Here is a 57,436-nt window from a genome sequence, read left to right on the forward strand (position 1 = left end):
CACGACCACGACCCGCACCGGGCTCGTCATCGGGGTCCTCCATTCTTCTGATAGATGGTCTGTCCGGCGAGGCTCATGCCCAACTTTGCAGGGGCAATGAGCCGTTCGGAATGACCGATGTAGAGAAAGCCTCCGGGCGCAAGACGCTCGACCAGCCGTGCCTCCAGATCCGCCTTCGCCTCATCGTCGAAATAGATCATGACGTTGCGGCAGAAAATGGCATCGTAGAGTTGGCGCATCGGCCAGCTTTCGAACAGGTTGAGCGTGCGCGCGGTCACCAGTGCCTTTGCTTCCGCAGCCATCTCGAAGCCGTCGACGTGCGGGCGCAGCCATGTCGAGCGGTAGGGCTCTGGGATGGAATCCCGCGCCGCCGCCGCATAGACGCCCCGCTCCGCCGCCTGGACCACCGGGGTGGAGATGTCCGTGGCAAGCAAGCGCACGTCCGCACCTCGAAGCCACGCCGCGTCCGTGCGATCCCGGCCGAGCAGGCACATGGCGATCGTATAGACCTCTTCGCCGGACGAGCAGCCCGCCGACCAGATCCGCACGCTCTGCCCCTTCGATCGTCCCTTCAGCTGCGGCATGAGCACGCTGCGGAAGTGGTCGAAGTGGTGCGACTCCCGGAAGAAGTGGGTGTGGTTCGTCGTGAGGGCGATCACCATCGTCCGGCGTTCGACGGGATCCCGCTCCACCAGGGCGACATAGTCACGGAAGCTCGTGATGCCGTTCTCGCGCAGCCGCCGGCTGAGACGCGAGTGAACAAGCGTCCGCTTCGCCTCCGTCAGGTGGATGCGCGCCTCTCTTTGCATGACCGCGGCGATCTGCGCGAACTCGGTGGCACCGAGTTCCGCTTCGCCGGGCCCTGCAGAGGGGCGAGGGAGAGCGGCGGCGGTTGTCACGCAGTCAGTTCCATCTGACGGGTGACGCTCAATGCTTCCAGATCGAGCAGCAGCACCATGGTGCCCGCCTGCTCTTCCTGGTTCTCCTGAGCGCGGGCAGCAACCTGCACGAGACCGGCAATGACGTTCTTCTCGTCGACTTCGATCTCTGGCGCAGGCTTGATGTCGCTGTCGTTGATCGGAACGATGTCCGCCACTTCGTCGACGAGGAAGCCGGCCTGCTTGCCACCGATGCTCACGACCAGAATGCATGAGCGTGCGTGAGGAACACTCGGCTCCCAACCCAGGCGTTCGGCCAGTCCGACGATGGGGATCACGGTACCGCGAAGGTTCGCGACGCCCTTGATGTACGAAGGCACGCGGGGAAGTGGCGTGGGCTCTTCCCATTCGCGGATCTCGATCAGCGCACGCATGTCGATGCCGAATGTCTTTTCGCTCAGCGAGAAGGTGACAATCTTCCGCTCGCCGCTGTCAGTGGTGGTGGTCATGCTGCGAGTCCTTTGAGGGAGTGCTTGGAGGTTGAAGGAGGTGGCGAAGCGACGAGCGCCTCCACATCAAGGATCAAGGCAATCGAGCCGTCGCCCAGAATGGTAGCGCCACCCAGACCGCGGATCGGATGAAGGTTCTGATCGAGGCTTTTGATCACCACTTCGCGACGGTCATCGATTGTATCGACCATCAGCCCGATCAGTCCGGCGCTGTCGCTTTCGACGACAATCACCAGCGACTCCTCCGGCTCGTAGGGTTCGACGCCCTGCAGACCAAAGAATTCGGTAAGACGCCTAACAGGCAGATAGTTACCACGAAGTTCAATGACTTCATTCGTCGGTGACACGGCTTTGACCTGTCCCGGCTCCGGCCGCACTGATTCCACCACGCTGGCCAGCGGAAGCACGAAGCGCTGGTTGGCCAGGCGCACGACCATGCCATCGAGGATTGCCAGCGTCAGCGGCAGGATCATCGTGAATGTGGTGCCCTCGCCTGGCACCGACTGGATCTCTACCCGTCCGCCCAGAGCTTCCACGTTGGAGCGAACCACGTCCATCCCCACGCCGCGGCCGGAGATGTTCGAGATCGTTTCCGCGGTCGAGAACCCGGGGGCACAGATGAGCTGATCGATCTCCTCGTCCGCCAGCACTGCGTCCGCCGCGATGATGCCTTTTTCCACCGCCTTGGCCCGCACCCGCTCGCGATCGATGCCCCGGCCGTCATCGCGGACCCGTACAAGGATACGGGCGCCCTTCTGCTCGGCTGACAGGCGCAGGCTGCCGCAGGGCGGCTTGCCGCGCGCCACGCGCTCGTCCGGCTTCTCGATACCGTGGTCCACGGCATTGCGGATCATGTGGGTGAGCGGATCGCCGATCTTCTCGATGACGCTCTTGTCGACTTCGGTGCTTTCCCCCTCGACTTCGAGGTTCACTTGCTTACCGGTTTCGCTCGACAGCTCACGCAGCATGCGTGGCACGCGGCTGAAAGCCTGCTTGATCGGCTGCGCACGCAGCGACATCACGCTGTCCTGGATCTGCCGGGTCAAACGCGAAAGCTGGGGCAGTTCGACGCGCTCCTGGTCTGCCGGCGAGAGCCGGTCAGCCAGGATCGACCCGCGAATGACCAGTTCTCCGACCAGGTTCAGCAGCTGGTCGAGCTTGGTGAGCTCGACGCGGATGGTCTGCGATGCCTGTTCGGGGCCCTTCTCTCCTTTCGGCGCGGACGGAGCCACTGCAGCGGCAGGCTTGCTCTCCACCAGCGTCAGCGGGGGCTGAGAAGCGGGCGCAACGGGTGGTTCGATGGCCTTCACCACCGGGATTTCCGGTTGAGGCTCCGGAGCCTGCGCATCTAAATCGAGATCCGGGTCAGGCACGCCAGAAACGACCTGCTCGGCTCGCTCGATCTCGACCACCGAATCCGGCGCGACGAAGTCGAAGCACTCGTTGATTTCGCTCTTGTCGATCGAGCCCGGTACCGAGATGTACCAGACGAAGTAGCTCTCTTCGGGATCGACCTCGCGCAGCGATGGCAGGGCCGAGCTGTCGACACGGACAACACGTCCGCCAAGGCGCTCCAGCTCACGGATGATAAGGATCGGCTCACCGCCATTGGCCAGCGCGTCGCGCGAAGGTCCAAAGCGAACCGTCCAGTCGCCGTTGCTCTCTACCGGTGCATCAAGATCGTCGAGCGAAACGGCTATCGGTTCGAACCCGAACGGGTCGAGGTCCTCTATCACCGCTGTGACCGGCGTGAAGCCGAACTCGTCCTCTTCCGTCTGGACCGCAGGGGCGGCCGGTGATTCAGTCGCGGCGACGGCTTGTGTCGCGGCCTGTGCGGGCGCTGGAGCAGCTCCGCCATCGACGCTAGCACCCATGGTCGCAAGAATCTCGTCCAACTTCGCCAGCATCGCGTCATCGGACGGGGGAGCGGACTGCTCCTGCGCCGCCGTGACATGGTCCGAGAGGATGTCGAAGGCGTTCAGCAGCTCCTTGACCACTCCGGTGCTTGCGGCGATCCGGCCGGCGCGCACTTCGTCGAGCACGTTCTCGAAGCGGTGCGAGAAGGCGAGCAGAGCCGCATGCCCGAACGCGCCCGAGCCGCCCTTGATGGAATGGACGGCGCGAAAGACGCTGGCGATCGTCTCAGCGGAGGTGTCGCCATCCGCCATTGCCGATAAGCCGGCTTCCGCTGCCGCGAGACCCTCCACGCACTCTTCGAAGAAGATCGCCTGGATTTCGTCGAGTTCGTCGCTCACGGGCACACCCGGCGGATCGCCGTCCCCAGCTTGGTCGCATCGAAAGGCTTCGTGATCCAGCCGGTCGCACCCGCGTTGCGGGCACGGGCCTTCTTGTCATCCGAAAACTCGGTGGACAGCACCAGGATCGGTGTGCCCCGGAATTCAGGAACAGCGCGCACTGCTTCGATCAGTTCGAAGCCATCCATCTTGGGCATGTTGATGTCCGTGATGAGGAGGTCGGGCTTGACCTCGTGCATGCGTTCAAGGCCGTGCACGCCGTCATTGGCACTCTCAATCGTAAAGCCTTGGGCGGTCAGTGACGCCTTCAGCAGCATGCGCATGCTGGCCGAGTCATCGACCGTGAGGATCAGCTTGCTCATGGGTGGTCCTTTCCGGTTTCAAGGCCCAGCGTCTCGGCCAGACCACACCCGGCGACGCGCTCCACGAACGCGGGGCTGGGATTGGTAATCTCGAATTCAAGCGACTTCTGCTCGGCCTCGGCACGGGCCGCGACAAGCAGCTGCAATACGCACTGCCCGACACTTTCCACTTGAGAGGCGTCGATACGAATTTCGTCGTCCAGGTCGGCGGCGAGAACCAGCCGGACCTTCAGGTCCTCGGCGGCGACGGTGTTGCCGCGCGCAGGCAGGATCAGCGTACGGTCTTCGGACGGATCAGTTGGCAGCGAGGAGTTCATCTTTGGCCTCGTCGAGAGCAGTCTCGAGTTGTTGGAATGAGGGGGCGTGCATGGTGGGGGTCATGCGGCGGGCGATCTCGATCGCCACCTGAACGGGCGTGCCCTGGGCGTAAGCCACGATAGCGGTCTTCGCGATGCCGAAGGGCTTGCTGTCCTCTTCGACGATGCCGAGCAACTTCGAAGCGAGCGGACCAACGACGCAGTAGGAAAGAAGAACGCCCAGGAAGGTACCGACAAGTGCGCCGCCGATCATCGCACCAAGAACCTCGGTAGGCTGATCGATGGAACCCATGGTCTTGATGACGCCGAGCACAGCTGCGACGATGCCGATGGCCGGAAGTCCGTCCGCCATGACCTGAAGCGCATGCTGCGGAGCCAGTTCCTCGTGGTGATGCTTCTCGATGTCCGCGTCCATGGCGGCATCGAGCTGATGCGGATCCTCGAAGTTGACCGTCATCATCCGCAGGTAGTCGGCCATAAATTCGACCAGGTGATGATCCGCAAGCAGCCGCGGGTAGCGCGAGAAGATCGAGCTTTCCTCGGGCCGGTCCAGGTGCGGTTCGATCGCGGTGGCACCACCCTTCTTGAAGGTGGAGAGCAAGGCAAACAGCAGCGTCAGCAGATCGCGGTAGTCGCTGTCCTTCCAGCGCGCGCCCTTGAACGCGCGTTTTATGCCCGCGACGGCCTTCTTCACCGTGGCAAGAGAATTGCCGACAATGAACGCGCCGATGGCCGCGCCACCGATCGCCACCATCTCATGCGGCAGTGCATGGAGGATGATGTCCACCTTGCCACCCGCAACGATGAAGCTGCCGAAGACGCAACCGAGAATAATAAGAAAACCGATGCCGTTGATCATAACCTGTCCAGCCCCCCGATCGGGATAGTTCAGGTTATAGGATGGAATCCGGACGACCGGCGTTTCGCGGGATGCTTTTCATGCGCCCTTGAGTGCATTCCAGGTGTATTGCTGACGCGCACAACGATACCTGCAATCCGCACTTGCGTGTTTCCGTCTAGAATAGGGGAAACGACAGGAGCTACAGCATGTCTCTTTCCGCCTACCAGCGTGTGAAAACGATTGCGGAATCCCCGCGCAACACTGAATTCCGCCTGGTGAGCCAGATCACAGGCGAGATGATCGCGGCGCGTGATGCCGGCCTTACCGGCACTGCCCTGATGGCCGCGCTTCATCGCAATCGTGAAATGTGGGGCGCTTTCTCAAGCGCTTGCGGCGCTCCGGGCAACGCACTGCCGGACACACTTCGCGCCGGTATTATCTCACTTGCTCTGTGGGTCGACCGTTTCACCACCGAAGTTGTAACCGGACGTGAATCGATCGAGGAACTGATCGGCGTGAACCGCCTCCTTCTTGAAGGACTGGCGCCAGAGCAGATGGCAGCCTGACCCCTTAAGCCGGCCCTAACCCGCCAGGCAGCCTCGCTCCCACGGCGGAGAAGCGCTGCCCCTGGCCGATGCTGCCCGCTTTCGGCGTCGCGCATCGCTGTCGTGAGCGTCCGTTCCGCGCCTTTAAGGCCAGGAGCGGGCGCGGCTGAGTATGTGCCCCCTCTCCGGCCGCTCTCCTGTACCGGAGGTTGGGGCCGATGAGGCTCACGGCCCACAACTGCCCCTGCCTCATAGCTGCTCGCGCACTTGCTTATGCAGCAGCGACCCTCCCTTGCCCTCACATTGACAAAGAGGACTGGGCGGGTATCTCCTCCAGCAGTGATCCAACCATTCCACATCTGGAATAGGAAATTGGGCCGGTGGGGAGTTTGCCGAAATGTTTTGTCGATCGACATGGCCGAACCTCCCTGCGGACTATGTGCCCGCCAGGTACAGGCGGTCACCCGTTTAGCAGCGCTTGAGAAGCGACGCATTCATGCTCGATAGACAGGAACCTCCATGCAGCCCGACAATCGCTTCCTAGACGACCTTAGCCAGACCTCAGTGCGGGTCGAACCGGCGTTGACCTTGGAGAGCCCGGACGCGGCAAGCTGGGACGCGGACTGCGACGTCCTGGTCGTGGGCGTAGGTCTTGCTGGCGTCTGCGCTGCCTTACGTGCTGCTGAGGACAGCAACCTGCAGGTGATGGCAATAGATCGGGGGCTGGGAGGCGGCGCAAGCCAGCTCTCCGGCGGCGTCATCTATATGGGGGGCGGGACACGCGCCCAGCAAGAGGCGGGGGTCGAGGACACACCCGAAAACATGGCCGAATATCTGACCTATGAAACCGGCGACATCGTCCGTGGAGACACGGTGCGCCGCTACGCAGAGGCCAGCAGCGGCTTCCAGGATTGGCTTGAAAAGTACGGCGCCCGGTTCGGCGGACCGATGACAGAGGAGAAAACGTCGTATCCTAACGACGCCTCCCTCTACTACTCCGGCAATGAGCTGACGGTGCCCGGCCGCGAGCGAGCCAAACCCGCAGCGCGCGGACATCGCGCCAAGCCGGCGGCAGGTGGCGAGCCGAAGAAGCTTTCCGGCGAATACCTGCTTCCACCGCTGATCGCTTCGATGGAGGCGCGGCCGAACGTCCGCTTCATGCGCCATACGCGTGCGACCCGCCTCATCACGGATGCGGATGGCGCAGTAATAGGGATCGAGGTCCAGACCATTTCCCAAGGTGCCGCTGCGTGGCGGCACGGAATGGCGATGAAGCTGTGCAACAACATCGTCGCTGCCTCCCTGGGGCTGACGAGCAAGCTTTATGGCGCGATTGTCGGCATCGAGGCAGGTGCGAAGCCTCTGCGCATAAGGGTCCGCAAAGGTGTGGTACTGTCCGCAGGTGGATTCACTCACAACCGGCCGATGATGGCCAAGACCGCCTTGCCTTCATACCAGAATTCGCATCCGCTGGGCACGATCGCGGACGACGGCTCCGGCATCAAACTGGGGATGAGCGTCGGCGCGCGCACTGACCTGCTCGACCGCATCTCCGCTTGGAAATTCGTCTACCCGGCGGAAAGCTGGGTGCGCAGTTGCTCGGTAGGGCCGGACGGGGAACGCCTGGTGGGCGAGGAATACTACGGCGCCCGGACCGGTGACGCGGTCTTCCAGAAGGGCGGCGGCAAAGGCTGGCTCATCATGGATGAGCCGATCCAGCAGATGGTCCGCGAGGAAATCGCATCGATGAAAAAGATGCTCTTCCAGAAGATCCAGTTCCGAGCGACGCAAAAGGACTACACCGTTTCCGCGCCGACAATCGAGGAGCTGGCCCAGAGGCTGGGTCTGCCTCCCGAGAAGGTGAAAGCGACCGTAGAGGCCTACAACGGGCATATCGACCGGGGCGAACCCGATCCGTTGGGCAAGTCAGAGAAGTACCGCCGCCCGATCCGGACCGGCCCGTTCTATGCCACTGACATCGGAGCAGCACTCAAGCTGTCGCCGATCCCAGCACTCACCATGGGCGGACTTGTCGTTGACGAGGATACCGGGCAGGTTCTCTCTGCCGAAGGGGGCGTGGTGCCCGGCCTCTATGCCGCCGGAAGAACCGCCGTGGGGATTTGTTCGAATTATTATGTAAGCGGGCTTTCCCTCGGCGACTGCGTCTGGTCTGGCATGCGGGCGGCCGAAGCGATTAAGGGCAACGGCGGCGCGGCGGCGCTCGTTGCGGGTCAGTGATCCTCTTCGCTGACCAGTAAACAAGGCACACCCACTAGAAGAGAGGGATAGCATGATACCGAACAGCCCTGACGGGCCCACCCAACTCGAGATATTCCGCAAGATGGCCTTGCTGAAGGCCAATGACGAGCGCAGCCGCAAGGTTATCACGACCGGTCGCCTGGTCATGCCGTACTACAGCTATCGGGGTCAGGAAGTCATCCCGTCGGCTCTGGCGGTGAACCTGAAGGACACCGATTACCTCTGCACGATCTATCGCGGCATCCATGACATGCTCGCCAAGGGCCTGCCGCTGAAGGACCTTTGGGCCGAGATTGCCGGTCGCGTTGACGGCACCTGCAAGGGCAAGGGCGGACCGATGCACCTGACCGACGTCAAGCATGGCGTCATGGTCACGACCGGCATCGTCGGTGCTTCGATGCCGATTGCGAACGGCCTTGCCTGGGCTTCGCAGTTGCGTGGCGAGGACCGCGTGGCGGTTGCCACCTTCGGTGACGGCGCTTCGAACATCGGCGCCTTCCACGAGGCGCTGAACCTGGCCGCCGTCTGGAAGCTGCCGACCATCTTCGTGTGTCAGAACAACCGTTATGGCGAGCACACCGCCTATGCCAAGGCGACCGGCGCCAAGAACATCGCGGACCGTGGCCTGGCCTACGGCATCCCCGGCGTGCGCGTGGACGGCAACGATCCCGTCGCCATGTACAACGCCGCACGCGAAGCGGTGGAGCGCGCTCGTGCCGGCGAGGGACCGACTCTGATCGAGGCGATGACCTTCCGCTTCCACGGCCACGTGTTCGGCGACAAGGGCGGCTACATCCCCAAGGAAGAGCTGGAAGAGGCTATCGCGGCCGATCCTTACCCGCGCTTCCGCGCCAAGCTGATCGCCGATGGCATCGCCACCGAAGCCCAGCTGGCCGAGATCGAAAGCGGGTTCGAGAAGGACCTCGACGAAGCCGTTGACTTTGCCCTTGCCTCGCCCTTCCCGGGCATCGAGGAACTGACCTCCGACGTGTATGGAGCCGCCGCATGAGCCAGGAACAGATTACCGTTCTGCAAGCCTACTCGCAGGCGCTGATGGACGCGATGACCGAGGATGACGAAGTCATCGTACTGGGCGAGGATATTGCCGATCCGGAAGAAGGCGGCGTCGTCGGGGTCACCAAGGGCCTGTCTTCCAAGTTCGGTGAACTGCGCGTCCGCACCACTCCGATCGCGGAAGAAGCCATCATCGGTGCAGCCGTGGGCGCCAGCCTCGTCGGCTTCAAGCCGGTGGCCGAAATCATGCTCATGAACTTCACCACGGTGGCGATGGACATGATCGTCAACCACGCGGCCAAGCTGCGCTACATGTCGGGCGGCCAGACTCACTGTCCGCTCGTCATCCGCACGATGACCGGCGGCGGCATGTCGACCGGCGGCCAGCACTCGGACTACTACGAGGCTTGGTTCGCGCATACGCCGGGCATGAAGGTCGTCTGCCCCAGCACCACCGAAGATGCCTATGGCCTGCTGCGCAGCGCCATCGAGGATCCGGATCCGGTGCTCATCGTCGAGAACCTGCCGATCTACTGGACCAAGGGCCCGAAGCCGGCGTCGGACCATCGCGTACCGCTCGGCAAGGCGAAGGTCGTGGTGCCCGGAACGGACGTCACCATCGTCAGCTACTCACGCACGGCGCTGGAATCGCTCGGCGCGCTGCAGGCGCTCGGCGAAGCCGGTATCAGCGCGGAAGTGATCGATCTGCGCACCATCCAGCCCTGGGATCAGGAGACGGTTCTCGCATCCGTGGAGAAGACGGGCCGCCTCCTCGTGGCGCACGAAGCAGTGGTGCCTTTCGGCGCTGGTGCAGAAATCGCAGCCGTCGTGCAGGACAAGCTGTTCGGCAAGCTCAAGGCCCCGGTGAAGCGCATTGGCGCGCCATTCAACCCGGTGCCGTTCTCGAAGCCGCTTGAGACCGAGCACGTCATCAACGGCGCGAAGATCGCGGAAGCCGCAATCGCACTCGTAAAGGGCTAAGCCCTGAAAACAGCAGCCGCTCCGGATCAATCCGGAGCGGCTGTCTGCTTACTCCCCTTGCACCTCAGCTGTAGCCCCGACAGCATCGGCACGCGAACGAACCTTCGCGCCACCGGGGCCTCCCAACCTATTCGCCTTCGCTCAGGCCAAGCATCTGCTCATACTTGTCGTGGAAAGCGCGGATGATCGACTCCTGATAGACGGAGTAGATCACGTAAGGCGGCTGTTTGGTCTTCAGCCCCTTATGCACGTCGGGCACGTTGCCGCAGTCCTGATCGAAGATCCGGGCGAGCGTCCCCAACTCCTCTGCACGAACCCACGGATCATCGGGATCGAGCATCCGCAGCTTCGCCGACGGAGGCTTTGGCTTATCCTTGGGCCACGGAGCCAGAAGCATCGCTTCCATCAGGCACTCGTTCGGATTGTCGCCGTTGGGCCGGAAGCGATAAACGATGCGCGCCCATCCACCCCACGGACTGAAGTTGGGGAACAGGTTGTTGAACGTCTGCTCACCCATTTCGGCGTCGGAGAACTGGTCCACTTCGTCGCCGACCATCACGCGCATCATCTGGCGGTTGATGTCTGCCGCCATGCGGAAAGAGTCCAGCGCCTGCTGTTCGCTCATCACGATGCCGCGCTGCGCGCTCGATCCGCTGGTGTTGACATGGCCGAGCCGCGACCAGTTGCCGAACACATCGTACCGGGTCTCCGCAAGGTCTCCGCCTGCAAGAAGAAGCTGCGGGTGCGTGGCGATTGAGTGATAGGCTTCCAGGAACGCTTCCATCAGCAGCTTCCAGTTAGCCCGGATCACCTTTCCAACGTGCGCATGCTTGTAGCGGTCCTCCATGCGCATCTTGGCGTAATGCTCCAGCATCTCGGGGCCTGCGTACTCCTCGAAGGAGATGGCATCCGGGTCCGGATTGATGAAGACGAACCCACCCCATGATGCGACCTTCGCCTCAGGCAGCCGCGACACCTCCTCGCGAACGCCGGGGAAGTCCCACTCACATGTGATTTCCTTGAGCGCGCCCTGAATGTCCCAGCTCCAGCCGTGATAAGGGCAGCGGAACATGGCAGCTTTCTTGCCATCATGATTGCACAGCCGCCGTCCGCGATGGAGGCAGGCATTCGGAAACGCCTTGAAGCTGTCTTCGGCGGTGCGAACGACGATGAACTCGCGGCTGCCGATGGTGTAGAGGATATGATCCCCAACTTCCGGGATGTCGTCCTCGCGGCAGGCCATCTGCCACACCTTGCCCCAGATGTGCTCCATCTCCAGTTCATGGTACTTGGGTTCGAAGAACCGGGCGACGGGCACTTTCTTCGGCCCCCCGGGGTAAGGCGCGCTCTTCTTGTACACCTCGGGAATCCGGTCCTTGTACCGGTCGTTGTCGAGGAAGAACTCCATCGGGTAGTGCGCTGCTGAGCGCACGCCTTCCGGCGTTTCCTTGCCCGGATCGGATACGTACGGCGCGATGATCTTGGGCCGCTGTGCATCCCCACCGCCACGCCCCGGCATGGAGGCCAGCGCGCTCAGCGGGTTAAGGTCACCTGCCGGGAGCATCGTCCAGAAGATGTCCTTGCCCGGCGGCAGGTTAGGACCACCGATATAGCGCAGGAAGTGATAATCGGCGTGTGTCAGATCTCCTTCGATCCATGCGCCGTCCCAGTTGAAGATGCCTGAAACACCTTTCGCGGGATCTTCGACACGGACGCGTCCTTCGCCCAGCTCTTCGTAGATGGCACCGCTGATCGGATGTGGTTCGCGCCGCAGCGTAATCGTGTCCTCGGACATCATCATCTCCTGATCCATCAGTTTCTCTTTACGCACTGCACCGCAGAGGTCGGTAGTCAGTTACGGCGTTCACGTGACCCGCTCGCCAGAGGCACTAAGCCGGAGCGGATACCCCTCCGATCCAGGGCGCGCTGCCATTCAATTGCATCGTGACGTTCGCAGCCGCAGTCCGCACACGATCTACGTAGCGTTCAATGTCGTTCTCAGTCAGACCGGGAGGGAAACCGCTGATGCCGATCTCGTAGGCAACTTCGCCAGCGGCGGAAAATACTGGCGCGATGATATAGGAAACGCCCTCTCCGGTCGCGTCCGCGACGTCGAGGAGCTGTATCTCACGCTCGGAGATGTCGCCCACCAGCTGCGTCAGGCCCGACCAGTACGCCTCCTCGTTGTGGTAAGCGGCCGGCCTGCTCGTGAAACGCCGGAGCGCGCGGATCACAGGACCGTCTCCGGCCATGCCGTATCCGCGCCTGCGAAATGCTTCGAGGCCGACGCTCAGGCGTTCATGCGCGATGTCACTCAATGCCGCAGGTGCGCGGGCCAGGTACTCCTCGCGCGTCTTCTGGTCAGCCCACGCAATGAAGCCCATGCCGAGCGGAGGGACAAAGGGCCAGCGCTCTCCCACCCGGTTCGCCGGCGCGAAGTTCGCGGGCGTCCCCTCACAGGCGACCACCAGCATCTCGTTGCTCACAATCGCGGAGGCCATGCACTGGACTCGCAGTTCCCGGGCGACGAGTGCGACCTCCTGGCGAACCGCATCGATGTCCCTGTGCTGCGAAAGTGCAGCTTGGCCAATCGCGACCATGACCAGACCCAGCGAGTAGGTCTTGTGCCGGGGATGGCGCGTCAGGTACCGTGCCTCCGCCAGTGTGGTCAGCACCCTGTGGGCAGAGCCATTGCTAAGGCCGAGCCGGGAAGCAATTTCCGCAAGAGTGAAAGACTCCGTGGGATGCGCAGCCAGGAAGTTCATCACTTCTACGACCCGATTGTTCGGTCCGCTGCCATCTCCGAATTCAGCCATACTGGGACACTCTGTTCGAAAGCCGAGTGAGCGACTCTAATCCCAATTCTTCCAATCGGCAACATAGCATTCCATATATGGAAGAGGGCGTGCTACCGGCCTCAGCGCTGGTCTTCGTCGGGACCGCAGCTGACGAACTCCTCTGTCAATTGCCGGATCCGGTCCAGGATGGTCGCTTCCATTTTTCGGTTGAAAGACCCCAGATACGTCAGGCGCCGAAGCGCATCTTCCTCCGCAACGGCCGGCGCGCGCACTTCTATCATCCGCCCAAGCGATCCCATCAGTTCTGCCTGAGAGGAGATGAAACCGGAGTAGCTCTCAGACGCACCATAGCGCACGCGCTTGCTTCCCGGCTCTCCATAGCGCCGCGCCAATCCATACCGCTCCAGCATGCGCGCAGCCACGCTGGCGCTGCTTTTGGCCATGCCGAGGTTCTCAGCAATATCGTCGAGTGAGACTGGCTGAGCCTTGAGCAGGAGATAGGGATACAGCTGGGCCAAGGATGGCTGCATACCCCACGGGATGAGTAGCGCTGCCATATCGTCGATGAAGCGGCGTTGCTCCCCACTGAGCGCACCATGATCTATATTCGGCATTTACCGAACATAGCGCAGAGGGCATACCGGCTTCAAGCGGACAGCGATTCGTAAAGAGCTGAGAGGAAGAGATATGCTTGAAGCAGCATCGATCATCGCACAGGCGGAGCGAGAAGTCGGGATCAAGGATCCAGATCCGGGGGTGGGCCGCAATCTGGAGCGGCTGGTTGGCTCACTACACGCAAGCTTCCCGATGTCGCCGGAAGGTGAGCAGCTCGTCCATGCCAGCTTGCTGCGGGACACCGTCGCGCGGTTTCAGTCCGCCAAGTGGGTGCAGGATCACCCGGAGATCGCGGAAGAGCCGATTTCCGCCCCCGTCTTCCTGATGGGGCTGCCCCGTTCGGGCACCACCTACTTCCAGTACCTGTTCGATCGCGATCACCGCTTCAGGCTCATCCGCACGTGGGAATCGATCATGCCCTCCCCTCCTCCGGGCTTTGATCCAAAATCATCGGAGGAGCGCCGTTCAGCTTGGCGCGAAATGCAGAAGCAACGGCAACACTTCGACGGGTTCGAGGCGCTGCACCTCTATGACGAGGATGGTTCGGACGAGTGCCACGCCTTCATGGAGCAGAGCTTCGGTGCGGCGGGCCTGCACAACCTCTATCGGGTGCCGGCCTACTTCGACTACCTGATGGATGAGCTTGATCTTGCGGAGACCTACCGTATCCACAAGCGCCAGCTTCAGTGCCTGCAGTGGAAGTCGCCGCGCAAGCCGTGGGCCTTGAAGTATCCCAACCACGTGATCGGCATGAACGAGATCCTCCAGGTCTACCCGGACGCGCGGTTCGTGATGACGCACCGCGATCCCGTACAAACACTCGCATCCATCTCAAAGATGACGTTCAACCTGCGCAACATGCGTGCGGCGGCGCCAGTGGACATGCACGAAGTTGGGCGCGACATGCTCCACTTCATCTCGCGGCACATCGACCGGATCATGGCGTTCGATGCGGGGCCGAACGCGAGCCGGGTAATCCACGTCGACTACTACGCCCTGGTCCAGGACCCGGTCCGTGAAATGCGCATGATCCACGAGGGCCTTGGCATTGGCACGCCGGACGACGTGCAGAGTGCGGTGGCAGATTGGCACGCCTCGAACCCGAAGAACGCGCGCGGCAAGAACGAGTACACGCTGGAACAATACGGCCTCGATGACGCCGAAGTCGCCACGCGGTTTGCCCCATACATGCAGCGTTTCGCAATCCCCCGAGAGGCTGAGGGCCTTCAGCGCAGCTCCATCGCGGCATGACTTGGGAAGCGCTGAACGCAGCGGTTACAGAAGCACGCGCGCTGATCGCGAACAGGGCACCAGACCCGGAGACCGCAGCCGAGGGTGAAAGCTACATCACGCGCGTCGTAGCGGCCGGCCTCAGCGGCGCGGTACTCGGACATCTGCTGAAGGAGGATGGACTTGGGCGGCCCCTGCCGGTCTACGGGGGCCCCAACCCGGACTACCTGATGCGTCATGCGGGCATTGACCCAAGCCGATCCTATCGCCTGGACGGCCGCATCAACGGCTCGGAGCGGCTCGGCATCGGCTTGTATAAACCGGGCGTCGCCGGCGGAACGCCGATCGAGGTGGGCTATATATCTCTGAGCCGCACCGACTGCGACAGCGACGGGCGCTTCTTCCTGGATCTGGTCTCCGGGGACGCGGCGGACGACAAACTGGCTATCAGTCCGGAAGCGCGGATCCTGCTGGTACGGATCCTGCACCGCGATCCCGATAGCGAGCCGGCACGCTTGCGGCTTTCAGGAGCTGCGCCCAGTCCCGGATTGGCGCTGATGATGGGCAGCAACGATGCCGCTCTTGGGTTCGTTGCGCATACGCTGGGCGTGAACGTGCGGGAGTACATGCGCTGGACCGATGCAGTGCAGGCACATCCCAACCGCCTGGCCGGCGCGCCACCCGAACTCGCCGAGGCAGTGCAGGGCGACCCTGACACCCAGTACTTCCTGGGAAGCTATGACCTTGCCGATGGCGAGCAACTGCGCGTGACGATGCCAGCCGGCATTAGCGGATACTGGTCCGTCCATGCCTACGATTACTGGTTCCAATATCTGCAGACGCCCGGCGTTCATGACCGGAACGCGAGGGCGGATGCAGACGGGCGCGTCCGCCTCACGATTGCTCCTGACGGCGTCCAGGGCGGCGCTAACGCAATCGACACCCTGGGCCGGCGCAAGGGATCCCTGATCTGCCGCGTGATTGGCGGCTGCCGCGTGGACCCTCCTGCAGCCGAGGTGCAGCCGGCGCGATAACCGGCTTCACCTGGCGGCTATGGCCTCCCCTGATTCATCCCAGTTGCCGCCCAGAGCGCGGAACAGATCGACCTGCGCGAAGGCAACGCTGCGCGTGGCCGCGGCGTGCTCCGTCTCCGATTGGGCCAGAGCACGTTGGGCGTCGAGCACCTCCAGCGCATCGATCTCGCCGCGACTTGCGCGCGCGGTCGCCACGTTGGCGGCGCGCTCCGCCGCCTCGCGTGCGGAGGCGAGCCGCTCCTTTCGCAGCAGAGCATTGCGATAGGCCGAAAGCGCGGTCTCCGTTTCCTCCAGAGCCGCAAGCACCGCCCCGTCGAATGCGGCGAGGTCTGCCTGGGTGTCAGCCTCGGCCACTGCTATGCGCGCCCGGATGCCTTCCTGATTGGGGAAAGCCCAGGAGATCAGCGGACCCAGCAGCCAGCGCAAAGGACCGCCGCCGAACACATCGGTGGAGCCAATGGCCGTGGTGCCGATCGCACCGCCCAGACTGATGCGCGGATAGAGGTCCGCCGTAGCAACGCCGATGCGCGCGGTATCGGCTGCAAGGCGGCGTTCGGCAGCTTTCACGTCCGGACGCCGCGCAAGCAGCAGTCGTCCGTCGCCCACCGGAATAGGCTGCAGGACGTCAGGCGTAGTCGTTCGCAGTTTCGCGGATTCGGGCAAGTCCCGTGGCGTTCGCCCGGTCAGTGTCGCCAGACGGAACAAGGCACCATCGCGCTGAGCCATAAGACTGGGGATGGCGGCGGCCTGCTGCTCGCGTAGCTGGGCGATGCGGATCACGTCCAGCCGCTGGTTGAGGCCACGCTCGAACCGAGCATTGGTGATCCGCTCGGCGCGGCTGAGCAAATCGACGATCCGCTGGGCGACCGAAAGCTGCTCCGCCGAACTGGATGCATCGACATAGGCGCGCACGGTGTCTGCCACCACGATCACCCGGACTGCGTCGGCGTCTTCCTGCGCTGCGGCCAGATCCGCCCGCGACGCTTCAACCCCGCGCCTTACCCGACCGAACAGATCGAGTTCATAGGATACGTTGAACTCGCCATCGACGATGCGGTTTTCACGATCCATGCCGGGCAGCACCTGCATGGCGGAGGAGCGGTTCTGTACCGCCGATCCCTCGATCCCGGTCTGCGGCAGCGTAAGATTGCGCGATCCACGCAGTTGCGCGCGCGCGCGCTCGATCCGGGCAACCGCAATCCGCACATCAGTGTTTGCGGCCAGCGCATCGCGGACAAGCCCATCAAGCACAGGATCGTCATACAGCCGCCACCAATCGTCGCGTGGGGCCTGAGCCGTCACCTCAGGGGAGGTGATGCCCGCGAAAGGCGCGGTCGCACCTAGCGGCGGCGTCGCCGCCACGTAGCTCGGCCCGACCGCACATCCAGCGAGGCTGGTCGCTGCGAGCAGCATTGCAAGAGTGCGCCCGATGTTGAGCTGCTTCATGCTCAGGTCTCCTTATTCCGCCGGGTGCAGAGCATGACCGTGGTCGCGCTCGGTCCGGGGGGAGCGCCGCAGCTTTTCTGCCAGCATGCGGCACACGACGTAGAAGGTGGGGGTAAACAGCAGCCCGAAGCCGGTCACTCCGGCCATGCCGAAGAACACTGCGGTGCCCAGAGCCTGGCGTAGCTCCGCGCCGGCACCTTCAGCGATCACCAGCGGCACTGCGCCGAGGATGAACGCGAAGCTCGTCATGAGGATCGGGCGCAGGCGGGTCTTGGCGGCATAGACCGCCGCATCGACGATGCTCATGCCCTGCTCCTCCTCGGCCTGCTTGGCGAACTCGACAACCAGGATCGCGTTCTTCGCCGCCAGTGCGATCAGCACGACAAGGCCGATCTGAGTCAGGATGTTGTTGTCCATCCCCCTCAACTGGATACCCACCATGGCTGCGAAGAGGCACATCGGGACGATCAGCACGATCGCCAACGGCAAGGTCAGACTCTCATACTGAGCCGCGAGCACGAGGAAGACGAAGAACACCGCCATCCCGAAAACGATCCCTGCGGTGTTGCCCGCGGTCGTCTGCTGATACGCGATGCCGGTCCATTCGAAGCCATAGCCCGCCGGCAGCGTCTCGGCCGCGATCTTCTCCATCGTGGTCAACGCTTGGCCGGTCGAATAGCCCGGCGCCACGCCGCCATCCACTTCGATGGCGCGCTGGAGGTTGTAGCGCACCACACGATAAGGGCCTGTCTGATCCTCGAACGTGGCGACTGAGCCGATCGGCACCATGGCGCCGGAGTTCGAGCGCGTCTTCAGGTTGGCGATGTCAGCCGTCGAGCCCCGATACGGCGAGTCGGCCTGCGCAGTGACGCGGTACGTGCGGCCGAGCAGGTTGAAGTCGTTCACGAAGGCCGAACCGAGGTAGACCTGAAGCGCCTCGAAGATCCGCTGCGGAGGCACGCCGAGCATGTCCGCCTTGGCGCGATCAACGTCCGCGAAGACCCGCGGTGTTGCCGTGTTGAACAAGGTGTAGACCTGCTGCAACTCGGGCGACTGGTTGGCCTGGCCCAGCATCGGCCCGACGGCCTTCGCCAGCTCACCATACCCCCGCCCTTCCTTGTCCTGCACGATCATGCGGTAACCACCCGCTGGCACGATGCCGTTGATGGTGGGTGGCGGAAGCAGGAATATCTGCGCCTTGTCGTAACCGTTCATCGCAGCTTGCGCCTGCGCCATGATCGTCTCGTAAGTCGCACCGATCTTCTGCCGCTCCTCGAAGCTATCAAAGGGGAAGTAGATCGCGGCTGCGTCCGGCGCGGCAGTACGAGAAGGACCGTGGAGGCCCGCGAACATCACCGCGCCGCGAATGCCCTCGATCGGTAGAATACGCTCGGCCATTTCGCGCGCCACCTCGTCCGTGCGCTCCAGCGAAGAGCCCGGCGGGAGGAAAGCGGCAGCCATGAAGTAGCCCTGGTCCTGCTGGGGAACGAAGCCAGCCGGGGTGGTCCAGAACAGGCCAACCGTGGCGAGGATGAGCGCACCATAGGTTGCCATCATCCGGGCCGGACGCCGGACCAGCTTGAACGTCAGGCGGGCGTATCGATCGCTCAGCCGTTCGAAGCCCCGATTGAACTTGTCGGCGCCGCTCTGCATCCACTGCCGCCATTTGGGAGCATCTGGCGCCACTCGCTCGCGTTCGCGCAGCAGGATGGCCGAGAGCGCGGGCGAGAGCGTGAGCGAAACCAGCAGCGAGATGACGGTCGCGGTTGAGATGGTGACCGCAAACTGCTTGTAGAACTCGCCCGAAATGCCGCTGATGAACAGCGTCGGCACGAACACCGCGCAGAGCACCAGCACGATCGCGACCAGCGCGCCGGACACCTCGTCCATCGAACGACGAGCCGCCTCGATCGGGCGCATGCCCTCCTCGATGTACCGTTCGACGTTTTCGACCACGACGATCGCGTCATCGACGACGATACCGATCGCCAGCACCAGTCCGAAGAGTGAGAGGTTGTTGAGGGAGTAACCGACCGCCGCCAGCATCACCGCGGTGCCGATCAGCGAAACCGGGATCGCAACGATCGGAATGATCGCTGCGCGCCAGTTCTGCAGGAACACCAGGATGACGAGCACGACGAGAATCACCGCCTCGAAGAGAGTGTGGTAAACGGCGTCGATCGACTGGCCGATGAACTCGGTCGGATTGTAAATGACCGAGTACTCCATCCCCTTGGGGAAGGTCTTGGCCAGCGTGTCCATCTCCGCGCGGACAGCTTCGGCGGCATCCAAGGCGTTCGAGCCGGGGCGCTGCATCACCGCGATCACGACTGTGGGCTTGTTCGAGAGGTAGGTGTTGGTCGCATAGTCCTGCGCGCCCAGTTCCACCCGCGCCACGTCACGAACACGAACCTGACGACCGTCCGCGTCGGTGCGGACGATCACATCGCCGAACTGCTCCGGGGTGGTCAGGCGTCCCTGAAGCTCAACGCCAATCTGATAGGCATTGCCGGTGTCATATGGCGGAGCGCCTAGAGCACCGGCCGAGACCTGCACGTTCTGCGCCCGCAGAGCCGCCACGATCTCACCCGGAGTCAGGTCCAGGGCAGAAGCGCGGCCCGGATCGATCCAGATCCGCATGCCATAGTCGCGCGCGCCATAGAGCCTCACGTCGCCCACGCCATCCAACCGGCCCAGCTTGTCGCGCACTTGGGTCAAGGCGTAGTTGGACAGGTAATCGCGATCGAGGCTCCCATCCGGTGACTGCAGATTCACCACCATCAGGAAGTCGGGCGAGGTCTTGCGCGTCACCACGCCAAGCTGCTGCACTTCCTGCGGCAGGCGCGGGGTGGCGACCGCAACGCGGTTCTGCACCAGCACCTGCGCCGCATCGAGATCGGTGCCGATCTTGAAGGTCACCGTTATCGTGGTGCGGCCATCTCCGGTGGACTGCGAGTCCATGTAGAGCATATCGTCGACGCCGTTGATCTCCTGCTCGATGGGAGCAGCCACGGTATCTGCCACAGTCTCTGCAGACGCGCCGGGGTACTGTGCCGTTACCGTGACGGTGGGCGGCACGATGTCAGGATATTGCGTGACCGGCAGGCCGAGGAAGGCGAGCGCGCCCACCACGGTGATGATCACCGCGATGACGCCCGCGAAGATCGGCCGGTCGATGAAGAACCGGGAAAATCGCATGGGTCTTGTCCCTGGTTGAGCGCGCCATCGCGCGCCCTGAGGGTTAAGGAAAATCAGCCTTGCACTTCCCCCGCATCAGCCCGTCTACGCCGGCATGATGAGGGGGAAGGACATCAGTTGAGCGTCGCTTGGGCCGCCATGGGAGCGCCTGCGCTCGGCGCCGGCCCTGCCTTGCCTGGAACGATGCGTCCGGGTTTGGTCTCCACTCGGGAACCGGCAGCCGCACTCTGGAAGTTGCTGATCACGACACGGTCATCGCGCTCCAGGCCGGAACGGATCACCCTGAGGCCATTTACGACCGGCCCGACTTCGACCGGCTTGGCCGTGACCACCCCGTCGCGACCGACGGTCAACACCACCTTGCGTGCCTGATCGGCCTGTACCGCCTCGTCCGGCACCAGCAGAGCGCGCACGGTGCCAGCGTTGGCCAGTCGCATGTTGCCGAACATGCCGGGCGTCAAAAAGCCATCCGGGTTTGGCAGCACCGCGCGCAGCCGGATCGTGCCAGAGCGTGGGTTCAAACCGTTGTCGGTGAAGTCGAGCTTGCCCTTCCAGCGGTACTGCGCCTCATCCTGCAAGCGTACCTGCACATTGGCTGAACTGCCGGTACCGGCACGATCACGCTGTGTCTTGAGGAAGAGAGCTTCAGAAGCGTCGAACGTGAAGTAGATCGGGTCGACAGCGTTGATCGTGGTGAGCAGCGTCGCGTTCGCCCCGCCCTCACCGGAAACCAGATTGCCTGCATCCACCCGCCGATCGGAAACCCGGCCGGTGATCGGCGCGCGAACAGTCGCAAATTCCACGTCAAGTGCGCGAGATTGCACCCGCGCCTGGGCCGCCGCAAGAGCCGCGCTTGCAGCCCTCATGCGAGCCCGGCGCGCGTCGACCTCGCTGGCCGCCATCGCCTCGTCGCCGGTCAGCCCGGCCACGCGAGAGTAGTCGGACTGCGCCAGCGCCAAGTTGCTACGCGCCGATGCGACCTCGGCCTGCGCCTCTGCCAAGGCTGCGCGGTAGGTGCGCGCGTCGATGGCGAACAGCGGTTGACCCTTGCGGACGATATCCCCGTCCCTGAACAGCACCTGCGTCACTGCGCCCGATACGCGCGGCCGCACCTCCACGGTGCGGCTGGGTGCGAAACGGCCGACATAGTCATCCCATTCCGTCACTTCGCGTTCCAGCGGCTGCGCGATCTGAACCACGGCCGGCGGAGGGGGCACCGCTTCGGCAGCACCACCGCCAAGACTGCGCCACGCAACGCCCGCCACCAGCACCAGCACGCCAGCGCCAATGAGCAGACTTCGCCTGCGCACAGGCTTGCGGCGCGGCGCTTGCCCCTCCTCCGTATCATAGGCCGAGACATCGATGTTCACTGGCGAGTTCACGCAGCGGACCTCCGGGTTGGCTGGCGCAGACGCACGATCAGGTCGACGGCGGCGCCGATCTGGGTGTCGGTGTAACCCGCCTCTTGCGCTTCCTTCAGTGCCGAAGCGGGAAGCTGATAACCGTGGTGCCAGGCCTGCACCGCTAGCCTGCGGAGCGCCTCAAGGCGTTCGTTCGCGAGGACAGGAGATGGCGGCTGCGGTCCAAGAATCAGCCGCACCAGCCATGACCGCTTGCGCTGCGCGCGGAGGCTGGAAAGCCCGTCCCCGCGTGCCAGGTCGATCACCCGGCGCTCGAGTTCGGTGAGGGTCTGAGCAGCGAGCGCCACACTCTGCGAAGGAGCAAGCGCGAACGCTGGACACGCCGGCGGGGCGTCATCCCTGAAATCAATGAAAGCCATAGTCTTGCTCCCAATAAAGGCCCCGGCGCGCGAGGGAGGGGGGCGTGGGCGCGCGCCGGGGCAGTCTCCGACGCAAGGGTCGCCGGAAAATGCGGACGTGACGGCACGACCGCGAACACCCAAAGGTGCGAGCGTTCACTCCGCCGATGTTGTCGGGAGCCGCCCGTGTGAACGAACAGCGCCAAGAATCAGCCGGTCAGCACCGGCATAGCAAGCTCGACATTTCGCGCCTCCTACTGGTGTTGCGGCCTTTCTGTACCGATTGGTATAGATGGCGACACCGGCATCCGTCAAGAGGTATTCTGTACCAGACGGTAAATTGATCTTTGTTAGGGCGATTTCAAGTAGGTTGCGGGCCGCCGCAGCTCAGCCGCTTGGCCACATCGCGAGAAAGGCGTCGACGACGGCCTTCTGGTCTGCCTGCGAGGCGCCGCCCTGCGCCCGGACGGAAAGCCCCTGCATCACCGTGGTAACGCACTGAGCCAGCGCCTTGGGATCCACATGGGGCGGCAAGTCTCCCTCAGCCCGCGCGCGCTCGAACCGCGCTACCATTGCTGCCTCGGAAGATGCGCGACGCGCTATGACATGCTCGCGGATGGATTCAGCCTCTGTGGTGCACGCCACCATGCTGATTACGCCGAGGCAGCCTTGCGGATCACTTTCGCCACAATGCGTTCGAAGCGCGCCGTGTAGCAGCCGCTCCGCCACCTCGCGGGCGCTCGGAGCCTCAAGAGCGCTGCTGACGTACGCCAGCTTGTCCCGCTCGTAGAGGTCCAGCGCCTTGCGGAACAGCGCCTCCTTGTTTCCGAAGCAAGCGTAGAGGCTGGGCTTGGTGATGCCCATTGCCTCGGTCAGCTCAACCAGAGAAGCGCCTTCGTAGCCGTTCTTCCAAAAGACCCGGAGCGCAGCTGCCAGTGCCTTTTCCGGGCAGAACTCCCGCGGACGGCCGCGTGCCTTGGTATTCAACGCGGATTCCATACCTGTCGGTACATAGGGACGCCCATCCACGCTGTCCAGCAGCGCGGATGGCCCCCACCTTCTTAATCCAACGACAGCGCTCTGCGCTGCCACCCTCCTTCCGGAGGCTTACATCCCTGTGGAGTCGGTCGCCTCGTCCACGGGAACCCGTACCGCGTCGTCCCCCACGTCGACTGATTTGAAATCAACGTCGGAGTCCGTCTCCTGGTAGGTGTCCACCGCAGGCAAGTTTTCCTCTCGCATGTCCTCCGGCAAGACGTCCGCCTCGTCAGGGCTGCACGCGACAAGCCCCAACGTCAGCAGGGCCGCCGAGAAAGTGGCTCTCGAACTCATCGAACGCTCCTTTTTTCTGTGCTTTCCTGTGATCGGCATCCGATCAGCAGTCGTCGTCCAGCACCCCGGCGCTGGTTGGAGCGTCGCAAACATCGTTCTCATCGTTGTAATAGCTAGCCGCCGCAGCCCCTGCTCCAGCGCCCAGAAGCGCTGCGCATCCAGAGAGACTGACGCAGAGCAAACCTCCCAAACATGCTGCTGTAACCTTCTTGACCATGTCCATTCTCCTGTTCCGATGTGGGCGCCGTGATGGGTATAAGGTCCATCGCCAGCTCAGTTTCGACGAACCGAGAACGACTTCTCAAGTAGAGCAGGACGTCGACACTTTTCGCGGCTCGTCTCCTGCGGAATGCGCGGATGGCTGGCAGCGTTCCCTGAAAAGCAGCAAATCCGCGTCTATCAGCAATATCATCCAAGCAAATTTTCACGTCCCGCCCAGTGCTTCCTCTCGAATGGCGGATTACCTTTGTGATATGATTTGATTACCCGCCAGCTCAACATAGATGATATCCTTCGTTAAGTTTTTCCGACCAAAGGCAGTTGTAGAGAGTTTCGGGCGGAACCCAGGCCAACTTAGAATCGTTGGCAGTACATCCATTCCCATAATCAGAGAAAGGATGTACTATGTACTTCAAGTTACCATTTTTGAAATCGTCGCTGGCAGTTGTCGGAACGCTCGCTCTTGCCCCCATGGCTGCGGCTCAGGCGCCGGGCTACAAGGCGGAGTCGCCGGTAGTCGTTGAGCGCGGCGCCAACGGGCGCGCACTGGCTGTACGGGTCGACGGAAAAGTCTATCGTGTCTGCATGACTGAGGGGCAGGACAACTGCATGCAACCGCGCGCCGCGGGCCTTGGTTGGGGAGATCGCCCGCTTCAGGACTGGCCTAAGAATAACGCCAGCGAAAAAATGCGCGGCGGTTGATTTGCCCTGCGGAGAAGCTGGTCAGCGGACAGGCGCTCGGCAGTCCTGACCCGTTCCTTCATGGCCGGGCGTACATCTTTGTGTCCTGCCAATTAGAAGGAGTCGCGGTAAGGTCCTGCCAAGTGGCCGCCGTCGACCAGTAGCTCCGAGCCCGTGCAATAGCTGCTCTCGTCTGACGCGAAAAAGAGCACGGCGTTGGCCACCTCCTCGACTTTCGCCATGCGCTTGATCGGTTGACGCTCGATAGCCTTGCGAAGCCGCTCCATGGCGGCTGGCGGCATGCCGCGATTGTGAGTGGCATCAACAATGCCGGGGTGCACACTGTTCACTCTAATGTTCCGGTCACCTAACTCCAGCGCCAGAGCCTTTGTCATGCCAGTAACCGCAAACTTGGTGGCCACGTAGGTGCTCAGGTGGGCGACACCGGCAAGTCCATCGATAGAAGACATGTTGACGATCGACCCGCCGCCTCGCTTGGCAAGCAAGGGAACTGCGGCCCGAATACCGAGCCATACTCCGTTGAGATTGAGGTCCACGATTGCATTATGGCTGGCGATGTCCTGGTGCTCTATAGGTCCGCCGGTGCCGTTGCCTGCATTGTTCACCAGGATGTCCAGCCCTCCGAACTGACTGGAGGCAGCCTGTACCGCAGCTTCCCAGCTTCCGGGGTCGGTCACATCGAGACGCAAAGGCACAACCTGCCCCCCGATGTCCCCCGCGACGCCGCGAGCCTTGTCGCTCTGGATATCTCCAATCAGCACCGATGCACCGTGCGCGGCAAGCTTGCGCACGATCGCTTCCCCGATGCCCTGCGCTCCGCCCGTGACCAGAGCCACCTTCCCGCTCAAACGCATGTCCGCCATCAGAACTCCTCGTCAGTCGCAGGGATTTGACGGCTGCAAAACGCCCGCTACAGCATAGAAGACGGGCGAACGCGTAGCGCCTCTGCGTACTGGCCTCTTGGACGCCCGTGTTGAACGTCTCCCAACGTCTGCTGGTCCGGCCAGTCGAAACGGTCAACAGAACTCCGGCATTCAGCCCGCGGCGGCCGCCAGATACGTATATACGGAAAGGCAAATGAGCGCCCGCGCTTCACGTCCTGCCGTCAGCACATCAGACCAGGCGATGCCTGGCAGGGACACGTCTGTCCGCCTCCGTCGCCCCCTGCGCCATCGTTCCGCTTTCGCTGTGACGGGTTAGAGGAGCCGATTGGCCGCTCAGGCAGCTAGATCATCCGTTCAGTGACGACCCTTTCCAGCACTGTCAGAGGCATCGGGCCGTCCAGCAGGACGGCATGGAATGCCCGCGGATCGAAGCGCTCGCCTTGTTTGGACCTTACCGCGTCGCGCAGGCGAACCCAGACCGTGTGCCCGATCTTGTAGCTGCAGGCCTGGCCTGGCCAAGCCGTGTACCGGTCGATCTCGTTCTGGCTACGCCCGCGCGCGATTCCGGTGGTGGCAATGAAATAGTCCGTCGCCTTCTCTCGGCTCCAACGCTTGTGATGCATGCCTGAGTCCACCACCAGCCGGGTGGCTCGGAACAGGAGCGACTGTAGATAGCCGACCTGCCCCAGCGGATCGCCCTCGTACATGCCCATCTCGTCGGCCAATTGCTCGGCATACAGCGCCCAACCCTCGGTATACCCGCTGAAGCCCGTGCGCCGCCGCAGCAGCGGAATGTCATCGGATTCGAGCGCCGTCATGACCTGAAGGTGATGGCCGGGGACGGCTTCGTGATGGGTCAGAGTGGCAAGCCCGAACTTGGGCCGGTCGAACGTGTCGCGCAGATTGATATAGTAGATCCCGGGACGGGACCCGTCGAGCGAGGCGTTCTGATAGTAGCCACCTGGTGCGCCCGCCTGAATGGCAGGGGGCACCCGCCGCACCTCGACCGGCGCCTCGGGCAATGTCGCGAACTGCTCCGGCAACCGGGCGTGCATCTTCTCGATCTGACGGTTCAGGGTGGCCAGCAAGGCCTCGCGCCCCTCATCGGTATTGGGGAAGAGCTGATCGGGCCGCTCGTTCAGGGCGACAAGGCGAGCGCCAACGGTCCCCTGCGTCATGCCCTGCGCCTTCAGGATGACGTCGATACGCTCGCTGATTTCCGCAACCTGCTCAAGGCCCAGCCGGTGGATCTCTTCACCCGAGAGAGCGGCTGTCGTGGCCGCTTCGGCCGCAGCCCGGTAGTATGCTTCGCCATCGGGCAAGCGCCACACGCCCGCGTCGTGGACTGCACGCGCGCGCAGCTGGGCAAGGAGCGCACGCTGGCGATCCAGCGCGGGGAAGACCTGCTCGGCGACGATTCGCTCGGCCTGGGGCACGTAAGCGGCGGGCAGCCCGGCGGCGTTCAGCTTGCCCGTGAGTGACCTGACCATCGCCGTGTCCGACGGCTGCCTGTCCCGCATCGTCGCAAGCTGCTTCAGCGTCGTATCGAGCAGATAGTCCGGGGCGAACACGCCGCGAGCAGCGTCGGCGCGCTGCCGCTCGGTATCGGCGTCGATCGCCGTACGAAACGCCTCGAGACGCGAGAGATAAGCGTCCGCATCGGCGGCATCCCTGATGCGGTGCTGCGTGTCCAGGAAATCCGGAACGTCGCGATAGGCCCCGCTGAGCTGACTGAGGACGTAAGGAGCATACCGCCCCATGTTGTCCCCGTAAGGGAAGCGCTCGCCACCGGAGACGCTACGGGTCAGCTGATAAAGCACAACTTCGTAGTCCAGCCGCGCGGCGGGCGACAAGGACGAAGGGCTGATCGTGCGCAGCTCCGCAAGTTCGCTCTTCGTGCGCGCAAGGTCAGCGGCCGCCCCCGCAGCCGACCGATCACTCAGCTGCGACTTGAGCGCGGCTCTCTCACCCGTATCCAGGCCAAGCCGGGTTGCGCTCTCGGGGCTATCGGCGAGCCGGTCGTAGAAGAAGTGGTCCAGCATTGCCCGCAATCTTCCGTCGGCCCCAGCGCCGCTCCCGGCGGGAGTTTGCGCTCCCGCCGGCAGCGCAGCCGACAGTGCAACGACGCTTGCGCTGCCGATGAAGCTACGGCGGTCCACGCCTTTCTCCATATAGCGGTTCTGTTCGCTCACTGGCCTTTGGCCTCCCACCAGTAGGCGCCTCGCTCCGTGTTTCCGGTGGCAACCTCATCGAGCGTGGCCGCATCATACAGACGTCCGCCCAGCATCACCTGACGCACCTTGTCGCTGTTGCGAATGTCGGCGGTCGGGTCCGCATCGAGCACGACCAGGTCCGCGAGCTTGCCCGGCTCCAGCGAGCCGATGTCCGCCGCCATCCCGAGCGACTGCGCCGGAACGATCGTACCGGCACGCAAGGCCTCGACCGGCGTCATGCCGCCGCGCACGAAGGACCATAACTCCCAGTGCGCGCCAATGCCCGCCTGCTGCCCATGTGCGCCGATCGACACGAGTACGCCACGGCTGGCAAGCTTGGCCGCCTCGCGCGCGTTGTCATCATCGACGAAGTTGGACTCGGGTGCCTTGATGCGGCGTGCGTTGTCAGCAAGCAGCCTCTCCGGCGGAGTGTGGGCCTTGAGCAGCGGATGGGCGTACACGTCCGTCGCCTGCCGCCAGTAAGGGTCCCCTGCAAGGCCGCCGTAGGAGACCACCAGCGTGGGCGTGTAATTGGTCTTGGTTGCAGGGAAGAACTGCAGCACGTCCTCGTAGAAGGTCTCCAACGGGATGTTGTGCTCCAGTGTCGAGTTGCCGTCGGCGACGAGATTCATGTCCATGCCGAAGAGCGATCCGCCCTCGGCAACGACTTGCATGTTCTCGCGCCGGGCAGCTTCCACCACCTGCTGCCGCTGATCACGCCGTGGCTGGTTGTAGTTCTTTACGCTGCGAGCGCCTTGCGCCTTCAGTCGGCGCACATGCGCGAGGGCGTCGTCCAGACTGTCGATCTGGGCGTACACGTCTGCCGCCTTGGCGCCGTACACGATCTCGCCGGTCGAGAAGATGCGAGGCGCCAGAATGAGCCCGGCGCGCTGCATCTCGGAAGCAGCGAAGATCTCGCTGGAGCGGTTCGACGGGTCGTGCAGCGTAGTGGTACCAAGCGCCAGGTTCTGGAGCATCGACCAGTTCCGCTGCGGCACAAGCTCGTCCGTGCCGGCAGGGCCGTGCGCGTGTGCGTCCACCAGTCCGGGGATGATAGTCTTGCCCCCAGCATCGATTACAGTGGCACCCGCAGGGATCTGAGTGGAGCCACGCGGGCCAACAGCCACGATCCGATCGCCGCGGATCACGATGACGCCATCGTCCACGATGCCTCCGTCCGTAGAGGCCATGGTGACGAGCCGGGCGCCGGTCAGCGCAACGGTGCCAGTCGGCTTGGCGGCAGGCACTTCCATCGCCAGCGAGACCCCGCTGCTCGGTGGCACGAAGGCGGGCGCACCTTCAACGCGTGGCGCACTGGGGAACAGGCTTGCGGTTTCGACAGTATAGAGCGTGGGGCCAAGGCTCCAGTGGAGGCGTTCACCGCCCTTCGACCAATGGATGTAGTCGGCACCACCTGCGCTCACCCGCGTGATCGGGAGCGCCTTCGCATCTGGAGCGAGCGCAACGGACTGATTGCCCGGCATGAGCGGCACGACATGTGCGGCATAGTTCTGCCGGAATGCCACGAACTCGCCGCTGGGAGAGACCACGTAGTCGGTTGCGAGTTCGCCCGTCGCGTGGACACGGCGCGCCTGCCCGGACAGATCGGTGCTGATAAGCTGGCGCTCGCTCCTGCCGTCCTTTTCCTCCTCGGCGAGCATGAACACACGCTTCCCGTCAGCCGCGAACTGCGGCGAGGCGGTGCCGCGCGCGATACGCTCGATCCCTCCGCCCGCGGTTGCGACCCGGTACACGCCGGGGTCCTGAGCCCACGCAGGATTGGTCAGCCCGCCGTCTCCCGTGCGCTCCAACACGATCATGGCACCATCGGGCGAGAAGCGCGGCCGCGCATAATGCCCCGGCTGGCTGGTCACGTCGCGCGGACGCCCTCCGGATGCGGAGACGGTGCGGATCTGGCCGAGCTTGTCGTCCGTCCAACCCACGAACACGACCTGCCGTCCATCCCGCGACCAGCTGGGAAACAGCTCAAACCCCTCGCCGCCGCTCGTCAACCGGCGCGCAGTTCCGCCCGCCGCTGGTTTCAGCTAGAGTTTGCCGAGACTTTCGAAGACGACTTGCCGGCCATCGGGTGAGACACTCGCAAAGCGCGGCATCGCCGTGGTGAAGCGGTCCGGTGCGACGGCGATTTGCGGGTGTGGAGCATCGATAACGCCGCGTGTATCGCTGATCGCGAACGGGATCTCACGCGCATTGACACCCTCCGCGTCCACTCGGCGGATCTTGCCCTTCGCCCAGAACACGAGTGAGCGGCTGTCGGGCAGCCATGCCATGTTCGGATAAACACCGGTGACGGCCCAGGTTTCCTGGACGTCCTGATCCAGATCGTCATAGACCTTGCGCTGTTCGCCGGAGGTCAGATCCATCACGTAAAGCTTGGATCGTGTGGCCTCGCGCCGCACAAACGCGATCTTCTTCCCATCAGGCGAAGGGGTCGGGCGCACCGCGCCGCCCGCGCCGGACACGACCGTCGTCACCTCACCGGTATCGAGGTCATAGCGCTCGATATTGAACAGGTCCGTGTTCGAGTCCTGCGCATATTCGAAGATCGGTCCGGGCGTGACGTTGCGGGTGTAGAACACCGACTTGCCATCCGCGGCGTAGATCGGCTCTCCCAACTCCTTCTGGTGCTTCTCGTTCGGGCGCTTGACCAGCGGCACGCCCGCTCCGCCCGAGACGTGGTACATCCAGATTTCGCCGGTTCCCAGCGAGCGCCCGGTCGTGAAGTGCTTCTTGGCCACGATGAACCGACCGTCCGGACTCCAGCTGGGCTGGTTGAGCAAGCGGAAGTCCTCTCGCGTGACTTGCCGCTTGTCCGAACCGTCGCGGTTCATCACCCAAATGTTGTCACCGCCACCCCGGTCCGAAGTGAAGGCAATGCGGGCGCCATCGGGCGAGAAGCGGGGGTGCATCTCCCAAGCCAACCCCTCCGCGATACGTGTAGGCGTTCCACCCGCTACGGGCATCGTGTAGATATCCCCGAGGAGCGTGAAGGCTATCGTTTGCCCGTCCGGGCTGACGTCGACATCCATCCAGCTGCCTTCGCTAACGCGAATGGGCACTTGCCGGATGTTGGCTCCGGGATGCGCATTGACGTCCCACTTGGCCGGTTTGCTGGCAGTCGCCGGAGTTGCGGCATCCCCGGCAGCTACCGCGGATGCTCCTGGCTGACTGGCCTCGCGCAGCGGATCGGCGCTTGGCAGCTGCTTTGTAGCCTCATCCTCCGGCGCCTGCACTGCTTCCTGCGGCGAACCCGCAGGCGGCGCACTTTGCGCGCTGGCTTGATGCGACGCGAGTGCAATTATGGAAACGAAAACGGCAAGACGCTTCATGTACGACCCCATGCAGATATGCCGGCACTATGCAGACCAACCCCTTGCCCGCAAAGCGCTTTCTGAATGAAGATCGCCGCGCGGAAGCCGTGCGCGCCAAAGCAAAGCGGCCCGTCCTTCAGGAGAACGAGCCGCTCATATTCCCCGCAACGGGTATCCTGCAAAAGAAGTCAGGCAGCCTCAGCCTGATCGTCCGGATCGCGCAGGACATAGCCGCGCCCCCAGACGGTCTCGATGTAATTGGCCCCGCCGCAAGCATGGGCAAGCTTCTTGCGTAGCTTGCAGATGAAAACGTCGATGATCTTAAGCTCAGGCTCGTCCATGCCGCCGTAAAGGTGGTTGAGGAACATTTCCTTGGTGAGCGTCGTGCCCTTCCGGAGCGAAAGCAGCTCCAGCATCGAGTACTCTTTGCCCGTAAGGTGAACGCGGGCACCATCGACCTCTACCGTCTTCGCATCGAGGTTCACGATCAGCTTGCCGGTTTTGATGACCGACTGCGAGTGCCCCTTGGAACGACGAACGACCGCGTGGATCCGTGCGATCAGTTCCTCGCGGTGGAAGGGCTTGGTGACATAGTCATCAGCACCGAAGCCAAAGCTGCGAACCTTGCTGTCCATCTCCGAAATGCCGGAGAGGATCAGCACCGGCGTCTGCACCTTCGCGACGCGCAGCTTCTTGAGCACATCGTAGCCGTGCATATCCGGCAGGTTAAGATCGAGCAGGATAATGTCGTAATCGTACAGCTTACCGAGATCGAGGCCTTCCTCCCCCAGATCGGTGGAGTAGACGTTGAAGCCTTCCGCGGTCAGCATCAACTCGATAGCGCGGGCCGTAGTTGGCTCGTCTTCGATCAACAGCACTCGCATCAGTTAGTCCTTCTACTGCCCAGGATCACGGCCCGAGTCGCTGATCGGATGCTGCCGCGAATTAACCATAGGGCTTATGAAGTTTAAAGGTTAATCCGCCGTAAATGTTGCGCTAGTCCAAGCCCTTGGTCAGACATTAACCACTTAGCCGACGGCGGCCACAGCGCTGACAGCTCTCCCCTGGCGCGCGCCGGGTTTGCCGAACCTGTCGGCCAGCTTTGGCTCTGTCCTGCGCAAATAGCTCCAAACGCCGCACTGCACCCCGATCAACATCAGAATAAACGGCTGGAACGCAATCCCGACAAATACGGAGCCCACCAGATAGACGACTTGCGCGAGTTGAAGTGCTGCGGCGAGCGGCGCCTGCCACTGCTCATCAGCCCCAGTGCACTTGCGCCAGCGCCGGCGCAGCACCTCCATCTGGATCAGCCCGGAAACCTGGATCGTTAGCCAGAGCAGCAGGCCGGGAATGCCCTGCTCGCCGAGCATTTCGAAATAGCTGGAGTGGAAGGCCCTGCTTCCATCCTGGATCACCTGCTTGTTGACGATCGTGGTGCTGCCCGAGGTTTCCGCTTGCACCGTCTCGATCTTCAGGTCGTTCGCAAGGTAAACGTCGAAGCCGCCGCCAAAGGGATGCTCGCGCACGTAACCGAGAGTCCACTTCCATACGGCCAGCCGAGTGCTGGCGGACTGATCTGACTTGTTGTTCTCGATCGTACTCATCCGTGCTGTGTACGATTCGGGCAGGAAGGGAATCGCCATCAGAGTCGCAACGCCCATGAGGCTGATGATCAACAGGCGCCGCCGGGCGGTTCGCAGCATCAGCGCCGCGAGCACGACCAGACAGACCAGCCCGGTTCGTGCCTGCGTACCGATAGGAATGAGCGCGCACGCGAAGATCAACGCTCCGGCAAAGGTCCAGACTCGCCAGTCGGGTGGAAAGATCGTGCCATGCCGCGCCAGCCACAGGATCAGCGGTATGATAGCAATCGCCACGCAACTGATGATCGAACCCTCGTAAAGGCCCGTGTTGTTATCCACGAAGAAGCGCAAGGTTCCGTAGCCGCCGCCGCCCGCAAGCGTCTTCACAGCCCCGTCGATAATGATGGCGCTGGCCGATAACACCATGACCAGAACCACGGCCTCCATCCGCAACCGCGTGCGCAGGGTCAGAGGCAAGAATATCGCGAAGACAAGAGCCTTCCAGACCCAGCTCCACTTCTCGGCTGCTGCCTCGGGGAAGTCTGCGGTCAACGTCGTATAGGCACAGTAAAGCAGGAGCAGAAGCAGCAGGCCCTGGCGCAGGGTAAAGCGGGAGCCGTGTTTGTCATCGAGGAACAGCCAACCGATGAAGGCTGCGACAAAAAAGATCAGCGATGTCGGAATATGCGACAGGATGCCCCATGAGATGAGCTGAGGGGCGACGATGTCTACGTAAAGGTAGGCCAGCACCCATAGAAACGGTCGCCTGCATCCAAGCGCGAGATAGAATGCCAGGAACGCGGTCAGGCACAGGTCTAGCACGAGTGCTCGCCCTTTTCGCCTTCAGCGGGCCGCCTGCGCCGCGCGCCGAACGGTCGCGTTTCCTTGCCCTCCTGATCGAGCTCGCCGCGACCGAACAGCCTGAGGGCAGCAAGCACCAGCAGCCCATGCGCGACAGACAAGGCGAAGATATCGATCATTGGCCGTGAGCGGTACCGAAGTTGAGTTGACGTCGCGTTAAGCGTTGCTGGACTAGACCTGCCTCATGTTACGGGCCCTCCATGTCCTCGACCACTCGCTGCCGATGCACAGCGGCTATACCTTTCGCACCCGCGCGATCCTGAAAGCTCAGCAGAAGCTGGGAATGGAAGTTAAGGGGATTACAGGGCTGCGCCACACGCAGCCGGGCCCAGCCGCGGAAGAGGCTGACGGACTGCTGTTTCATCGCACTTACGGCCATGCCACGGGCCCGAGCGGCTTACGCGAATGGCGGGAGATCGGCCTGTTCGCCGAAGCAATCGACCAGGTGGTGCAGGATTGGCGCCCCGATGTACTCCATGCGCATTCACCTGCCCTGTGCGGGCAGGCCGCCCTTCGAGTCGCGCGCCGCCGTGGCATCCCGTTGGTCTACGAGATCCGCGCCTTCTGGGAAGACGCGTCCGTGGGCAATGGAGCAGGCAAAGCAGGTTCGCTACGCTACCGCATGACCCGGCAGCTTGAGAGCCACGTGGTCAGACACGCCGATGCCGTTGTTACCATCTGCGAGGGGCTGCGCGCCGACCTGATCGCCCGCGGCACCGAGCCGGATAAAATCACCGTCGTGCCGAATGGGGTCGACTTGTCGCTATTCGGTGCTCCTCCTCCACCCGAGCCTGCGCTTGCTCGCGAACTGGGGCTCATGAACGCCGATGGACAATTGCAGCCAGTCATCGGCTTCATCGGCAGCTTCTACGATTACGAAGGCCTCGACGTCCTGATCGCGGCCATGGAACTGCTCGTGCGGTATCATCCGGGTGCGAAGCTCCTGATGGTCGGCGGCGGCCCCTGCGAAGAGGCTCTGCGCCGACAGGCGCAGGCCTCCCGTGCCAGCGACGCGATCCGGTTCGTCGGCCGCGTTCCGCATGACCAGGTTGAGCGCTATTACGCGCTGACCGATATCCTCGCCTATCCCAGGAAGCGAAGCCGCCTGACTGATCTCGTGACGCCACTCAAGCCTCTTGAGACAATGGCGCAAGGGAAGCTGGTCTGCGCCTCGGACGTCGGCGGTCATCGCGAGCTTGTGCAGGACGGCGTCACCGGCAAGCTTTTTGCTCCCGACGATCCGCAAGCCTGCGCCGGAGCGCTTTCCTCGCTCCTGACGCACCGCCACCAACGGCCTGCGATGCGCGAAGCGGGGCGCCAGCATGTCCGGAACAAACACGATTGGGCGTGCAACGCGGGTCGTTATGAAGTTGTTTACCAAGCTGCACTAAGTTTTTCGGCTCAATCGGGGCTGGGGGCAGCCGCCTGATTCCATCGAGTCGCTGCCCGCGGACTTGACGCTACCAATGGGGTAAAATCTTGGCTGACAGTACGCGCAAAAGGTCGGGAAGGCGCCAGCCGATCACCAGGCACCGGCTGTTCCCTGCGGTTGTCGCACTCTGGTTCGGGGCGCTGTTTGGTCTGGTTAGCCTCGCCATCCGCCCAACCGTGATCGAGCATCTGGTTGCCGCCACGGGTATCGACAGCTTCATCCCCATGGCCGCCCCACCGCTGGGCGCAACCACACGCCTTCTGCTTGCCCTGCTAATGACGGGACTGGGATGTGCCGTCGGCGCCTTGGTGGCCCGCCGCTTTGCCAAGCCGGTCAAGAAAAAGCCCCGGCCGAGTTCCGACGCCGACACCAGCCAGTCAGCGGATGAGCCAGCGTCCGGATCGCCAGTGGCGTTCTTTGGCAGACGCCGCCGCCTCGCCGTCGAGCAGGAGAACACTCCTGAGCTTCCCACCGCCGCAGTGCTTCAACGCCAGCTTGCACCCGCTGTCGATCTGCACGACGGGGCTGCCGAAGAAGATGGAGAGGACAGCGGGTCGAGCAAACTCCAGGTCCTGAACTTTGCTGAACTCGTGCCTGAACTGGACGAGACCGACAGCGACCATCCTTGGGCGCAGGAGTTCCACCGCGCCATGGCTGCAACCGACGCAGCCGAACCAGCTGAAAGAGGTTCTGCGCAGCCTGAAGCACCCCTTGTTTTTATGCCCTCCCACAGCGAGGATGAGCCCGCATCGCAGGATGGCAAGCGTAACAAGCTCTTCGATGCCTACGCGCATGCCAAGCGCCTGCGCGTCGATGCTCAGGACCCCGCTGCAACAACTGCGCCTGAACCTGGGTTCGCTTCACTGGTGGAGCAAGCCACAGGGCGTGACGAAAACCTGGCAAACCACGACGCCGCCAAGGAGCATATCGTCGCGGCGCCGCAAAATGTGCGGGATCCCGGTACTGTCTCACCTACGCCGCATCGCGACAGTGCAGCAAATCGTATAGCGTCCGCTCCGCTTGAGGAGCTCTCACATGTTGAACTGCTTGAGCGTTTAGCAATGGCTCTGGAGCGCCGCCGGGCGGCGTTTGCACGGGCAGCCGCGGAAAAGTCCGGGGCGGATTCAGGCTTTGATCCCATGGAGCAGAGCGATCGTGAAGAAGACGCGCGTTCGCGCGGAGCCGGCTACTCCTCGCTCCTTGATCTTTCGATGCGAATGGTGGCGCGAACACCGATAGAGGACGAGAATCCGAGCGAACAGCCCGCCTCCGAGCCGGTTGTGATGTTCCCCGCCAATCCGGTCACCAGCCCTATGTCGGCTGAGGCGGGCCGGGGCGAGGAGCGCGCTCGTCCACGCCGCGTCTTTGACGCCCCTGCCGGTGCACAGCACGACCTCCACGAAACGGAGCGCGCGCTTGAAGATGCGCTTGCTCGCCTTCAGCGCATGAGTGGCGCCGCCTGAACGCGGCGCATTCCTGCTTAGGCGTCCAGCAAGAAAACGCTGATCCTTCTTAGACTTCCAAGCGGATCGTGTGCGCCGGAAGGCCTTCGCGGTTGCAAATATTACCCGTAATCGTCATGGGGGAACCTCGGACCGACTTGCCGCGCATCGCACCGTGCGATTCGCGTTCATTGCGAGTGACCATTCCTGGTTCTTTCGCGAGCAAGGGCGGCCGGCAAATGACAGGACGGGTATTTATCGATGGGATTTCCGGAGCCCCAGGGCCTCTACGATGCGCGCAACGAACATGACTCCTGCGGTGTGGGCTTTGTCGCTCACATTAAAGGCGCCAAATCGCACGCCATCATTAGCCAGGCACTGGAGATTCTGAAAAACATTGACCACCGCGGCGCGGTGGGCGCCGACCCGCTGATGGGCGACGGCGCGGGTATCCTCATCCAGATGCCTGACGCACTGTTCCGCAAGTGGGCGGGGGGTGAAGGCCTGACCTTGCCTCAGCCCGGCGACTACGGCGTTGCCATGTGCTTCATGCCGCAGGACGAACCGAGCCGCGACCTCGTCACGCAGACCTTCGAGAAGTTCATCAAGAAGGAAGGTCAGACTCTGATCGGCTGGCGTGATGTGCCAGTAACGCTCGATGGCCTGGGCAAGGCCGTGATCAATTCGATGCCGGTCATCCGGCAGTGTTTCGTTGGCCGGGGCGAGAACTGCGCCGATCAGGACGCGTTCGAGCGCAAGCTGCTGGCCATCCGCAAGCAGACGCAGAATCCACTGGCGCAGATGGCGGAGAAGCACGGACTGCCGGGGCTGACCGAGCTGTACATGCCCAGCTTCTCGACCCGCACGATCGTTTACAAGGGCCTGCTGCTCGCAACCCAGGTCGGCTCGTTCTACGACGACCTGCGCAACCCGGACTGCGTCTCCGCGCTCGGCCTGGTTCATCAGCGCTTCAGCACCAACACGTTCCCGAGTTGGAAGCTGGCGCACCCCTATCGCTTCATGGCGCACAACGGTGAGATCAACACCGTTCGCGGCAACGTGAACTGGATGAACGCGCGCCGTCGCACGCTGGAGTCGGATCTGCTCGGCTCCGACCTGGACAAGATGTGGCCGCTGATTCCGCACGGCCAGTCGGACACCGCGTGCCTCGACAATGCGTTTGAACTGCTCTTGGCGGGCGGTTACAGCCTTGCGCATGCGATGATGATGCTCATCCCGGAGGCTTGGGCTGGCAATCCCCTCATGTCTCCGGAACGGCGCGCCTTCTACGAGTATCACGCCGCGCTGATGGAGCCATGGGATGGCCCAGCCGCCGTCGCTTTCACGGATGGTCGCCAGATCGGTGCCACGCTCGACCGCAACGGCCTTCGTCCTGCCCGCTTCCTGGTCACTGACGACGACCTTTGCGTCATGGCTTCCGAAAGCGGCGTGCTGCCGATCAAGGAAGACAACATCGTCCGCAAGTGGCGCCTGCAGCCCGGTCGCATGCTGCTGATCGACTTCGAGCAGGGCCGCATCATCGAAGACGAGGAACTCAAGGCGCAGCTCGCCGCAGAAGAGCCTTACCAGAAGTGGCTCGACCAAGCGCAGTACAAGCTCGAAGACCTCGACGTGATCGAGCCTGAGCTCGCCGAGCTTCCCAAGCCCACCGGCACCCTGCTCGACCGCCAGCAGACCTTCGGCTACACGCAGGAGGACACCGGCAAGTTCCTCGAGCCGATGGCGCTTCAGGCTGACGACCCGATTGGGTCGATGGGCACCGACACACCGATTCCGGTGCTCTCAAAGAAGTCGCGGCTGCTCTACGACTACTTCAAGCAGAACTTCGCGCAGGTCACCAATCCGCCGATCGACCCGATCCGCGAGGAGCTCGTGATGAGCCTCGTCTCGATGATCGGCCCTCGCCCGAACCTGCTGGGCCATGTTGCCGGCACGCATAAGCGGCTTGAAGTCAGCCAGCCGATCCTCACCAACGATGATCTGGCGAAGATCCGATCGGTGGAGGCTGCGCTCGACGGTGCATTCCGCACAGCGACGATCGACATCACCTGGGACGCCAAGGCAGGTGCCGAGGGTCTGGAACTCGCGATCAAGGAGATGTGCTGGGCCGCTACCGAAGCGGTGCTGGCCGACAAGAACATCCTGATCCTGTCCGATCGTGCACAGGGTCCGGATCGTATTCCGATGCCAGCACTGCTCGCGACCGCTGCAGTGCATCAACACCTCGTCCGCCAGGGTCTGCGCATGCAGACCGGCCTCGTGGTAGAAACGGGCGAGGCGCGTGAGGTTCATCACTTCTGCGTGCTGGCTGGCTACGGCGCGGAAGCGATCAATCCCTATCTCGCTTTCGAGACGATCGAAGACCTCCGCGTCCGAAAGGAGCTGCCGGTCGACGCCAAGCAGGCGCAGAAGAACTACATCTATGCCGTCGGCAAGGGCATCCGGAAGGTCATGTCCAAGATGGGCATCTCGACCTATCAGTCCTATTGCGGCGCGCAGATCTTCGACGCCGTGGGCCTCTCCTCGGCCTTCATCGAGAAGTACTTCACCGGCACCGCGACCACGATCGAGGGCGCAGGACTTCTGGAAGTGGCGCAGGAGACCGTCGCCCGTCACGCAGCGGCATACGGCGACAGTCCTGTTTACAAGAACATGCTGGACGTCGGCGGCATCTACGGCGTGCGGGTTCGGGGCGAGGAACACGCCTGGACGTCCGAGAACATCGGCAATCTGCAGCATGCCGTGCGCGGCAATATTCCTGAGAAGTACGCAGCTTTCGCCCGCACGATCAACGATCAGTCGGAGCGGATGCTGACGATCCGCGGCCTGATGGAGTTCGTGCCGGGCCAGGCGATCCCGCTCGACGAGGTTGAGCCCGCAAGCGAAATCGTAAAGCGCTTCGCCACCGGCGCGATGAGCTTCGGTTCGATCAGCCGCGAGGCGCATACCACGCTCGCGCTTGCCATGAACCGGATCGGCGGCAAGTCGAACACCGGCGAAGGCGGCGAGGAAGTCGACCGCTTCACGCCCCTGCCCAACGGCGACTCCATGCGGTCGGCCATCAAGCAGGTCGCCTCGGGACGGTTTGGCGTCACGACCGAATATCTCGTCAATGCCGACGACATCCAGATCAAGATGGCGCAGGGTGCGAAGCCCGGCGAGGGTGGGCAGCTGCCCGGTCACAAGGTGGACAAGACCATCGGCCGCGTGCGTCACTCGACGCCGGGCGTGGGCCTCATCAGCCCGCCGCCCCACCACGACATCTACTCGATCGAGGACCTTGCGCAGCTCATTCACGACCTCAAGAACGTGAACCCGGTTGCGCGCGTTTCGGTCAAGCTGGTGTCCGAAGTGGGCGTCGGCACCGTCGCAGCAGGCGTTTCGAAGGCACGTGCCGACCATGTGACGATCTCCGGCTATGAAGGCGGCACCGGTGCTTCGCCGCTGACGTCGCTGACGCACGCCGGTTCCCCGTGGGAGATCGGCCTCGCGGAGACGCAGCAGACGCTGCTGCTCAACAATCTGCGCAGCCGCATCGCCGTGCAGGCGGACGGCGGCTTGCGCACGGGACGTGACGTCGCGGTTGCAGCCCTGCTGGGTGCGGACGAATTCGGCTTCGCGACCGCGCCGCTGATCGCCGCCGGCTGCATCATGATGCGCAAGTGTCATCTCAACACCTGCCCGGTCGGCGTTGCCACCCAGGACCCTGTCCTGCGCGCACGCTTCACCGGCCAGCCCGAGCACGTGGTGAACTACTTCTTCTTCGTTGCCGAGGAGCTGCGGGCGATCATGGCGGAGCTCGGCTTCCGTACGATCGCCGAGATGGTCGGTCGGGTCGACCGGCTCGACACGCGCAAGGTCATCGCGCACTGGAAGGCGAAGGGCGTCGACCTCTCGAAGATCCTCTACAATCCCGGCAAGGGCGACAGCCCCAGCCTCAACTGGTCCGGAACGCAGGATCACGGACTGGAGAATGCGCTCGACAACGAGTTGATCGCGCTCTCCGCCGATGCCCTGGAGAACCGCCAGCCCGTTCGGATCGAGAAGTCAGTCATCAACGTGAACCGCACGGTCGGCGCGATGCTCTCCGGGCAGGTGGCGAAGCGTCATGGACACGCCGGGTTGCCGGACAATACGATCAACGTGAAGCTCACCGGCGTTGCCGGTCAGAGCTTCGCCGCCTGGCTCGCCCACGGCATTACGCTCGACCTGACCGGCGACGCCAACGACTACGTTGGCAAGGGCCTGTCGGGCGGCCGGGTGATCGTGCGTCAACCCAGCCATGTAAACCGTGAGCCCACGCAGAACATCATCGTCGGCAACACCGTCCTCTATGGAGCGATTGCAGGCGAAGCGTTCTTCAACGGCGTTGCCGGAGAGCGGTTCGCGGTGCGCAACTCGGGTGCCGTCGCGGTGGTCGAAGGCTGCGGCGACCATGGCTGTGAGTACATGACTGGTGGCGTCGTCGCGGTTCTGGGCAAGACCGGCCGCAACTTCGCTGCGGGCATGTCCGGCGGCGTCGCCTATGTCTACGACGAGGACGGTGTGTTCGACCAGCTCGCCAACAAGGCGATGGTGGACCTGCTGCCGATCTCGGCGGAGCGCGATGACGACGATGGTGCGGGCCGACCGCAGCAGCGCACCAATGGCGTCAACGATGCCGGTATGGGTGACATGCTGCGCCACGATGCCGACCGCCTCCGGGTCCTGCTCGAACGGCACCACCTCCACACCGGCTCGAAACGCGCACGCGCCTTGCTGGACGATTGGGCCAACACACTGCCCAAGTTCGTGAAGGTCATGCCGCGTGACTACGCCAAGGCTCTCAAGCAGCTCGAGGCGGAACGGCTGGAGGCGGCGTCCGTCGCGGCAGAGTAATCGCATTTGCCCCGGCCTCGGCCGGGGCTCACCAGATCGGGCGCATGCCCGGATAGCGGGTGCCGCTGCTCCACACAGACTGGGCCGGCACGACGCGGGGAGTATTTGAAGATGGGCAAGGAAACTGGTTTCCTCGAACTCGACCGGCATGACCGGACGTACGGCGACGCGCAGGAGCGCCTGAAGAACTATAAGGAGTTCGTCATCCCCCTGCCGGAGGCGGACCTTAAAGCGCAGGCTTCGCGCTGCATGAACTGCGGTGTGCCGCACTGCCACACGGGCTGCCCGGTCAACAACATGATCCCGGACTGGAACCATCTGGTCTATGAGAGCGACTGGAAGACAGCGCTCGAAGTGCTTCACTCGACCAACAACTTTCCCGAGTTCACGGGCCGCATATGCCCCGCCCCGTGCGAGGCGGCTTGCACGCTGAACATCATCGACGAGCCCGTCACTATCAAGTCGGTCGAATGCGCCATCGTCGACAAAGGCTGGGCCAACGGATGGATCCCGCCGCAGGTGCCCGCAGAGCGCACCGGAAAGACAGTTGCAGTCGTCGGCTCCGGTCCCGCGGGGCTTGCTTGCGCACAGCAATTGGCGCGTGCAGGCCACTCCGTGACGGTGTTCGAGAAGAACGACCGCCTGGGGGGGCTGCTCCGCTACGGCATTCCCGACTTCAAGATGGAAAAGCATCTGATCAACCGGCGCGCGGTGCAGATGGAAGGCGAGGGCGTCACATTCCGCACGAGCACCGAAGTGGGTGTCACTGTTTCGGTTAACTCGCTCAAAGAGAACTTCGACGCGATCGTCTTCGCGGGCGGCGCAGAAGAAGCCCGTCGGCTCGATATTCCTGGAGCGGAACTGCCGGGCGTGCGCCTTGCGATGGAATTCCTGACCCAGCAGAACAAGCGCAATGCCGGGGACGACGAAGTACGTGCCGCTCCTCGCGGTTCGCTTACAGCCACAGGCAAGCACGTCATCGTCATTGGCGGCGGTGACACCGGTTCGGACTGCGTGGGCACGTCCAACCGCCAGGGTGCGGCTTCGGTCACGCAGCTGGAGATCATGCCCAAGCCTCCGGAGAAGGAGGACAAGGCCCTCAGCTGGCCCTTCTGGCCGCTGAAGCTGCGTACTTCATCCAGCCACGAAGAAGGGTGTGACCGCGACTGGGCCGTGCTGACCAAGCGCGTTGTCGGCGACAATGACGTGAAGGGCCTCGAGTGCGTGCGCGTCGAGTGGAAGGACGGCAAGATGCAAGAGGTCGCAGGCAGCGAGTTTACGCTGCAGGCTGACCTGATCCTCCTCGCCATGGGCTTTACCGGACCGCGCAAGGCCGGCATGCTCGACCAGTCGACCGTCGCGCTGGATGCGCGCGGCAACGTCAAGGCCGACACGGACTCCTACCAGACCAGCGATGAAAAAATCTGGTCCTGCGGCGACATGCGTCGGGGCCAGAGCCTCGTCGTGTGGGCGATCCGCGAGGGCCGCCAGTGCGCCCGCGCAGTGGACGAAGCGCTCATGGGCGCCTCCGTCCTTCCGCGCTGACCATAACAAGATGGCCTCGCCCCCTGGTGTCTTCCGGGGAGCGAGAGCCTACGGGGGGAAGAACGAAATGCTGCTGGAAATCGCTGTAATCGAAGTGCGTGAAGGCCAGGAAGACGCCTTCGCGGCGGCTATGCGCGAGACAGGCGTTCCCGCTCTCGCCGCGTGCGACGGAGCCGTGTCGGTGGCATTCGGGCGCGGGGTCGAAAATCCCAGCACATTCACCTTCAATGTCGTGTGGACCTCGATGGACGCGCACATGGCGGCCCGCGAGTTCGAAAGCTTCGGCAAGTTTCGCGCTGCCTTCGGCGACATGACGACCGGAGGGAGCATGAGCCACTATGTCATGGACGCCACGATACCTGGTGCGTCGGCCTGAGGCTTAGCACATCCGCGTACGGACGCAGCCAGCTACCAGGCTATCGCGCCACGTCCGTTTGCTTCCAAAAAAGCATTCGCCTGACTGAAGTGGCGGCAACCGAAGAATCCGGAGTACGCAGAGAGCGGGCTCGGATGGGGTGCGGTGAGGACGAGATGTCGACCGCCCTCCAGCCCGGTGACGCGCTCCGCCTTGCGGCGTGCATGATTGCCCCAGAGCATGAAGACGCTCGGCTCCGTTCGAGCCGCTACAGCAGCCACAGCCGCATCGGTAATGGCTTCCCAGCCGATCTTTTGGTGTGAGCCGGCGCGGCCTTCCTCTACCGTAAGCGCGTTATTAAGCAGCAGGACTCCCTGCCGCGCCCAGCGCTCAAGGTTGCCATCCGGCTTCACGTCCGCACCGCAATCGCTGGCAATCTCCTTGTAAATGTTCGCCAAGGAAGGTGGGACCTTGATGCCTGGCGGAACGGAGAATGCCAAACCATGCGCCTGACCGGGGCCATGATATGGATCCTGCCCGAGGATAACGACTTTGACATTCTCAAGGGGCGTCAGTTCGAGCGCACGCAAGCGGCTTCGCTCAGGCGGATAAATCCGTTTGCCAGCTGCCGCCTCCGCCTTCAGGAATCCCCCTAATCGACGCGATTCGCGCGTACCCAGCGCAGCTGCCAGCGCCGTCCGCCAACTCGGCGGGACTGACATGATGGCCGGATCGGCTACATCGGCTGTGCTCATACGTCTGCGGGCCATTGCGAAGTCATGGTGCAATGCCTAAGCATCTGTGGCTTATGGCTGTCCACCTTCACGAAGAAGATCTCCCCGAGGGCGCGCTCGCGCCCGGTGCCGTCGCGGTCGATACCGAGACCATGGGCCTGATCACCCCGCGCGACCGGCTTTGCCTGGTCCAGATTTCAGACGGCAGAGGAGACGAACACCTCGTGCGCTTCGGCGTCGGCAGCGATTACGCAGCGCCGAATTTGCGCGCGGTGCTTGCCGATCCCGCCCGTCTGAAGCTGTATCATTTTGCCCGCTTTGATCTTGCAGCGATCGAGCACTACCTCGGCGTGACCGCCGCGCCCGTGTTTTGCACCAAGATCGCCAGCAAGCTGGTGCGCACATATACCGATCGGCACGGGCTGAAGGACCTGGTGCGCGAACTGCTTGGCAAGGAAATCTCGAAGCAGCAGCAGTCGAGCGACTGGGGCGCACCTGAGTTGACCGAACCCCAGCGCGAGTATGCGGCTTCCGACGTCCGCCATCTCCACGCAATGCACGGGATCCTGGTCGAGCGCCTGGCACGTGAGGGCCGTGCAGAGCTGGCGCAGGCCTGCTTTGACTTCCTTCCGCACCGCGCACGGCTTGATCTGGCCGGCTGGCCCGATCACGACATCTTCAGCCACGAAGCCGCCTGACGCGCCATGTCGCTCCAAGCCACCCAAATGCGCACCCAGCGACGTCAGTTCGCCGCGCCTGGTGGGCGGCACGATCGCATGATCGCATTCTTGGCGAAGGCTCTGCCGGCCGCCATTGGGCTGGTTGTCGCCGTAATGATCCTGCTCCCGCTTTCGCCACGTGGAGAGATCAGTTTCCTGCTCGACCGTAACAAGGTCGCAATCACGAACGAGCGCGTCCAGGTTGCTGACGCCGCCTATCGCGGCGCGGACGGCAAAGGCCGCCCGTTCTTGGTGACTGCGGGCAATGCCGTGCAGCGCACCGCTGACGTGCCTGTGGTGCAGATGAACGATCTTGTGGCACGGCTGAAGCTGCAGGACGGCCCGGCCGAGATCCGCGCTCCTTCGGGCGCCTACAACTATGACACTGAGAAGATCGCGGTCGATGGGCCGGTCGACTTCACAGCCTCTGACGGCTACCAGATGCGCACGCAGAACGTCGCAATCGACATCCGGTCGCAAACCGCCGTCGGCTCAGGGGGTGTTTCGGGGGCCGTCCCAACAGGCACGTTCCGGGCCGACCGCATCGTTGCAGACCTGGAGAACCGCACCGTGAAGCTAGAAGGTAACGCCCGGCTGCGGATGACACCGGGCAAGCTGAGGATCCCGCAATGACGCCGAACCGCCCGCGCGCACCTTTCTTCCGGTCACTTTGGCTGCGCACCGGCTTGCTGGCGGGCACTGCCGCCGCGCTGGCGCTGGCTGGCGCGCAACAACTCGGGGCTCAGGCACTTTCCGGGCACAACGCGAATGCGCCTGTGGACTACGCGGCAGATCGCATCGAGCTACAGGACCGTCAGGAACGGGTGATCCTGTCAGGCAACGTCGATGTCCGCCAGAGCGATCTGCGGCTTCGCGCCGCGCGCACGATTGTGGAATTTACAGACGCTGGCGGATCCTTGCAGATCCAGCGCATCACCGCGAGCGGCGGCGTCAACGTCACGCGCGGCAATGAAGTCGCCACCGGCGACGTTGCGATCTACGACTTCAATCGCCGCATCATCACGATGGTCGGGAACGCCACTCTCAAGCGCAACGGCGATACACTGCGCGGCAACCGGTTCGTCGTCGATCTGAACAGCGGAGTATCGTCGGCTGAAGGACGTGTAACCGGGACGTTCAGCGTACCCAAAAACTGAGTTTCACGGTCTCCGGGCGGTGAGATACTCAGGTCCGCCCTCTCTGATGGGACAATCGGCGCCTTCAATTTGGGCCACGGCTGACCGGCTTAGAATGCGCGGTCGTGCACCAGTACCCGCAGCGTCAGGAAGATGATCTTGATGTCGCGCATGATCGTCCAGCCCTCAAGATACTCAAGGTCAGACTGAAGGCGGTGGACGAGATCGGATTCCTTTTCCGTCGCTCCGCGAAAGCCGCGTACCTGCGCGAGGCCGCTCAGACCAGGCTTGAGGCTGTGACGCTGCCAGTACCGCAGGTCCACCTCCCAGAACAGCTTGGAGCCCGCCTGTGAGCCAATGGCATGCGGACGGGGACCGACCAGGCTCATATCACCCAGCAGAACGTTAAACAGCTGCGGCAGCTCGTCGATCGACGTCGATCGGATGAACTTGCCGACACGAGTGATGCGCTGGTCATCCTTGGAAGCCGAGACGTTCCCCTCCTTGTCGCACAGGCCCACCGTCATGCTGCGGAACTTGTACATGTTGAAGAAGCGGTTGCCGCGTCCCATCCGACGCTGGACGAAGAACACCGGACCACGGTCCTGCAGCTTGATGGCAACCGCAACGACGATCAGCAGCGGCGACAAGGCAAGGATGGCAGCTCCGGCGAACGCTACGTCCAGGAGACGCTTGACGATCCGGTCCCGCAGTCCCAGCGGGCCAGCAGACACCAACAGCAATCCATGTCCTCCGGACACGCGAGCCCCCTGTGCGCCGAGCCGCGCGACTTCATCGTCCAGGACCTCGCCATCGACGTTGGCGCCCTTCAGCATCATCGCCCACTCCGCCCGCCTGGATGCAGGGCAGCTGACGATCACCCGGTCGATATTGCGAAGCACCAGGCCAAGCCGGTCGAGTGCATGCGGGTCATTCAGATTCGGGCGCAGGCTCATCGCACTGGCTGAAAGACGCACCGCGCCTGGAACATCGACACGCGGACCACCGTCGTCGATCACAAGCTGGTTGTAAGGGTTGGCGCCGCAGCGCCACTTGGTGAAGCGGCGCATTTGCAGCCGCATCAGCGTGAGCAAAAGCATCGTGCACGCTGTGCCGCTGCTGAAGCTTAGCCTTGAGAATTCCGACGATGCTTTGGCAAAGAACGCGATGAACAGGACAGCTGCGAGTGAGAGCAGGAGGGCCGCGTTCGAGCGGAAGATCCCGGCCCATGCATCGAGCAACGCGGCAACCGAATAGGACCCGTTATACAGGGCGATCGTTAGAAAGATCGGAAGCAGTATCTGGCTCTGGATCAGCGCATCGGACCAACCCTGCACACCGCCAACCAGATAACCCGCAGCGCCAAACCCGGCGAAGATCGCAAGGACATCGCCGAGCATCAAGGCTAGGTAGCACTGAAGCCTTCTTCGCTCGAGCGAAGGAGCGACGAGAAGTTCGTCAGCATCGTCGCGAAGACCCGCGTCGGGTCGCAGTGCGAAAGGCGCATTCATTCGCTTGCGGCTCCCTGAACTAACGTCATTATGCATGCGGCCCCTTCACCTGATGAAGCCGACACTGCTTATGCTGCAGTGCAACACGTATACCTACCTAACAAATATTCCGCAATGCTCAAGAAGACGTCGACGAGCCGGTACGTTACCGTGCCGAATTGGAACATGCCATTCGCGTTATTATCGCGAGTTCCTGAGTGAGAAAAAGCTCACTATCTACGCTGTTACGCAACATCGCTTGGTGCAGCGCCATGAGCCGCTGCGCGAGTCTCTCCAACCGGGCGCCTCGCCAATTGCGTAGCTGTTCGGCAAGCACCGCCTTATCGCGCCAGAAGATCCGTCTTGCATTCGCCTCGTTGTCCAGAAAGCGGGCAAGGTTGTCGCCGGGAGCCAAACGGGCGGCCAAGGCTGAAAGCTGCGCGGTCCGGCGCTCCAGGGCCAGCAACAGGCCGACGGGGTTGATCTGGGTGGCACGCATGCGGGCAAGCTCGGCCGTCAGAACGGCGCGGCGACCGCCGAGAACCGCATCTACGAGGGGTCCGAAATCATCGTCCGACGCGTGCGCTGCGATAGCGTCGAGATCATCCGCCGTAACGGTCCGCGGGCTTTCCGGTGCGGCGTCACAATACAAGGCAAGCTTGGCGAGCTCGGAGCGGGCGACTCGGGTGTCCACGCCCGATCCGCGCGCAATCCGTTCCGCCAGTTCACTGCCAAGACGAAGCCCAGCCGCACCCGCCTCGGCCCGGACGACGGCCGTGATGGCGCCAAGGTCGGGTGGATGGAACATGGCAACGAGCGCATCATCGCGTGCCGCCAGCAGCTTGGCGGTCCGCGACTTGTCAGTTGCCCCGGTTGCGACGATCAGAACCGGGCAAGGTTCAACGTCGCCTGCGATAAGGTTTGCGACCGCATCGTGTGCGTCATCGCCGCTCGCTCGCACCCAGATGTGGCGTGCACCGCCGAACAGAGAAGTCGAGCGTGCCTCGTCACTCAGGCGCACTGGATCCTTGCGCAAGTCTGCCCCGGCAAACTCGATCCGCTCTCCCGGGTCCTCCAGCAACGAGACGATACGCATCGCTGCGTCCGAGGCGCCTGCCTCATCCGGACCGCAGAAGAAGAACACTTTGGCAGTTGCCGCCGCTCGCGCTGCAAGACCGGCGAAGTCCTTCTGAGTTGCCTTCACAGTTCTAAAAAGTCAGGAACCGGCCGCGGCGCCCTTGCGAAGCTGGAGCGCCACATCAGTGACGATCCGGCTCGCAACGTCCCTGGCGAGATTCTCAAGCGCGGTCTGTTCGGCGGCAATCGTGGCGTAATCCGACGCGATCACATCGATACCAGCATCCGATCCCGCTGTGGCATCGAGAAGAATGGTCCCGCTATCGAGGTCCACAAGCTGATACCGGGCGCGCAAAGTGCGGCGTTCGCGGCCCACCGTGTCATCGCGCAGCAGACCGAAGGCGTCCAGACGATCGTCAAGGCGCACGTCCAACCGATAACGCGCCGTGTCCTGCGGGGTAGCGGAAAGCTTGTCGAGCAATGCGTTGCGGACGAGCCATCCGGCACGCCCCTCGATTGCGGCCACCTGAATGCCCGCAAGACCGCGCGCCACGACACTGTCACCGCCCCCTGCATACATCGGCTGCAGGCCGCACCCGGCCAAGGGCACCGCCAATGCCAGTGCAATCACGGGCCATCCGATCGCTGAACTGAGTCGCCTCATGCGACGAGATTGACCAGACGGTCGGGCACCACGATGACTTTCCTTATCTCGGCCCCGTCGAGTGCACGCTGCACCTTGTCGCTGGCAAGTGCAAGCGCCTCCAGCTCGTCCTTGCTCGTGCCCTTGGCGACCGTGAGCGTATCGCGCAGCTTGCCCTTGACCTGCACGGCGATGGTGACCTCGTCCTCCACCAGCAGTGTCGGATCGACAGGCGGCCAAGCCGCTTCAGCAACCAGGCCTTCGCCAATGACTGACCAAGCCTCTTCGGCAAGATGCGGCATCATCGGCGCGACCAGCAACAGGACGGTACGAATCGCAGCGGAACGGCTGGCGGAAGGCTGTGCTTTCTCCACCACGCTGGTGAGCTCGTAGATGCGTGCGACCGCCTTGTTGAAAGACAGGGCCTCTATGTCTTCGGCCACGAGCGCGACCGTCTGGTCGCGCTTGCGGTCGATCGCCTTGTCCTCTCCGGTAGCCTGCGCGTCGTACTGGCTGAAAAGGCGCCACAAGCGCTGCACGAAGCGGGCGCAGCCTTCGATGCCGGCCTCGGACCAGGGAAGGTCGCGCTCGGGCGGGCTGTCGGACAGCATGAACCAACGGATTGCGTCGGCGCCGTAAGTCGCAACGATCGCATCGGGGTCGACGACGTTCTTCTTCGACTTGGACATCTTGATGACGCGGCCGATCTCGACCGGAACGCCGTCGGCTTTCAACGTCGCACTTTCGCCGCCCCGATCGATCTCGGCGGGCGAGAAGTAGACAGGCTGGCCGTTGCTATCGTCGATGCGGAAGTACGTCTCGTGCGTCACCATGCCTTGCGTGAACAGGCTGGCGAAGGGCTCCTTGACGTCGATCTTGCCGATGCGGGCAAGCGCACGGGTCCAGAAGCGGGCGTAGAGCAAGTGCAGGATCGCATGCTCAATGCCGCCGATGTACTGCTCGACGGGCAGCCACTTGGCGATGATCTCCGGATCGAACGGCTTATCCGCAGGCTGACTGGCAAAGCGCAGGAAGTACCAGGACGAATCGACGAAAGTGTCGAGCGTATCGGTCTCGCGCATCGCCGGCTTGCCACACTTGGGACAATCGACATGCTTCCACATCGCATGACGCACCAGCGGGTTGCCGGGCGTCTGGAAGTCCACGTCCTCGGGCAGCACGACCGGCAACTGCTCCTTGGGAACCGGCACGACGCCACAAGCCTCGCAGTGGATGAACGGGATCGGCGTGCCCCAGTACCGCTGACGGCTGACGCCCCAGTCGCGCAGGCGCCACACTGTCTTGCCCTCACCCCAGCCTTCGCTCTCGGCACGACCGATCACAGCGGCCTTGGCATCAGCGACGCTCATGCCATTGAGGAAGTCGGAGTGGACCAGAACGCCGTCGCCAGCCTCGGCCTCTCCGGCGAAGGGCTTGTCGGCATCGGCCGGATCGGCTGCGACCACGCGCGTGATCGGCAGGCCGTACTTGGTAGAGAACTCGAAGTCGCGCTGGTCGTGGCCGGGCACGCCCATGACTGCGCCGGTGCCGTAGTCCATCAGCACGAAGTTCGCGATCCACACGGGCAGGTCCGCGCCCGTGAACGGATGGCGAACCTTCAGCCCGGTGTCGAAGCCAAGCTTCTCGGCCGTCTCAAGCTCCGCCGCAGTGGTACCGCCCTGCTTGCACGTTTCGATAAAAGCCTGCGCCTCGGGCGAGTTCGCGGCGACCGCCTGTGCCACGGGATGCTCGGCAGCGACAGCGACGAAGCTCGCGCCAAAGATCGTGTCAGGCCTCGTCGAATAGACCTCGATCTCCTCATCGAAGTTCAGGGGCTTGAAACGGAACTGCAGCCCGCGCGACTTGCCGATCCAGTTCTCCTGCATCAGCTTGACCTTGTCAGGCCAGTTCTCGAGGCTCTGCACGCCTTCGAGCAGTTCCTCAGCGAAGTCCGTGATCTTGAGGAACCACTGGCTGAGCTTGCGCTTCTCCACCAGCGCGCCCGAGCGCCAGCCGCGCCCGTCGATCACCTGCTCGTTGGCGAGCACGGTCTGGTCGACGGGGTCCCAGTTGACCGAGGATTCCTTGCGGTAGACCAACCCCGCTTCGTACAAATCGAGGAACAGCGCCTGTTCGTGCCCGTAGTATTCCGGCTCGCAGGTCGCCAGTTCGCGGCTCCAGTCGAGTGCGAACCCCAGGCGCTTCAACTGCGCCTTCATGTTGGCGATGTTGTCGCGGGTCCAGCCGCCGGGGTGGACGCCCTTTTCCATCGCCGCGTTTTCCGCAGGCATCCCGAACGCGTCCCAGCCCATCGGGTGCAGCACTTCGTGCCCGGTCATTCGCTTATAGCGGGCCAGCACGTCACCCATGGTGTAATTGCGCACGTGGCCGATGTGGATGCGCCCGGAAGGATAGGGGAACATCTCCAGCACGTAGCTGCGAGGTTTGTCGCTGGCGTCGTCGGCGCGGAAACATGCGCGCTCGTCCCAGACACGCTGCCAGCGCGTGTCGGCCATTGCGGGATCGAACCGCTCGCTCATCTTGCTTGTTTACTCCAGTGGCGGGCTACCCGCCGAAATCAACCGACTGAGTTGCGCCTCAGGTCGCGAGCGCGCGTGAGGATAATGTCTTCCAACTTCTGGACCGTCGCCGCCTGCACCGGAGCGGCGACCCAGGTGCCGCCCTGGTTCACCTCACGGCTGGCGGCAACGCGCAGCGCATCGGCACGCAAGTCCGCATCGAGGATCGTCACCGAAACCTTCACGCGCTCACCCGGGTTCTTCGGGTTGGAATACCAATCCGTCACGATCACGCCGCCATTGCTGTCCGTCTGGAGCAGCGGCATGAACGAGAGCGCATCAAGGCTGGCGCGCCACAGATAGCTATTGACGCCGATCGTCGTGATCTGCGTCCCTGCCACTTGCGTGGAAACTTCCTTCTTGCCACCGCAGGCGGCAAGCGAGAGCACCAGCGCGACGCCCAGACCCATGCGCAGTGCCGCGCGGCCCCGATCGCGCGATCCGCGCCTTGCGCCAAGCGCGATGTCGGTGCTGACTGTCATCGTCGTTCCCAGTTCCTGTTCCATGCGGATGACGCAAGCCGCTTCCGCGTTCCCTCTCGCCTCTATCGCCGCCAAGGTCCCGCGGCAAGTGTGAGCGCTCTGCTCCGGATAGCGGAACGGGCGAGCCTGTATTCGGACACATGTTTATGATAAACTTGGCTCACCGAGTTGGATAGAGATGGGCACACAGGGCCGCACGCTCATGCGATTCGGCACAACGGGAGCAACCAAGGACTTGCAGATGTCAGGCAAGCATGACCCCAAAAGCGGGACAGCAACCAGCTTACTGCTTGCCGGAGCAGTGGGCCTGCTCGCCCTTCCCAGCGCCGTGCTCGCCTTCACGGCGGATTTTTCTGTGAAGGACGTCCCGTCGATCGCCGGGCCCAGTCAGGATACTCCGCCTCCCAATCTCTCGCGAGCATTGGCCATCCGCTCTCTGGCGAAGGGGCAGCTTTTTCCTTTCACACCTGCGGGCAAATCGGGCGAGTCCGATCGCGCGGTGACGGTTGCGGTCCGCGTAGATCCCGACTCAGTAAGAGCGATCACAGTGAGCGGGCGAAAGAATCTGTCAGCTCAAGAGGGCGATGGAAATCATCTGCGGATTGCCTCCAGCGGGTTTAATCTGGGCATCTCGCGCGGGTATCGGAACTTCGTGCAGGATATTGCGCAAGCCGCACCACGGCAGAGCAACGATCTTCCGGAACTGCAGACGTTCAACCTCGCGCCTTCCGGCAAGCGCGACGAGTCCCGCTTCTCGCCTCGCATCAGCTTGGAAGAGCGGGCTGCGACTGGGCGAGCCCCCCGCACATTTGCAGTAGATGGCGGTGAGGTCGATCTTGGCGGCGCCTACCGGGTCACCGACAACCTCAACGTTACCGCGGGCGTGCGTTATTCGCAGGAGCGCGAACGGCTCGCTCCGCTCACTACAGATGGGAAGCAGGATAGCCAGGCTGTCTACGTAGGCACGCAGTTTCACTTCTGAGCCTGCGCAGGACTCGGAAGGGGCGTGGAGGTTCGTTTCTCCACCCTGCCCGAGGCAAATTCCGGACGAATCGCACTTCGGGCCGCTTGTGTCGGACCTGACCATTTCCTAGCAAGATGCAGACGACCACCGGAAGGAAGGCAGCTAAATGGCGCGTGTAGCAATCGTGACCGGGGGCACCCGAGGAATTGGCGCGGCAATTTCTTTGGCGCTCAAGGACCGCGGCCATACAGTGGTGGCCAACTACGCCGGGAACGAAGAGAAGGCGAAGGCCTTCACCGCGGAGCACGGCATTCCTGCTTACAAGTGGGATGTTGGCGATCACGAGGCGTGCCTTGCTGGCTGTGAGCGGGTCATGCGCGAGGTCGGCCCCATCGACATCCTCGTGAACAATGCCGGTGTCACGCGCGACGGCACGCTACACAAGATGACCTTCGATGACTGGAATGAGGTCATGCGGATCAATCTCGGCGGCTGCTTCAACATGGCCAAGGCGGCCTTCCCGGGTATGAGAGAGCGCGGCTGGGGCCGGATTATCAACATTGGCTCGATCAACGGGCAGGCGGGGCAGTACGGCCAGGTAAACTACGCCGCCGCGAAGTCTGGCATTCACGGCTTTACAAAAGCGCTTGCCCAGGAGGGCGCCAAGTTCGGCGTCCTGGTGAATGCCATCGCTCCGGGTTACATCGACACCGACATGGTGGCAGCTGTGCCAGAGCCGGTGCTGGAAAAGATCGTCGCGAAAATTCCCGTGGGACGGCTCGGCCACGCCTACGAAATTGCACGTGGCGTTGCATTCCTGGCGAGCGAGAATGCAGGCTTCATTACCGGGTCGACACTCAGCATCAATGGCGGCCAGCATATGTACTGATGGCGGGCGGAACCAAGCTGTCTGACGTTCGATGGCCATCCCTTTCCATCCGCCTGTAAAACGCTCGGTAGAGATCGCGGGTCACAAGACCTCCATCAGTCTTGAGCCGGTGTTCTGGGACATGCTGAGGGCGCGAGCGGGAGCGGAAGGTGTGCCCGTGAACGCCCTTGTCGCACGCATCGACGCTGAAAGGCTGGAGGCCGAAACTCCGCCCGGCCTTGCAGGCGCCATCCGTGTCTGGCTGGTTTCTGTTGAAGCGGAGGTCTCAGCAGTCCACCATGGCACGCGACGAGCCGAGGGTTCCGGACATGCCAGGCAAGGAGGCTGACAATGGCTAATGCGCTGCACGATCGCCACAAGCGGCCCTCGAGCTACTCCTCCATTGCGATCGCGCTGCATTGGATCATCGCAGTGCTGATCATCGCGAACGTGATCGGTGCGCTTGCCGCTGAGGGAGCAGACCGGCAAACCGCAGGGCAGATCATGTCGGCACACAAGTCGATCGGCCTCACGGTCCTTGTCCTTTCACTCGTCCGCCTCGGCTGGCGGCTGGCACATGGATTTCCGCCGCTGCCGGCCTCTACTCCCCGCTGGGATGCGATCGTCGCCCGGACCACACACTTCGCGTTCTACTTCTTCATGATCGCGGTCCCGCTTGCCGGTTGGACCATGGTATCTGCCGGTCCGCGGCCCCTGGAATGGTTCGGCCTCTTCGGCTGGCCTAAACTGCCTGTAAGCGAGGCGCTGGCCGGCTTTGCGCATGATGCACACGTCATTCTTGCATTCTCGACGGTCGGCCTGCTCGTCCTTCACGTTGCGGGAGCGTTGAAGCACCACCTGATCGATCGCGATGAGGTCTTATCCCGTATGCTCCCCCTCGTGCGGCGGAAAACGCCAACAGATTGAGCACCTTCTTTCCGCTTCTTCAACAAGAGAGGCACCGTCAGTGATACCGCTGACGAGAGTTATGACAAAAAAGGGCGGCGGATACGTGCCCGCCGCCCCTTGTTAGCGAACCGTCAGGCTCAGTAAGTTGCCGGCGGATCGCTGGCGGGGAAACTCTCGTCGCTGGCCTCGTCGACCTTGTTCCATGACTTCGGTGCGTTTGCCATCTGGTCCGCCCCAGCTTCGCGGACCTTGGAGAAGTTCTCATCCGGCCCCTTTGCATGGCTTGCAAAGGCAGCCTGCGATTCATTCTCGCGAGTCGCGTACTTGTAGAACGCGTATCCGGCGGCGCCGGCCAAAGCCAACCTGATCAAACCCATCTCGTATGCTCCTCTGGGGATTACAGCCGCTCAACGCGTGAGCCGAGAGTGAGGTTCCGCTCAGGCGTCAGTCGCCGCCAACACGCTCCACCTGCGCGCCGAGCAGCGAGAGCTTCTCTTCGAGGCGCTCGTAGCCCCGATCCAGGTGGTAAAGGCGATGCACCTGCGTCTCACCCTCGGCAGCCAAGCCGGCAATAACGAGGCTCATCGAGGCACGCAGGTCCGTCGCCATGACTTCTGCGCCATGCAGACGCGGGACACCGTGGACGATGGCAGTGCGCCCGGACGTCTCGATCCGCGCGCCCATGCGGTTGAGCTCTGGCACGTGCATGTAGCGGTTCTCGAAGATGGTCTCCGTCAGCACACTCGACCCCTCGGCGCGGCACAGCAAAGCCATAAGCTGCGCCTGCATGTCCGTCGCAAAGCCCGGATAGGGCGCCGTGGACAAGGTCACCGGCCGCAACTTGCCATCAGCGGCCACATGCAGCCCGCCGCCGCGAGGCTCCACATGCACGCCCGCGTCACGCAGGGCCTGCACGGTGGCTTCCATCTCTTCGATCCTGGCACCGGTCAGCGTCACCTCGCCGCCCGTGATGGCCGCGGCACAAGCATAGCTGCCCGCTTCGATCCGATCGGGCATGACACGATAGGTCGCGCCATGCAGGCGTGGCACGCCGTGGATGATGAGATCGCTGGTTCCGATCCCCTCGATCTGTGCGCCCATCGCGACGAGCAGGTTGCACAGGTCCACGATCTCGGGCTCACGCGCCGCGTTGTGGAGGGTCGACTTGCCCTTGGCCGTCGCCGCCGTCATCAGCGCATTTTCGGTCGCCCCCACCGAGACCACCGGGAACGAGTAGCGTCCGCCCGGAAGCCCACCGTCCGGCGCGATCGCACGCACGTAGCCGGCCGCCATCTCAATTGTCGCCCCCAGCGCTTCAAGCGCCTTGAGGTGGAGATCGATAGGGCGATTGCCGATCGCACAGCCACCCGGCAGCGAAACCGTAGCCTCTCCCATCCGGGCCAGCATCGGCCCCAAGACCAGGATCGAGGCCCGCATCTTGCGCACCAGATCGTACGGCGCGACGTTGCTGGTGATGCGAGTCGCCGCGAGCGTCATTACCCGGCCGAAGTCTTCCGGCCGCGAGCCGGCGATGGTGGTGGAGACGCCAAACTGATTCATCAGATGCTGGAAGCCATCGATGTCGGCCAGGCGCGGCAGGTTGCGCAGCGTCAACGGCTCGTCCGTGAGCAGCGCGCAAGGAAGCAGAGTCAGCGCCGCGTTCTTGGCGCCGGAAACGGGAATCGTGCCCGAGAGGCGCGTGCCGCCCCGGATGATAATCTTGTCCATCGCAGCCCTTTAGCGGGTTTCCCATGAGCAGCAAGCAAGGGGCAGCCGCAATTGAGCTCCCACCAAGCCGCCAGGATTCGGAACGGACAGTCCCGCGCCACGTTCACGCGATCGCAATGCAACAGTGGCAACGATTGCGCTGCATGTGCGAAGCCGCTCTAACAGGACTCACACCTAGGGGGGGAATTCAAGCCCGATGTCTCAGAACGATTACCGTAAACCCGTCCGCAAGGCCGTGTTCCCCGTTGCCGGCCTCGGCACTCGCTTTCTGCCCGCTACAAAGGCGATCCCGAAGGAATTGCTGCCGATCGTCGATCGCCCGCTGATCCAGTATGCCGTCGATGAAGCGCGTGAGGCCGGCATCGAGGAGTTCGTCTTCGTCACCGGTCGCGGCAAGACTGCCATCGTCGAGCACTTCGACGTTGCGTATGAGCTTGAGGCGACAATGCGCGAACGCGGCAAGTCGCTTGATCCGCTGGAGCCGACGCGCATGCAGCCCGGCAATCTCACCACCGTTCGCCAGCAGGTTCCGATGGGTCTGGGGCACGCGGTCTGGTGCGCCCGCGCAGTGGTGGGGAACGATCCCTTCGCGATCTTCCTGCCCGATGAGCTGATGTACGGCTCGCCCGGCTGCATGGCGCAGATGGTCGAAGCCTACAACGAAGTGGGTGGCAACCTGATCTCCGTGCTGGAAGTGCCCAAGGAGGAAGTCTCCAGCTACGGCGTGATCGCACCCGGTGCCAGCAAAGGTGCACTGACCGAGGTCAGAGGTCTGGTCGAGAAGCCGAAAGTGGAGGAAGCGCCTTCCAACCTCATCGTGTCCGGCCGCTACATTCTTCAGCCCGAGGTCATGGATCTGCTGGCGACGCAGGGCAAAGGCGCAGGCGGCGAAATCCAGCTCACTGACTCGATGGCCAAGCTGATCGACACGCAGCCCTTCCACGCCGTCACCTTCAAAGGCCGCCGTTTCGACTGCGGCTCCAAGCTCGGCTTCGTCGAGGCGACGCTAGCGATCGCTCTCGACCGCAAGGACATGGGTTCCGACGTGCGCAATATCGCGGAAAAGCTTCTAAAGAGCTGATCCCGCCAGACCGTTGCGGCTCTGCTCCAGAGCCGCAACGGTACGCGATGGCGGCGCAGCACTTCGTAGCGCCTCGCCGATCAGCAGCAGCGCCGGACCATCGCCCAGCGCCGTCTTCGCGCTGAGCGAGAGCAAGTCCAGACGCGTCAGGAACACGCGCTCCTCCGGCAGGCTGGCGGATTC

The 57,436-nt window shown here is 63.2% G+C and carries 50 protein-coding genes and 1 pseudogene (2 of these 51 cut by a window edge); 20 read left to right on the forward strand and 31 right to left on the reverse strand.

From position 1 onward, the window contains the following. The 7 genes in view from ABUH87_RS05005 to motA are tightly spaced (each overlapping or abutting the next) and all read right to left on the reverse strand, a layout consistent with a single transcriptional unit that may run on beyond the window. Window positions 1-30, reverse strand: the 5' portion of a protein-coding gene (locus tag ABUH87_RS05005) for a protein-glutamate methylesterase/protein-glutamine glutaminase (protein ID WP_367770576.1). It extends 993 nt beyond the left edge of the window; the window shows 30 of its 1,023 coding nt (coding positions 1-30); its start codon is at window positions 28-30; its stop codon lies off the left edge, out of view. After that, window positions 27-899: a CheR family methyltransferase gene (locus tag ABUH87_RS05010; protein ID WP_367770579.1), complete on the reverse strand. Its 873-nt coding sequence runs from the start codon at window positions 897-899 to the stop codon at window positions 27-29. The genes ABUH87_RS05005 and ABUH87_RS05010 overlap by 4 nt, the downstream gene beginning before the upstream one ends. Next, a complete protein-coding gene (locus tag ABUH87_RS05015) occupies window positions 896-1,387 on the reverse strand; it encodes a chemotaxis protein CheW (RefSeq protein WP_367770582.1) in 492 nt (163 codons plus the stop codon). The genes ABUH87_RS05010 and ABUH87_RS05015 overlap by 4 nt, the downstream gene beginning before the upstream one ends. Continuing rightward, on the reverse strand, window positions 1,384-3,642 hold the full coding sequence (locus tag ABUH87_RS05020; protein ID WP_367770585.1) for a chemotaxis protein CheA: 2,259 nt from the start codon (window positions 3,640-3,642) through the stop codon (window positions 1,384-1,386). The genes ABUH87_RS05015 and ABUH87_RS05020 overlap by 4 nt, the downstream gene beginning before the upstream one ends. Then, window positions 3,639-4,004: a response regulator gene (locus ABUH87_RS05025; protein WP_367770588.1), complete on the reverse strand. Its 366-nt coding sequence runs from the start codon at window positions 4,002-4,004 to the stop codon at window positions 3,639-3,641. The genes ABUH87_RS05020 and ABUH87_RS05025 overlap by 4 nt, the downstream gene beginning before the upstream one ends. Beyond that, window positions 4,001-4,321: an STAS domain-containing protein gene (locus ABUH87_RS05030; protein WP_367770591.1), complete on the reverse strand. Its 321-nt coding sequence runs from the start codon at window positions 4,319-4,321 to the stop codon at window positions 4,001-4,003. The genes ABUH87_RS05025 and ABUH87_RS05030 overlap by 4 nt, the downstream gene beginning before the upstream one ends. Next, the gene (gene motA / locus ABUH87_RS05035) at window positions 4,299-5,180 is read right to left on the reverse strand and encodes a flagellar motor stator protein MotA (RefSeq protein WP_367770593.1); all 882 of its coding nucleotides are present in this window, start codon (window positions 5,178-5,180) and stop codon (window positions 4,299-4,301) included. Before motA ends, ABUH87_RS05030 begins: the two co-directional genes overlap by 23 nt. Before the next feature lie 188 nt (window positions 5,181-5,368). Here motA and ABUH87_RS05040 point away from each other — a divergent pair, with 188 nt between their 5' ends. The 4 genes from ABUH87_RS05040 (at window position 5,369) to ABUH87_RS05055 (ending at window position 9,961) form a co-directional block, all read left to right on the forward strand. Beyond that, window positions 5,369-5,728 carry a flagellar biosynthesis regulator FlaF gene (locus ABUH87_RS05040; protein ID WP_367770596.1) on the forward strand — a complete coding sequence of 120 codons (360 nt, stop codon included), beginning with the start codon at window positions 5,369-5,371 and terminating at the stop codon, window positions 5,726-5,728. 498 nt (window positions 5,729-6,226) lie between these two features. Next, entirely contained in the window at window positions 6,227-7,945 is a 1,719-nt protein-coding gene (locus ABUH87_RS05045) for an FAD-binding protein (protein ID WP_367770600.1), read from the forward strand. 52 nt (window positions 7,946-7,997) lie between these two features. Continuing rightward, a complete protein-coding gene (locus ABUH87_RS05050) occupies window positions 7,998-8,975 on the forward strand; it encodes a thiamine pyrophosphate-dependent dehydrogenase E1 component subunit alpha (RefSeq protein ID WP_367770603.1) in 978 nt (325 codons plus the stop codon). Then, window positions 8,972-9,961 (forward strand): alpha-ketoacid dehydrogenase subunit beta, encoded by a 990-nt coding sequence (locus ABUH87_RS05055; protein WP_367770606.1) that lies wholly within the window; start codon window positions 8,972-8,974, stop codon window positions 9,959-9,961. The genes ABUH87_RS05050 and ABUH87_RS05055 overlap by 4 nt, the downstream gene beginning before the upstream one ends. A gap of 127 nt (window positions 9,962-10,088) precedes the next feature. Here the strand turns inward: ABUH87_RS05055 and ABUH87_RS05060 are convergent, their stop codons facing one another. The 3 genes from ABUH87_RS05060 to ABUH87_RS05070 all read right to left on the reverse strand — a co-directional run bounded on the left by ABUH87_RS05060 (window position 10,089) and on the right by ABUH87_RS05070 (window position 13,373). Further along, window positions 10,089-11,774 carry an aromatic ring-hydroxylating oxygenase subunit alpha gene (locus ABUH87_RS05060; RefSeq protein WP_367770609.1) on the reverse strand — a complete coding sequence of 562 codons (1,686 nt, stop codon included), beginning with the start codon at window positions 11,772-11,774 and terminating at the stop codon, window positions 10,089-10,091. A 76-nt stretch (window positions 11,775-11,850) separates the two neighbouring features. After that, on the reverse strand, window positions 11,851-12,777 hold the full coding sequence (locus ABUH87_RS05065) for an IclR family transcriptional regulator (RefSeq protein ID WP_367770612.1): 927 nt from the start codon (window positions 12,775-12,777) through the stop codon (window positions 11,851-11,853). Between the two features lie 101 nt (window positions 12,778-12,878). After that, window positions 12,879-13,373 carry a GbsR/MarR family transcriptional regulator gene (locus ABUH87_RS05070; RefSeq protein ID WP_367770615.1) on the reverse strand — a complete coding sequence of 165 codons (495 nt, stop codon included), beginning with the start codon at window positions 13,371-13,373 and terminating at the stop codon, window positions 12,879-12,881. A gap of 73 nt (window positions 13,374-13,446) precedes the next feature. On the opposite strand from ABUH87_RS05070, the gene ABUH87_RS05075 reads away from it, so the two are divergent. Both ABUH87_RS05075 and ABUH87_RS05080 read left to right on the forward strand, forming a co-directional pair. Next, entirely contained in the window at window positions 13,447-14,625 is a 1,179-nt protein-coding gene (locus ABUH87_RS05075; RefSeq protein WP_367770618.1) for a sulfotransferase family protein, read from the forward strand. Next, window positions 14,622-15,638: a DUF1254 domain-containing protein gene (locus tag ABUH87_RS05080; protein ID WP_367770621.1), complete on the forward strand. Its 1,017-nt coding sequence runs from the start codon at window positions 14,622-14,624 to the stop codon at window positions 15,636-15,638. Before ABUH87_RS05075 ends, ABUH87_RS05080 begins: the two co-directional genes overlap by 4 nt. 6 nt (window positions 15,639-15,644) lie before the next feature. Here the strand turns inward: ABUH87_RS05080 and ABUH87_RS05085 are convergent, their stop codons facing one another. The 6 genes from ABUH87_RS05085 to ABUH87_RS05110 all read right to left on the reverse strand — a co-directional run bounded on the left by ABUH87_RS05085 (window position 15,645) and on the right by ABUH87_RS05110 (window position 23,373). Further along, window positions 15,645-17,084: an efflux transporter outer membrane subunit gene (locus ABUH87_RS05085; protein WP_367770624.1), complete on the reverse strand. Its 1,440-nt coding sequence runs from the start codon at window positions 17,082-17,084 to the stop codon at window positions 15,645-15,647. Window positions 17,085-17,096: 12 nt separating this feature from the next. Continuing rightward, the gene (locus tag ABUH87_RS05090; RefSeq protein WP_367770627.1) at window positions 17,097-20,282 is read right to left on the reverse strand and encodes an efflux RND transporter permease subunit; all 3,186 of its coding nucleotides are present in this window, start codon (window positions 20,280-20,282) and stop codon (window positions 17,097-17,099) included. 113 nt (window positions 20,283-20,395) lie between these two features. Then, window positions 20,396-21,664 carry an efflux RND transporter periplasmic adaptor subunit gene (locus tag ABUH87_RS05095; RefSeq protein WP_419956667.1) on the reverse strand — a complete coding sequence of 423 codons (1,269 nt, stop codon included), beginning with the start codon at window positions 21,662-21,664 and terminating at the stop codon, window positions 20,396-20,398. Beyond that, a complete protein-coding gene (locus tag ABUH87_RS05100) occupies window positions 21,661-22,062 on the reverse strand; it encodes a hypothetical protein (protein WP_367770630.1) in 402 nt (133 codons plus the stop codon). The genes ABUH87_RS05095 and ABUH87_RS05100 overlap by 4 nt, the downstream gene beginning before the upstream one ends. A gap of 366 nt (window positions 22,063-22,428) precedes the next feature. Then, a complete protein-coding gene (locus tag ABUH87_RS05105) occupies window positions 22,429-23,040 on the reverse strand; it encodes a TetR/AcrR family transcriptional regulator (protein ID WP_367772108.1) in 612 nt (203 codons plus the stop codon). Window positions 23,041-23,148: 108 nt separating this feature from the next. Next, on the reverse strand, window positions 23,149-23,373 hold the full coding sequence (locus ABUH87_RS05110; RefSeq protein ID WP_367770633.1) for a hypothetical protein: 225 nt from the start codon (window positions 23,371-23,373) through the stop codon (window positions 23,149-23,151). A 624-nt stretch (window positions 23,374-23,997) separates the two neighbouring features. On the opposite strand from ABUH87_RS05110, the gene ABUH87_RS05115 reads away from it, so the two are divergent. Beyond that, entirely contained in the window at window positions 23,998-24,294 is a 297-nt protein-coding gene (locus ABUH87_RS05115) for a hypothetical protein (RefSeq protein ID WP_367770636.1), read from the forward strand. A gap of 92 nt (window positions 24,295-24,386) precedes the next feature. On the opposite strand, the gene ABUH87_RS05120 is transcribed toward ABUH87_RS05115, so the two are convergent. The 6 genes and pseudogenes from ABUH87_RS05120 to ABUH87_RS05145 form a co-directional block, all read right to left on the reverse strand. Beyond that, window positions 24,387-25,157, reverse strand: coding sequence for an SDR family NAD(P)-dependent oxidoreductase (locus ABUH87_RS05120; RefSeq protein WP_367770639.1), 771 nt, complete (start codon window positions 25,155-25,157; stop codon window positions 24,387-24,389). Window positions 25,158-25,519: 362 nt separating this feature from the next. Continuing rightward, the gene (locus ABUH87_RS05125; RefSeq protein ID WP_367772110.1) at window positions 25,520-27,337 is read right to left on the reverse strand and encodes a DUF885 domain-containing protein; all 1,818 of its coding nucleotides are present in this window, start codon (window positions 27,335-27,337) and stop codon (window positions 25,520-25,522) included. Window positions 27,338-27,366: 29 nt separating this feature from the next. After that, window positions 27,367-30,741 (reverse strand): annotated as a pseudogene (locus ABUH87_RS05130) (amidohydrolase family protein). Between the two features lie 170 nt (window positions 30,742-30,911). Beyond that, window positions 30,912-31,607: a response regulator transcription factor CtrA gene (gene ctrA, locus ABUH87_RS05135; protein WP_367770641.1), complete on the reverse strand. Its 696-nt coding sequence runs from the start codon at window positions 31,605-31,607 to the stop codon at window positions 30,912-30,914. 144 nt (window positions 31,608-31,751) lie between these two features. Then, window positions 31,752-33,131 (reverse strand): putative O-glycosylation ligase, exosortase A system-associated, encoded by a 1,380-nt coding sequence (locus ABUH87_RS05140; protein WP_367770643.1) that lies wholly within the window; start codon window positions 33,129-33,131, stop codon window positions 31,752-31,754. Beyond that, window positions 33,125-33,289 carry a hypothetical protein gene (locus ABUH87_RS05145; protein WP_367770646.1) on the reverse strand — a complete coding sequence of 55 codons (165 nt, stop codon included), beginning with the start codon at window positions 33,287-33,289 and terminating at the stop codon, window positions 33,125-33,127. Before ABUH87_RS05145 ends, ABUH87_RS05140 begins: the two co-directional genes overlap by 7 nt. Before the next feature lie 65 nt (window positions 33,290-33,354). Between ABUH87_RS05145 and ABUH87_RS05150 the strand changes: the two genes are divergently transcribed. From ABUH87_RS05150 to ABUH87_RS05170, 5 genes are all read left to right on the forward strand, one after another. Next, window positions 33,355-34,599 (forward strand): TIGR04063 family PEP-CTERM/XrtA system glycosyltransferase, encoded by a 1,245-nt coding sequence (locus tag ABUH87_RS05150; protein ID WP_367770648.1) that lies wholly within the window; start codon window positions 33,355-33,357, stop codon window positions 34,597-34,599. A gap of 50 nt (window positions 34,600-34,649) precedes the next feature. Beyond that, entirely contained in the window at window positions 34,650-36,065 is a 1,416-nt protein-coding gene (locus ABUH87_RS05155) for a hypothetical protein (protein WP_367770650.1), read from the forward strand. A 240-nt stretch (window positions 36,066-36,305) separates the two neighbouring features. After that, window positions 36,306-40,943 (forward strand): glutamate synthase large subunit, encoded by a 4,638-nt coding sequence (gene gltB / locus ABUH87_RS05160; RefSeq protein WP_367770653.1) that lies wholly within the window; start codon window positions 36,306-36,308, stop codon window positions 40,941-40,943. Window positions 40,944-41,054: 111 nt separating this feature from the next. Then, on the forward strand, window positions 41,055-42,488 hold the full coding sequence (locus ABUH87_RS05165) for a glutamate synthase subunit beta (protein WP_367770656.1): 1,434 nt from the start codon (window positions 41,055-41,057) through the stop codon (window positions 42,486-42,488). Window positions 42,489-42,555: 67 nt separating this feature from the next. Next, a complete protein-coding gene (locus ABUH87_RS05170; protein ID WP_367770659.1) occupies window positions 42,556-42,864 on the forward strand; it encodes a putative quinol monooxygenase in 309 nt (102 codons plus the stop codon). A gap of 32 nt (window positions 42,865-42,896) precedes the next feature. Here ABUH87_RS05170 and ABUH87_RS05175 read toward each other — a convergent pair whose 3' ends face one another. Continuing rightward, window positions 42,897-43,598 carry a uracil-DNA glycosylase gene (locus ABUH87_RS05175; protein WP_367770661.1) on the reverse strand — a complete coding sequence of 234 codons (702 nt, stop codon included), beginning with the start codon at window positions 43,596-43,598 and terminating at the stop codon, window positions 42,897-42,899. Between the two features lie 53 nt (window positions 43,599-43,651). Here ABUH87_RS05175 and ABUH87_RS05180 point away from each other — a divergent pair, with 53 nt between their 5' ends. The 3 genes from ABUH87_RS05180 to ABUH87_RS05190 are packed head-to-tail and all read left to right on the forward strand — an operon-like array spanning window position 43,652 to window position 45,453. Then, window positions 43,652-44,275, forward strand: a complete 624-nt coding sequence (locus tag ABUH87_RS05180) for a ribonuclease D (RefSeq protein WP_367770663.1) — start codon at window positions 43,652-43,654, stop codon at window positions 44,273-44,275. A gap of 6 nt (window positions 44,276-44,281) precedes the next feature. Beyond that, window positions 44,282-44,929: an LPS export ABC transporter periplasmic protein LptC gene (gene lptC, locus ABUH87_RS05185; RefSeq protein ID WP_367770665.1), complete on the forward strand. Its 648-nt coding sequence runs from the start codon at window positions 44,282-44,284 to the stop codon at window positions 44,927-44,929. Beyond that, window positions 44,926-45,453, forward strand: coding sequence for an LptA/OstA family protein (locus ABUH87_RS05190; protein WP_367770668.1), 528 nt, complete (start codon window positions 44,926-44,928; stop codon window positions 45,451-45,453). The genes lptC and ABUH87_RS05190 overlap by 4 nt, the downstream gene beginning before the upstream one ends. Window positions 45,454-45,542: 89 nt before the next feature. Here ABUH87_RS05190 and ABUH87_RS05195 read toward each other — a convergent pair whose 3' ends face one another. From ABUH87_RS05195 to ABUH87_RS05215, 5 genes are all read right to left on the reverse strand, one after another. Further along, entirely contained in the window at window positions 45,543-46,943 is a 1,401-nt protein-coding gene (locus tag ABUH87_RS05195; RefSeq protein ID WP_367770671.1) for a sugar transferase, read from the reverse strand. 145 nt (window positions 46,944-47,088) lie between these two features. Further along, window positions 47,089-48,126: a DNA polymerase III subunit delta gene (gene holA, locus ABUH87_RS05200; protein ID WP_367770673.1), complete on the reverse strand. Its 1,038-nt coding sequence runs from the start codon at window positions 48,124-48,126 to the stop codon at window positions 47,089-47,091. 12 nt (window positions 48,127-48,138) lie between these two features. Further along, window positions 48,139-48,579, reverse strand: coding sequence for an LPS assembly lipoprotein LptE (gene lptE, locus ABUH87_RS05205; RefSeq protein ID WP_419956674.1), 441 nt, complete (start codon window positions 48,577-48,579; stop codon window positions 48,139-48,141). 80 nt (window positions 48,580-48,659) lie between these two features. Then, window positions 48,660-51,182: a leucine--tRNA ligase gene (gene leuS, locus ABUH87_RS05210; protein WP_367770679.1), complete on the reverse strand. Its 2,523-nt coding sequence runs from the start codon at window positions 51,180-51,182 to the stop codon at window positions 48,660-48,662. A 38-nt stretch (window positions 51,183-51,220) separates the two neighbouring features. Further along, window positions 51,221-51,631, reverse strand: coding sequence for a DUF3576 domain-containing protein (locus ABUH87_RS05215; RefSeq protein WP_367772112.1), 411 nt, complete (start codon window positions 51,629-51,631; stop codon window positions 51,221-51,223). A 313-nt stretch (window positions 51,632-51,944) separates the two neighbouring features. Between ABUH87_RS05215 and ABUH87_RS05220 the strand changes: the two genes are divergently transcribed. The 4 genes from ABUH87_RS05220 to ABUH87_RS05235 all read left to right on the forward strand — a co-directional run bounded on the left by ABUH87_RS05220 (window position 51,945) and on the right by ABUH87_RS05235 (window position 54,462). Next, complete coding sequence (locus tag ABUH87_RS05220) at window positions 51,945-52,685, forward strand: hypothetical protein (protein WP_367770683.1); 741 nt, start codon at window positions 51,945-51,947, stop codon at window positions 52,683-52,685. 148 nt (window positions 52,686-52,833) lie between these two features. Then, the gene (gene phbB / locus ABUH87_RS05225) at window positions 52,834-53,556 is read left to right on the forward strand and encodes an acetoacetyl-CoA reductase (protein WP_367770686.1); all 723 of its coding nucleotides are present in this window, start codon (window positions 52,834-52,836) and stop codon (window positions 53,554-53,556) included. A 31-nt stretch (window positions 53,557-53,587) separates the two neighbouring features. Beyond that, complete coding sequence (locus ABUH87_RS05230; protein WP_367770689.1) at window positions 53,588-53,884, forward strand: ribbon-helix-helix domain-containing protein; 297 nt, start codon at window positions 53,588-53,590, stop codon at window positions 53,882-53,884. Between the two features lie 2 nt (window positions 53,885-53,886). Continuing rightward, the gene (locus tag ABUH87_RS05235) at window positions 53,887-54,462 is read left to right on the forward strand and encodes a cytochrome b (protein WP_367770692.1); all 576 of its coding nucleotides are present in this window, start codon (window positions 53,887-53,889) and stop codon (window positions 54,460-54,462) included. A gap of 119 nt (window positions 54,463-54,581) precedes the next feature. Here ABUH87_RS05235 and ABUH87_RS05240 read toward each other — a convergent pair whose 3' ends face one another. Further along, window positions 54,582-54,821, reverse strand: a complete 240-nt coding sequence (locus ABUH87_RS05240) for a hypothetical protein (RefSeq protein ID WP_367770695.1) — start codon at window positions 54,819-54,821, stop codon at window positions 54,582-54,584. A 67-nt stretch (window positions 54,822-54,888) separates the two neighbouring features. Further along, window positions 54,889-56,172 (reverse strand): UDP-N-acetylglucosamine 1-carboxyvinyltransferase, encoded by a 1,284-nt coding sequence (gene murA, locus ABUH87_RS05245; protein ID WP_367770697.1) that lies wholly within the window; start codon window positions 56,170-56,172, stop codon window positions 54,889-54,891. Between the two features lie 196 nt (window positions 56,173-56,368). On the opposite strand from murA, the gene galU reads away from it, so the two are divergent. Then, entirely contained in the window at window positions 56,369-57,253 is an 885-nt protein-coding gene (gene galU / locus ABUH87_RS05250) for a UTP--glucose-1-phosphate uridylyltransferase GalU (RefSeq protein WP_367770700.1), read from the forward strand. Here the strand turns inward: galU and cobA are convergent. Beyond that, window positions 57,242-57,436 carry the end of a uroporphyrinogen-III C-methyltransferase gene (gene cobA / locus ABUH87_RS05255; RefSeq protein ID WP_367770703.1) on the reverse strand. 609 nt of this gene lie beyond the right edge of the window, so the window shows 195 of its 804 coding nt (coding positions 610-804); the start codon falls outside the window, past its right edge; it ends in the stop codon at window positions 57,242-57,244. The genes galU and cobA overlap by 12 nt on opposite strands.

The sequence above is a fragment of the Novosphingobium rhizovicinum genome (assembly GCF_040813635.1).
GTDB lineage: Bacteria > Pseudomonadota > Alphaproteobacteria > Sphingomonadales > Sphingomonadaceae > Novosphingobium > Novosphingobium rhizovicinum.

Bases quoted from the DNA above. Each gene is read 5' to 3' on its own strand.
- ABUH87_RS05015 (WP_367770582.1), bottom strand. From the start codon at position 1,387: ATGACCACCACCACTGACAGCGGCGAGCGGAAGATTGTCACCTTCTCG.
- ABUH87_RS05025 (WP_367770588.1), bottom strand. From the start codon at position 4,004: ATGAGCAAGCTGATCCTCACGGTCGATGACTCGGCCAGCATGCGCATG.
- ABUH87_RS05030 (WP_367770591.1), bottom strand. From the start codon at position 4,321: ATGAACTCCTCGCTGCCAACTGATCCGTCCGAAGACCGTACGCTGATC.
- motA (WP_367770593.1), bottom strand. From the start codon at position 5,180: ATGATCAACGGCATCGGTTTTCTTATTATTCTCGGTTGCGTCTTCGGC.
- ABUH87_RS05040 (WP_367770596.1), top strand. From the start codon at position 5,369: ATGTCTCTTTCCGCCTACCAGCGTGTGAAAACGATTGCGGAATCCCCG.
- ABUH87_RS05045 (WP_367770600.1), top strand. From the start codon at position 6,227: ATGCAGCCCGACAATCGCTTCCTAGACGACCTTAGCCAGACCTCAGTG.
- ABUH87_RS05050 (WP_367770603.1), top strand. From the start codon at position 7,998: ATGATACCGAACAGCCCTGACGGGCCCACCCAACTCGAGATATTCCGC.
- ABUH87_RS05055 (WP_367770606.1), top strand. From the start codon at position 8,972: ATGAGCCAGGAACAGATTACCGTTCTGCAAGCCTACTCGCAGGCGCTG.
- ABUH87_RS05060 (WP_367770609.1), bottom strand. From the start codon at position 11,774: ATGGATCAGGAGATGATGATGTCCGAGGACACGATTACGCTGCGGCGC.
- ABUH87_RS05065 (WP_367770612.1), bottom strand. From the start codon at position 12,777: ATGGCTGAATTCGGAGATGGCAGCGGACCGAACAATCGGGTCGTAGAA.
- ABUH87_RS05070 (WP_367770615.1), bottom strand. From the start codon at position 13,373: ATGCCGAATATAGATCATGGTGCGCTCAGTGGGGAGCAACGCCGCTTC.
- ABUH87_RS05075 (WP_367770618.1), top strand. From the start codon at position 13,447: ATGCTTGAAGCAGCATCGATCATCGCACAGGCGGAGCGAGAAGTCGGG.
- ABUH87_RS05080 (WP_367770621.1), top strand. From the start codon at position 14,622: ATGACTTGGGAAGCGCTGAACGCAGCGGTTACAGAAGCACGCGCGCTG.
- ABUH87_RS05085 (WP_367770624.1), bottom strand. From the start codon at position 17,084: ATGAAGCAGCTCAACATCGGGCGCACTCTTGCAATGCTGCTCGCAGCG.
- ABUH87_RS05090 (WP_367770627.1), bottom strand. From the start codon at position 20,282: ATGCGATTTTCCCGGTTCTTCATCGACCGGCCGATCTTCGCGGGCGTC.
- ABUH87_RS05100 (WP_367770630.1), bottom strand. From the start codon at position 22,062: ATGGCTTTCATTGATTTCAGGGATGACGCCCCGCCGGCGTGTCCAGCG.
- ABUH87_RS05105 (WP_367772108.1), bottom strand. From the start codon at position 23,040: ATGGAATCCGCGTTGAATACCAAGGCACGCGGCCGTCCGCGGGAGTTC.
- ABUH87_RS05110 (WP_367770633.1), bottom strand. From the start codon at position 23,373: ATGAGTTCGAGAGCCACTTTCTCGGCGGCCCTGCTGACGTTGGGGCTT.
- ABUH87_RS05115 (WP_367770636.1), top strand. From the start codon at position 23,998: ATGTACTTCAAGTTACCATTTTTGAAATCGTCGCTGGCAGTTGTCGGA.
- ABUH87_RS05120 (WP_367770639.1), bottom strand. From the start codon at position 25,157: ATGGCGGACATGCGTTTGAGCGGGAAGGTGGCTCTGGTCACGGGCGGA.
- ctrA (WP_367770641.1), bottom strand. From the start codon at position 31,607: ATGCGAGTGCTGTTGATCGAAGACGAGCCAACTACGGCCCGCGCTATC.
- ABUH87_RS05145 (WP_367770646.1), bottom strand. From the start codon at position 33,289: ATGATCGATATCTTCGCCTTGTCTGTCGCGCATGGGCTGCTGGTGCTT.
- ABUH87_RS05150 (WP_367770648.1), top strand. From the start codon at position 33,355: ATGTTACGGGCCCTCCATGTCCTCGACCACTCGCTGCCGATGCACAGC.
- gltB (WP_367770653.1), top strand. From the start codon at position 36,306: ATGGGATTTCCGGAGCCCCAGGGCCTCTACGATGCGCGCAACGAACAT.
- ABUH87_RS05165 (WP_367770656.1), top strand. From the start codon at position 41,055: ATGGGCAAGGAAACTGGTTTCCTCGAACTCGACCGGCATGACCGGACG.
- ABUH87_RS05170 (WP_367770659.1), top strand. From the start codon at position 42,556: ATGCTGCTGGAAATCGCTGTAATCGAAGTGCGTGAAGGCCAGGAAGAC.
- ABUH87_RS05175 (WP_367770661.1), bottom strand. From the start codon at position 43,598: ATGAGCACAGCCGATGTAGCCGATCCGGCCATCATGTCAGTCCCGCCG.
- ABUH87_RS05180 (WP_367770663.1), top strand. From the start codon at position 43,652: ATGGCTGTCCACCTTCACGAAGAAGATCTCCCCGAGGGCGCGCTCGCG.
- lptC (WP_367770665.1), top strand. From the start codon at position 44,282: ATGTCGCTCCAAGCCACCCAAATGCGCACCCAGCGACGTCAGTTCGCC.
- ABUH87_RS05190 (WP_367770668.1), top strand. From the start codon at position 44,926: ATGACGCCGAACCGCCCGCGCGCACCTTTCTTCCGGTCACTTTGGCTG.
- ABUH87_RS05195 (WP_367770671.1), bottom strand. From the start codon at position 46,943: ATGAATGCGCCTTTCGCACTGCGACCCGACGCGGGTCTTCGCGACGAT.
- lptE (WP_419956674.1), bottom strand. From the start codon at position 48,579: ATGTATGCAGGGGGCGGTGACAGTGTCGTGGCGCGCGGTCTTGCGGGC.
- leuS (WP_367770679.1), bottom strand. From the start codon at position 51,182: ATGAGCGAGCGGTTCGATCCCGCAATGGCCGACACGCGCTGGCAGCGT.
- ABUH87_RS05215 (WP_367772112.1), bottom strand. From the start codon at position 51,631: ATGGGTCTGGGCGTCGCGCTGGTGCTCTCGCTTGCCGCCTGCGGTGGC.
- ABUH87_RS05220 (WP_367770683.1), top strand. From the start codon at position 51,945: ATGTCAGGCAAGCATGACCCCAAAAGCGGGACAGCAACCAGCTTACTG.
- phbB (WP_367770686.1), top strand. From the start codon at position 52,834: ATGGCGCGTGTAGCAATCGTGACCGGGGGCACCCGAGGAATTGGCGCG.
- ABUH87_RS05230 (WP_367770689.1), top strand. From the start codon at position 53,588: ATGGCCATCCCTTTCCATCCGCCTGTAAAACGCTCGGTAGAGATCGCG.
- ABUH87_RS05235 (WP_367770692.1), top strand. From the start codon at position 53,887: ATGGCTAATGCGCTGCACGATCGCCACAAGCGGCCCTCGAGCTACTCC.
- ABUH87_RS05240 (WP_367770695.1), bottom strand. From the start codon at position 54,821: ATGGGTTTGATCAGGTTGGCTTTGGCCGGCGCCGCCGGATACGCGTTC.
- murA (WP_367770697.1), bottom strand. From the start codon at position 56,172: ATGGACAAGATTATCATCCGGGGCGGCACGCGCCTCTCGGGCACGATT.
- galU (WP_367770700.1), top strand. From the start codon at position 56,369: ATGTCTCAGAACGATTACCGTAAACCCGTCCGCAAGGCCGTGTTCCCC.